Annotated in this window: 48 protein-coding genes, 1 rRNA gene and 1 other RNA gene (1 of these 50 cut by a window edge); 18 read left to right on the forward strand and 32 right to left on the reverse strand. The window is 46.1% G+C overall.

The window, feature by feature from the left end:
* The 8 genes from HMPREF9442_RS14680 to HMPREF9442_RS14715 form a co-directional block, all read left to right on the forward strand.
* A protein-coding gene (locus HMPREF9442_RS14680; RefSeq protein WP_008630166.1) for an undecaprenyl-phosphate glucose phosphotransferase crosses the window boundary here: on the forward strand, nucleotides 1-664 show its final stretch. Its footprint begins 743 nt before the window's first position; the window shows 664 of its 1,407 coding nt (coding positions 744-1,407); its start codon lies off the left edge, out of view; its stop codon occupies nucleotides 662-664.
* Between the two features lie 20 nt (nucleotides 665-684).
* Nucleotides 685-1,575 (forward strand): glucose-1-phosphate thymidylyltransferase RfbA, encoded by an 891-nt coding sequence (gene rfbA, locus HMPREF9442_RS14685; protein WP_008630168.1) that lies wholly within the window; start codon nucleotides 685-687, stop codon nucleotides 1,573-1,575.
* A gap of 88 nt (nucleotides 1,576-1,663) precedes the next feature.
* A complete protein-coding gene (locus tag HMPREF9442_RS14690) occupies nucleotides 1,664-2,299 on the forward strand; it encodes a DUF8491 family protein (RefSeq protein WP_008630169.1) in 636 nt (211 codons plus the stop codon).
* A gap of 54 nt (nucleotides 2,300-2,353) precedes the next feature.
* Nucleotides 2,354-2,647, forward strand: a complete 294-nt coding sequence (locus HMPREF9442_RS14695) for a coiled-coil domain-containing protein (protein WP_008630174.1) — start codon at nucleotides 2,354-2,356, stop codon at nucleotides 2,645-2,647.
* Nucleotides 2,648-2,653: 6 nt separating this feature from the next.
* Nucleotides 2,654-2,956, forward strand: a complete 303-nt coding sequence (locus HMPREF9442_RS14700) for a cell division protein ZapA (protein WP_008630175.1) — start codon at nucleotides 2,654-2,656, stop codon at nucleotides 2,954-2,956.
* A gap of 112 nt (nucleotides 2,957-3,068) precedes the next feature.
* Entirely contained in the window at nucleotides 3,069-4,598 is a 1,530-nt protein-coding gene (gene rny / locus HMPREF9442_RS14705; protein ID WP_008620564.1) for a ribonuclease Y, read from the forward strand.
* 71 nt (nucleotides 4,599-4,669) lie between these two features.
* Nucleotides 4,670-5,572, forward strand: a complete 903-nt coding sequence (locus HMPREF9442_RS14710; RefSeq protein WP_040603227.1) for a class I SAM-dependent methyltransferase — start codon at nucleotides 4,670-4,672, stop codon at nucleotides 5,570-5,572.
* A 10-nt stretch (nucleotides 5,573-5,582) separates the two neighbouring features.
* Nucleotides 5,583-6,623, forward strand: a complete 1,041-nt coding sequence (locus tag HMPREF9442_RS14715; protein ID WP_008630177.1) for an acyltransferase family protein — start codon at nucleotides 5,583-5,585, stop codon at nucleotides 6,621-6,623.
* Here the strand turns inward: HMPREF9442_RS14715 and HMPREF9442_RS14720 are convergent.
* The 12 genes from HMPREF9442_RS14720 to HMPREF9442_RS14775 all read right to left on the reverse strand — a co-directional run bounded on the left by HMPREF9442_RS14720 (nucleotide 6,615) and on the right by HMPREF9442_RS14775 (nucleotide 21,419).
* Complete coding sequence (locus HMPREF9442_RS14720) at nucleotides 6,615-7,370, reverse strand: glycosyltransferase family 2 protein (RefSeq protein WP_008630178.1); 756 nt, start codon at nucleotides 7,368-7,370, stop codon at nucleotides 6,615-6,617. The two genes, HMPREF9442_RS14715 and HMPREF9442_RS14720, sit on opposite strands and share 9 nt — an antisense overlap.
* 7 nt (nucleotides 7,371-7,377) lie before the next feature.
* Nucleotides 7,378-8,838, reverse strand: a complete 1,461-nt coding sequence (locus HMPREF9442_RS14725; RefSeq protein WP_008630179.1) for a B12-binding domain-containing radical SAM protein — start codon at nucleotides 8,836-8,838, stop codon at nucleotides 7,378-7,380.
* Between the two features lie 24 nt (nucleotides 8,839-8,862).
* A complete protein-coding gene (locus HMPREF9442_RS14730; protein WP_008630180.1) occupies nucleotides 8,863-9,657 on the reverse strand; it encodes a glycosyltransferase family 2 protein in 795 nt (264 codons plus the stop codon).
* Between the two features lie 11 nt (nucleotides 9,658-9,668).
* Nucleotides 9,669-10,562 (reverse strand): glycosyltransferase family 2 protein, encoded by an 894-nt coding sequence (locus HMPREF9442_RS14735; protein ID WP_008630181.1) that lies wholly within the window; start codon nucleotides 10,560-10,562, stop codon nucleotides 9,669-9,671.
* Between the two features lie 74 nt (nucleotides 10,563-10,636).
* Entirely contained in the window at nucleotides 10,637-12,379 is a 1,743-nt protein-coding gene (locus HMPREF9442_RS14740; protein WP_040603228.1) for a thiamine pyrophosphate-binding protein, read from the reverse strand.
* A gap of 27 nt (nucleotides 12,380-12,406) precedes the next feature.
* Nucleotides 12,407-13,279: an SDR family NAD(P)-dependent oxidoreductase gene (locus HMPREF9442_RS14745; RefSeq protein WP_008630183.1), complete on the reverse strand. Its 873-nt coding sequence runs from the start codon at nucleotides 13,277-13,279 to the stop codon at nucleotides 12,407-12,409.
* A 1-nt stretch (nucleotide 13,280) separates the two neighbouring features.
* On the reverse strand, nucleotides 13,281-14,402 hold the full coding sequence (locus tag HMPREF9442_RS14750; protein ID WP_008630184.1) for a polysaccharide pyruvyl transferase family protein: 1,122 nt from the start codon (nucleotides 14,400-14,402) through the stop codon (nucleotides 13,281-13,283).
* Nucleotides 14,387-15,931 carry an MATE family efflux transporter gene (locus HMPREF9442_RS14755; RefSeq protein WP_008630185.1) on the reverse strand — a complete coding sequence of 515 codons (1,545 nt, stop codon included), beginning with the start codon at nucleotides 15,929-15,931 and terminating at the stop codon, nucleotides 14,387-14,389. Before HMPREF9442_RS14755 ends, HMPREF9442_RS14750 begins: the two co-directional genes overlap by 16 nt.
* A 184-nt stretch (nucleotides 15,932-16,115) precedes the next feature.
* Nucleotides 16,116-17,150 (reverse strand): EpsG family protein, encoded by a 1,035-nt coding sequence (locus tag HMPREF9442_RS14760; RefSeq protein WP_008630187.1) that lies wholly within the window; start codon nucleotides 17,148-17,150, stop codon nucleotides 16,116-16,118.
* Between the two features lies 1 nt (nucleotide 17,151).
* Entirely contained in the window at nucleotides 17,152-18,231 is a 1,080-nt protein-coding gene (locus HMPREF9442_RS14765; RefSeq protein ID WP_008630188.1) for a Wzz/FepE/Etk N-terminal domain-containing protein, read from the reverse strand.
* Nucleotides 18,232-18,237: 6 nt separating this feature from the next.
* Entirely contained in the window at nucleotides 18,238-20,787 is a 2,550-nt protein-coding gene (locus HMPREF9442_RS14770; protein WP_008630189.1) for an SLBB domain-containing protein, read from the reverse strand.
* Nucleotides 20,787-21,419, reverse strand: a complete 633-nt coding sequence (locus HMPREF9442_RS14775) for a sugar transferase (RefSeq protein ID WP_040603246.1) — start codon at nucleotides 21,417-21,419, stop codon at nucleotides 20,787-20,789. The genes HMPREF9442_RS14770 and HMPREF9442_RS14775 overlap by 1 nt, the downstream gene beginning before the upstream one ends.
* A 195-nt stretch (nucleotides 21,420-21,614) precedes the next feature.
* Here HMPREF9442_RS14775 and ssrA point away from each other — a divergent pair.
* The 3 genes from ssrA to HMPREF9442_RS14785 all read left to right on the forward strand — a co-directional run bounded on the left by ssrA (nucleotide 21,615) and on the right by HMPREF9442_RS14785 (nucleotide 23,481).
* Nucleotides 21,615-22,013, forward strand: a transfer-messenger RNA (tmRNA) gene (gene ssrA, locus HMPREF9442_RS16080).
* Between the two features lie 61 nt (nucleotides 22,014-22,074).
* A complete protein-coding gene (locus HMPREF9442_RS14780; protein ID WP_008630191.1) occupies nucleotides 22,075-23,256 on the forward strand; it encodes a phosphoribosylaminoimidazolecarboxamide formyltransferase in 1,182 nt (393 codons plus the stop codon).
* Nucleotides 23,257-23,271: 15 nt separating this feature from the next.
* On the forward strand, nucleotides 23,272-23,481 hold the full coding sequence (locus HMPREF9442_RS14785) for a hypothetical protein (protein ID WP_008630192.1): 210 nt from the start codon (nucleotides 23,272-23,274) through the stop codon (nucleotides 23,479-23,481).
* Between the two features lie 134 nt (nucleotides 23,482-23,615).
* Here HMPREF9442_RS14785 and HMPREF9442_RS14790 read toward each other — a convergent pair whose 3' ends face one another.
* The 5 genes from HMPREF9442_RS14790 to hpt form a co-directional block, all read right to left on the reverse strand.
* Nucleotides 23,616-24,836 (reverse strand): M23 family metallopeptidase, encoded by a 1,221-nt coding sequence (locus HMPREF9442_RS14790; protein WP_008630193.1) that lies wholly within the window; start codon nucleotides 24,834-24,836, stop codon nucleotides 23,616-23,618.
* Between the two features lie 17 nt (nucleotides 24,837-24,853).
* Nucleotides 24,854-25,666 (reverse strand): peptidoglycan editing factor PgeF, encoded by an 813-nt coding sequence (gene pgeF, locus HMPREF9442_RS14795; RefSeq protein ID WP_008630194.1) that lies wholly within the window; start codon nucleotides 25,664-25,666, stop codon nucleotides 24,854-24,856.
* Nucleotides 25,667-25,675: 9 nt separating this feature from the next.
* Complete coding sequence (gene obgE, locus HMPREF9442_RS14800) at nucleotides 25,676-26,854, reverse strand: GTPase ObgE (RefSeq protein ID WP_008630195.1); 1,179 nt, start codon at nucleotides 26,852-26,854, stop codon at nucleotides 25,676-25,678.
* Between the two features lie 5 nt (nucleotides 26,855-26,859).
* Complete coding sequence (locus tag HMPREF9442_RS14805) at nucleotides 26,860-27,435, reverse strand: adenylate kinase (protein WP_008630196.1); 576 nt, start codon at nucleotides 27,433-27,435, stop codon at nucleotides 26,860-26,862.
* A gap of 66 nt (nucleotides 27,436-27,501) precedes the next feature.
* Complete coding sequence (hpt, locus tag HMPREF9442_RS14810; RefSeq protein WP_008630197.1) at nucleotides 27,502-28,038, reverse strand: hypoxanthine phosphoribosyltransferase; 537 nt, start codon at nucleotides 28,036-28,038, stop codon at nucleotides 27,502-27,504.
* A 73-nt stretch (nucleotides 28,039-28,111) separates the two neighbouring features.
* Here hpt and HMPREF9442_RS14815 point away from each other — a divergent pair, with 73 nt between their 5' ends.
* On the forward strand, nucleotides 28,112-29,623 hold the full coding sequence (locus HMPREF9442_RS14815; protein ID WP_040603249.1) for a bifunctional ADP-dependent NAD(P)H-hydrate dehydratase/NAD(P)H-hydrate epimerase: 1,512 nt from the start codon (nucleotides 28,112-28,114) through the stop codon (nucleotides 29,621-29,623).
* Between the two features lie 21 nt (nucleotides 29,624-29,644).
* Complete coding sequence (locus HMPREF9442_RS14820; RefSeq protein ID WP_008630199.1) at nucleotides 29,645-30,724, forward strand: DUF4831 family protein; 1,080 nt, start codon at nucleotides 29,645-29,647, stop codon at nucleotides 30,722-30,724.
* Between the two features lie 80 nt (nucleotides 30,725-30,804).
* Here HMPREF9442_RS14820 and HMPREF9442_RS14825 read toward each other — a convergent pair whose 3' ends face one another.
* Nucleotides 30,805-31,803 carry a class II fructose-bisphosphate aldolase gene (locus HMPREF9442_RS14825; RefSeq protein ID WP_008630200.1) on the reverse strand — a complete coding sequence of 333 codons (999 nt, stop codon included), beginning with the start codon at nucleotides 31,801-31,803 and terminating at the stop codon, nucleotides 30,805-30,807.
* Nucleotides 31,804-31,958: 155 nt separating this feature from the next.
* Nucleotides 31,959-33,005, reverse strand: a complete 1,047-nt coding sequence (locus HMPREF9442_RS14830; protein WP_008630201.1) for an endonuclease/exonuclease/phosphatase family protein — start codon at nucleotides 33,003-33,005, stop codon at nucleotides 31,959-31,961.
* 155 nt (nucleotides 33,006-33,160) lie between these two features.
* Between HMPREF9442_RS14830 and HMPREF9442_RS14835 the strand changes: the two genes are divergently transcribed.
* The 5 genes from HMPREF9442_RS14835 (at nucleotide 33,161) to HMPREF9442_RS14855 (ending at nucleotide 39,996) form a co-directional block, all read left to right on the forward strand.
* Entirely contained in the window at nucleotides 33,161-35,719 is a 2,559-nt protein-coding gene (locus HMPREF9442_RS14835; RefSeq protein WP_008630202.1) for a TonB-dependent receptor, read from the forward strand.
* Nucleotides 35,720-35,741: 22 nt separating this feature from the next.
* Nucleotides 35,742-36,551 carry a DUF5689 domain-containing protein gene (locus HMPREF9442_RS14840; protein WP_008630203.1) on the forward strand — a complete coding sequence of 270 codons (810 nt, stop codon included), beginning with the start codon at nucleotides 35,742-35,744 and terminating at the stop codon, nucleotides 36,549-36,551.
* 29 nt (nucleotides 36,552-36,580) lie between these two features.
* Complete coding sequence (locus HMPREF9442_RS16485; protein ID WP_008630204.1) at nucleotides 36,581-38,623, forward strand: DUF6359 domain-containing protein; 2,043 nt, start codon at nucleotides 36,581-36,583, stop codon at nucleotides 38,621-38,623.
* Between the two features lie 76 nt (nucleotides 38,624-38,699).
* Nucleotides 38,700-39,620 carry a DNA/RNA non-specific endonuclease gene (locus HMPREF9442_RS14850; protein ID WP_008630212.1) on the forward strand — a complete coding sequence of 307 codons (921 nt, stop codon included), beginning with the start codon at nucleotides 38,700-38,702 and terminating at the stop codon, nucleotides 39,618-39,620.
* A 124-nt stretch (nucleotides 39,621-39,744) separates the two neighbouring features.
* Entirely contained in the window at nucleotides 39,745-39,996 is a 252-nt protein-coding gene (locus HMPREF9442_RS14855; protein ID WP_008630214.1) for a type B 50S ribosomal protein L31, read from the forward strand.
* A gap of 277 nt (nucleotides 39,997-40,273) precedes the next feature.
* On the opposite strand, the gene HMPREF9442_RS14860 is transcribed toward HMPREF9442_RS14855, so the two are convergent.
* The 13 genes from HMPREF9442_RS14860 to rrf all read right to left on the reverse strand — a co-directional run bounded on the left by HMPREF9442_RS14860 (nucleotide 40,274) and on the right by rrf (nucleotide 57,628).
* On the reverse strand, nucleotides 40,274-40,909 hold the full coding sequence (locus HMPREF9442_RS14860) for a DUF3256 family protein (RefSeq protein ID WP_008630218.1): 636 nt from the start codon (nucleotides 40,907-40,909) through the stop codon (nucleotides 40,274-40,276).
* An 85-nt stretch (nucleotides 40,910-40,994) separates the two neighbouring features.
* Nucleotides 40,995-41,912 (reverse strand): DMT family transporter, encoded by a 918-nt coding sequence (locus tag HMPREF9442_RS14865; protein ID WP_008630219.1) that lies wholly within the window; start codon nucleotides 41,910-41,912, stop codon nucleotides 40,995-40,997.
* Between the two features lie 26 nt (nucleotides 41,913-41,938).
* Nucleotides 41,939-42,709: a tRNA pseudouridine(38-40) synthase TruA gene (gene truA / locus HMPREF9442_RS14870; protein ID WP_008630220.1), complete on the reverse strand. Its 771-nt coding sequence runs from the start codon at nucleotides 42,707-42,709 to the stop codon at nucleotides 41,939-41,941.
* Between the two features lie 28 nt (nucleotides 42,710-42,737).
* Entirely contained in the window at nucleotides 42,738-43,346 is a 609-nt protein-coding gene (locus HMPREF9442_RS14875; RefSeq protein ID WP_008630221.1) for a DJ-1/PfpI family protein, read from the reverse strand.
* Between the two features lie 224 nt (nucleotides 43,347-43,570).
* Complete coding sequence (locus HMPREF9442_RS14885; protein WP_008630223.1) at nucleotides 43,571-45,916, reverse strand: endonuclease I family protein; 2,346 nt, start codon at nucleotides 45,914-45,916, stop codon at nucleotides 43,571-43,573.
* A 179-nt stretch (nucleotides 45,917-46,095) separates the two neighbouring features.
* The gene (locus HMPREF9442_RS14890; RefSeq protein WP_172634418.1) at nucleotides 46,096-46,968 is read right to left on the reverse strand and encodes an OmpA/MotB family protein; all 873 of its coding nucleotides are present in this window, start codon (nucleotides 46,966-46,968) and stop codon (nucleotides 46,096-46,098) included.
* Between the two features lie 135 nt (nucleotides 46,969-47,103).
* A complete protein-coding gene (locus HMPREF9442_RS14895; RefSeq protein WP_008630228.1) occupies nucleotides 47,104-49,245 on the reverse strand; it encodes a C13 family peptidase in 2,142 nt (713 codons plus the stop codon).
* On the reverse strand, nucleotides 49,226-50,275 hold the full coding sequence (locus tag HMPREF9442_RS14900) for a type 1 periplasmic-binding domain-containing protein (protein WP_008630230.1): 1,050 nt from the start codon (nucleotides 50,273-50,275) through the stop codon (nucleotides 49,226-49,228). Before HMPREF9442_RS14900 ends, HMPREF9442_RS14895 begins: the two co-directional genes overlap by 20 nt.
* Before the next feature lie 3 nt (nucleotides 50,276-50,278).
* The gene (locus HMPREF9442_RS14905; RefSeq protein WP_008630232.1) at nucleotides 50,279-51,457 is read right to left on the reverse strand and encodes a hypothetical protein; all 1,179 of its coding nucleotides are present in this window, start codon (nucleotides 51,455-51,457) and stop codon (nucleotides 50,279-50,281) included.
* Between the two features lie 12 nt (nucleotides 51,458-51,469).
* A complete protein-coding gene (locus HMPREF9442_RS14910) occupies nucleotides 51,470-53,380 on the reverse strand; it encodes an MAC/perforin domain-containing protein (RefSeq protein WP_157183545.1) in 1,911 nt (636 codons plus the stop codon).
* 107 nt (nucleotides 53,381-53,487) lie between these two features.
* Entirely contained in the window at nucleotides 53,488-55,824 is a 2,337-nt protein-coding gene (locus HMPREF9442_RS14915; RefSeq protein WP_008630236.1) for an MAC/perforin domain-containing protein, read from the reverse strand.
* Between the two features lie 32 nt (nucleotides 55,825-55,856).
* Entirely contained in the window at nucleotides 55,857-57,287 is a 1,431-nt protein-coding gene (locus HMPREF9442_RS14920) for a BACON domain-containing protein (protein WP_008630238.1), read from the reverse strand.
* A gap of 229 nt (nucleotides 57,288-57,516) precedes the next feature.
* A 5S ribosomal RNA gene (gene rrf / locus HMPREF9442_RS14925) occupies nucleotides 57,517-57,628 on the reverse strand.
* Nucleotides 57,629-57,671 lie beyond the last annotated feature (43 nt).

A 57,671-nucleotide genomic window follows, 5' to 3' on the forward strand; every position in this document is an offset into this window, starting at 1 on the left:
TATGGAATTGTCGCACTTAGGCAGCACCATGCTACTGAGCGTGCGAAACGAGCCGCTGCAAGACCCGGTGAACCGTGGAGTGAAACGGCTTTTTGATATTTTGACGTCCGGGGTATTCCTATTTACCGTCTTCCCTATTGTGTACCTCATTGCGGGTATCATCATCAAAATACAAAGCCCGGGGCCTATTTTCTTCAAACAAAAACGGAACGGACTGGACGGAAAGGAGTTCTATTGCCTGAAGTTCAGAAGCATGCACGTCAACAAAGACAGCGACCGCCTACAAGCCACCAAGGACGACCCACGCAAATTCAAATTCGGTAACCTGATGCGCAAAACCAACATCGACGAGTTGCCGCAATTCATCAATGTGTTCAAAGGCGACATGAGCCTCGTAGGACCGCGCCCGCACATGCTGCTCCACACGCAGGAGTACTCGCGCCTGATCCGACGTTACATGGTGCGCCATTTAGTGAAACCCGGCATCACGGGATGGGCGCAAGTGCAAGGTTTCCGTGGCGAAACGAAGACATTGGACCAGATGGAGAACCGGGTGAAAGCTGACATCTGGTACGTGGAAAACTGGAGTTTCGGCCTCGACCTGCGCATCATGTGGCGCACGCTCGTGAACATGTTGAAGCACAATGAGGAAAATGCTTATTAATCACATATACATATAATATTATGAAAGGTATCGTATTAGCCGGCGGGTCGGGCACACGCCTCTACCCCATCACAAAAGGCGTAAGCAAACAAATGCTTCCCATTTTCGACAAACCGATGATTTATTATCCCGTATCGGTCTTGATGTTGGCCGGCATCCGCGACATATTGATCATATCCACACCTCACGACCTGCCGGGATTCCGTCGGCTGTTGGGAGACGGCAGCGACTTTGGCGTACGCTTCGAGTATGCAGAACAGCCCTCTCCCGACGGACTGGCTCAGGCTTTCCTCATCGGCCGCGAGTTCATCGGAAGCGACAGTGTCTGCCTGGTATTGGGTGACAATATTTTCCATGGAGCGGGATTCACCGGTATGCTGCGTGAAGCCGTGGCCAATGCCGAACGCGAAGGAAAAGCCACCGTATTCGGTTATTGGGTAAACGACCCGGAACGCTACGGCGTGGCCGAATTCGACAAGGCCGGCAACTGTCTGAGCATAGAGGAAAAACCGGATTTGCCGAAGAGCAACTATGCCGTGGTGGGCTTGTATTTCTACCCCAACAGTGTGGTGGACGTAGCGGCACATATCAAACCATCGGCCCGGGGCGAACTGGAAATCACCACGGTGAACCAAGTCTACCTGAATGAAAGGAAACTGAAAGTAAAAACCCTCGGAAGGGGATTCGCCTGGTTGGACACCGGCACACACGACAGCCTCTCCGAAGCCTCTACTTTCATCGAAGTCATCGAGAAGCGGCAAGGGCTGAAAGTGGCCTGCCTGGAAGGTATCGCCTACCGTCAGGGTTGGATCAGCGCGGAGAAATTGCGTGAAGTGGCACAGCCCATGCTGAAGAACCAATACGGACAATACCTTATGCGACTGAGCGAGGAGGTTTTCGAGCAAGAATAAACTGATGACAGAAAACTGAGTTTTCGCTTGCCTCTGCACCTACCTTTTTGTATATTTGTACCCTGAATTTAACCGAATAAAAAATACAATGGGTATAATAGCAAAATTATTGGGCAAAGCTCCCCAAGAAGAAACCGCGCGAGTGGGAGGAATGGAGGACTTCATGACCCTCATCCGTGTATATTACCAAGCCGTAATGGCCATGCAAATGGGAATCAGCAATCTGGCCGTACTACCGGACCTGCGCATCTTTAAACAAACGCTGCACGTCCCCACGGTAAACAACAAGCTAGGCATCGGCGAGAGGAAACGTTGCCGCACCATGCTGATGGATGTCTACGGCATGGAAGAAAACTTTTTCAAGGAGATAGATGCCAGCATCAAGCGTAACTGCCGCAATGTGAACGACATCAAGAACTATCTGCTTATGTTCCAGGGATTCAGCCAAGACCTGATGATGCTCATGGGCAACCTGATGCAATGGAAATTCCGCATGCCTTCGATGTTCCACAAGGCACTGCGAGGCATGACAGCCAAAACCGTACATCAGATTATGACCAAGAACGACTGGCGCGATGACAACATACGACGCACTTGCGTCAACATCCGCCAATACCAAATGCGTTTAGGGTACAGCGAAGCATGGATGACCGAATATGTCCACCGCATCGTCCTTTTGGCCAAGAAAGAGCCTAAACCCAAAGACATGGACGAGAAAAAATAAAAAACGCTTGGGACGTTAAACGTTTTTTCTTAATTTTGTAACGAGAAGGCAGAAATGACAGCAGAAGAAGATGCATTATTACGGACATTAGAGGCTCGCGTCACTCAAATGGCGTTGGAATACAAAGCCTTGAAAGATCGTTATGCCGCGTTGTCGCGCATCATGGAAGAAAAAAACGCCACCATAGCCGCGCTACATTCGCAAGTCGACCGCCTGCAAACAGATTATGCCAACTTGAAAACGGCCAAGATGATCGACATCAGTAGCGAAGACATGAAAAACGCTAAGTCGAGATTATCAAAGTTAGTGCGTGAAGTAGACAAGTGTATCGCACTTTTAAATGTGTAAAACATCATGGAAGTAAGCGAGGACTTTACCATAACCCTGAGATTAGGACAGCAACCTTTGTCCATCACCATACGGCGGAAAGACGAGGAAGCCTACCGGGCAGCCGAAAAGCTGATTAACCAACGATACAACAGCTACGCAGCCCAGTATCCGGATCAGGGCAATGAAATTTATTTGTGCATGGCAGCGTTGAGCATTGCGCTCTCGTTGAAAAAAAACGAATTCCGTAACGATACACAGCCATTCGTCGACAGCATGAAACGCATGTTGGACACTTTGGATGAAACCTTAGGGACGAAAGCACAATAAAAACATTCATTCTACAGGAAAAACCACACGCACTGTTTCCCTTTCTCCGCACCATGCGGACGGGGTGAGCGGTGCGTGATTTTTATATTATTCATTATAAACAAAAAAAGATATGGTATTTATAATCTCCGTAGCTTGCCTCATCGTCGGATGTATAGCAGGATTCGCTTTGTTCCGCTATGTGGCAACGGGTAAATATCGGCAAATCATCGAAGAAGCGAGCAAAGAAGCCGAAGTCATCAAAGAGAAAAAACTGCTCGAAGTGAAAGAAAAGTTCCTGAACAAGAAGTCGGAACTGGAAAAGGAAGTGCAGCAACGCAACCAACAAATACAGCAGCACGAAAACCGCCTGAAACAACGTGAACTGAGCCTGAACCAACGCCAGGACGACCTGAACCGCAAAAAAGGCGAAATAGAAACTGACCGCAAACGGTTGGAAAACCAACAGCAAGGACTGGCCCGCCGCGAAGAAGAATTGAAAGAACTGGAAGCTAAAGAGCGCGAGAAACTGGAAGCCATCAGCGGCCTGAGTGCCGATGAAGCCCGTGAACGATTAGTGGAATCCCTGAAAGACGAGGCCAAGACCAACGCGGCAAGCTACATCAATGAAATCATGGACGAAGCCAAGTTGACAGCCAACAAGGAAGCCAAACGCATCGTCATACAAAGCATACAGCGCGTAGCGACGGAAACGGCCATCGAAAACAGCGTGACCGTATTCCACATTGACAACGACGAAGTGAAAGGACGTATCATCGGCCGTGAAGGACGCAACATCCGTGCATTGGAGGCTGCCACAGGCGTGGAGATTGTCGTGGATGACACTCCCGAAGCCATTGTCATTTCTGCATTCGACCCCGTACGCCGGGAAATTTGCCGCCTGGCCCTGCATCAGCTCGTAGCCGACGGACGTATCCATCCGGCACGTATCGAAGAAGTGGTAGCCAAAGTGACCAAGCAAGTGGAAGAAGAAATCATCGAAACGGGAAAACGTACGGCCATCGACTTGGGTATCCACGGCCTGCATCCGGAACTGGTACGTATCGTGGGTAAGATGAAATACCGCAGCAGCTACGGACAGAACCTGTTGCAGCATGCCCGTGAAACAGCCAATCTCTGTGCCGTAATGGCTTCGGAACTGGGTCTGAATCCGAAAAAGGCCAAACGCGCCGGCCTGTTGCACGACATCGGCAAGGTGCCCGACGAGGAACCGGAATTGCCGCACGCCATCTACGGTGCCAAGTTGGCCGAGAAATATAAAGAGAAACCAGATATCTGCAACGCCATCGGTGCCCACCACGACGAAATGGAAATGACTTCATTGCTCGCTCCCATCGTGCAAGTGTGCGATGCCATCAGTGGAGCACGCCCGGGAGCACGCCGCGAAATCGTGGAAGCCTACATCAAGCGGCTGAACGACCTTGAAAACATCGCCATGAGTTATCCGGGTGTCACGAAAACCTACGCTATCCAAGCCGGGCGCGAGTTGCGCGTCATAGTGGGTGCGGACAAGATTGACGACAAGCAAACGGAAAGCCTGAGCGGAGAGATTGCCAAGAAAATCCAAGATGAAATGACCTATCCGGGACAGGTAAAGATCACGGTTATCCGAGAAACCCGCTCGGTAAGTTATGCGAAATAAGAGAATATTTCATGAACATGATGCCTTTCCTTTCACCACGAGGGGAAAGGCATATTTATTCAAAGCCGGACATGGAAAAATATATAAAGGCCATAAGCCAATGGATTGACGGAATCCCTTATGAAAAGGCTTTTTGGAACAATGTGTATCGTTGGAAACAGACATTCAACGGAATGATGCAATGGTCAAACTATGGCGGAATCATCGATTTGGAATGTTTTGACGCAAACCGTTTCCTCTCATCCTGCACTTCCTGCAAACCTAAAGTTTTGGACGTGGGATGCGGATTAAGCTATGCAACCGGTAACTATATAGAGATTAATGGTACTAAAACGGCACTTGACCTCCATTACGTAGACCCATTGGCGGATGTGTTCAATGACATTAAGAAAAGGTACCACCGTAACCTGCCGGACATAGAATTCGGCATGGTGGAATACTTGTCGGACTTCTTTCCCCGCCACGACGCAGACCTGATTATCATCCAAAATGCACTCGACCACTCTGCCATGCCCATAAAAGGCATACAGGAAGCCTTCTCCACACTGAAGACCGGGGGCATATTATATCTCAACCATCATCCTAACGAAGCTGAAACGGAACAATATAAAGTTTTTCACCAGTATAACATTGACGAAGAGAATGGAAAACTCATCATCTGGAACAAAACGGAAAGGTCTATCATTCAAGGTTTACTTGGTGCACACGCAGACATAACCGTAACCCGCCACGAAAACGGACATATAATAGCCATAATAAAAAAACTATCCGAAATACCATCGGAAGAATATCTTTCAGGTCATGACCGCATGCAAATATGCCACGCACTCATGGAAGTGGCCGGTAAATTAAAAATAAGCTATACTTTGAAATCTTCGTTAAAATATACTTTTTATAATTCCGTACAATTCATTGTACAAGCCCTACCTTGGGAAGCGAAGATGAGAATAAAGAAACTTATCAAACAGGCATGAATTTAAAAGGATGCAAAGCAAAAATATCAAATGGATCAATACAGCCCGCGCACTCTGCATGATTTCCGTTTACTTGCTCCATAGTGAATTCTACTATGGAGATGCAGGTTTTTCATACGGTTATGCTCTGACACCGTTCTATGTCAACACATTCTTTTTTATTAGCGGCTACCTGCTTTTCAAAAAATATATGAAAGTTCCCGAAACAATCTGTTTTCCAAAAAAGGAATATCATAAGCTGATAGCCAACGTGATTTTCAGGTTAGTCATCCCCACCCTCGTCTTTTCGACCTTAATCTACATCCCCAAAATGATATTCCACGGGAATCCCCTATCTTTCGGGCAATACCTTCATGATGTATGGGGAGGAACCAGTTATTGGTTTACTTCCGCTTTATCCGTCGCACAAATCTTATTGGCAGTTTTGTTACTGAGCCAACGCAGTCATATGGCGTTCTATGTAGTCGCATGCACTCTTTTGTCCCTTTTGGGAATACACCTCCGAGGTATCTTCCCCTCCTCTTTTCCTTGGTACTATCAAACAGGAATGGCTTCTACCTTATTGATGAGCTTGGGCGGTATATATTTGAGATACGAATCCCGAATTAACAAAATAATATCAAAACCCTACGTTTTCGGAGTAGCAGCTTTCGTATACCTTTACAGTATCATGATTACAAATCCCGCACAGCTTCAAAAAACAATACCGGACATCTACATGCATTTATGGGAATATCTGACCATCCTATGCAGTATTATTTGTATCATTACCCTCTCACACCTGCTCCCTCAGGTAAAATGGTTGGAATACATTGGAAAGAACTCCATTATATTTTACTTCTTCTCCGGAGTAATGCCAGCTTTATTCGGCAGCATCATTTCGCTATTCGCTCCCAATGCCTCATACGCCCTTACTTTAACCGTAACTTCCATTGCCCTACTGGCTGCAACAGGGATAAACTTGATTATCCAACAATATTTTCCCTACCTTACCGATTTGCGGAAAATCCTATTTCCCAACCAACAAGCTTTGCATAAGAAATCAAATTAATTTCTTATGCAAAGCCCTACATGCATAATTAATATAATAATATGCAGACTTTATAATCCCTATTTTTTCCACATTCATATAAATATTCCATTGCCAAGAGAGCACGGCTAACTTCCGTGAAGACACGGAAGCTTTCCGCACACGGTATAAAGCGGTTACCGTATTCGTATTACGAGCTATAAAGCCTTTCTTTAAAATAGATAACCATAAAGCGTAGTCTTCATGATGAATCGGCCTGAACAGCACCTTCCCCACTTTCGCAACATCATAAATACCTGTCAGGTTTCCAATCACATTACCTTTAAGCAAACATTCATAAGAAGCCGTATCCGGAGCCTTTATAATTCGACCTGCCCGAAACCCCTCTTCATTCATCTTTTCATAATTAGAAAAAACAATGGCCGTTTTTTTATGATTAAACAACCGAACCTGTTGCTCCAATTTAGTAGGGAACCAAATATCATCACTATCCAAAAAAGCGATGAAGCGTCCCTTAGCCTGCTGTATTCCTATATTCCTTGGAATAGCAGGAATGCCTAAAGGCTTATAGTTCTGCAACAGATGTATACGGGAGTCCTTTTTCACATATTGTTCTACAATATCTTTGGAATTATCTGTTGAACCATCATCCACGACAATCAATTCCCAACACGAATAAGTCTGTGAAATCACAGAAAGTATAGAATCTTCTATAAAACGCCCGGAATTATAAACCGGCATGATTACAGATACCATATCCATCGCCATAGACACGTTACTTAGAAAACAAGTAATGTTTTAACTTACCAAATGCTTTTATAGACCTCTTCAAATCAGAAGGATACGCCAACCCGACCCTCAACCTATGAAGGATATAGCTAAAGCGCAAATAATATTTCTTACGAGCCTTGTTACAGAAATCCACCATGTCTTGTGCCGAAAGTCCCGGCAAAGAAAGCACTGTATTATGGGTTCCATCTGCTAAACAATATTTTGCATAGTCCAACTCTATATAACCATTTGATTTAGCCCATGTATATGCCTCTGTTCCCGGATAAGGTATTAAAGGAAAAAACTGTGCCGTATCCGTATTCAATTTCAAAGCCAAATTCAAAGTCTCGTTCATCGTTTCTCTCGTTTCTCCGCAATTACCCACCATGTAACAAGCATGAATAAGCAGACCTGCCTTTTTTGCATCAGAAACATAGCGATAGAATTGCTCCACTTTCGTTCCCTTCTTTATATTGTCTAATATTTGCTGACTCCCGGATTCGATTCCGGGAATAATCAACCGACAACCCGCCTTTTTCATCGCACACATGGTTTCATAGTCCAAATTTACCCGTGCATTGCAAAGCCACTTCAAACGTTTATTAAGCCCTTTGTTTATCAATAAATTACAGATTTCCAGAACCCGTTTTTTATTAACCGTGAAAGTATCATCCTCTATCACGACTTCTTTGACATCCGGAAAATTCTCCGCAATATACTCAAACTCATTCACTACATTCTCTGCAGAACGTGCCCTGAATATATGTCCATGCATGGTTTGCGGATACACACAAAAATTACAATGGAACGGACATCCCCTTCCCGTAAAAATCTGGATAGAAGGATAAGTAGCCGCCGCAAAGAAATAATCCCTTTCGTTCAGGTTGTTTTTAATAAAAGTGGAAGCAAACGGGATTTCATCCAAATTCTTTATGGAAGGCATAATCCCCGTACGTATAAAAGTCTCCCCTTGCCTCAAGCACAATCCCCTTACTTGCAGAAGCTCTTCCCGGTTCTCAATGGCGTCAGCCAATTCTTTTATAGTTTCATCATACTCTCCTATCGCCACCGCATCTACCGCCTTGGAATATCCTAATGTTTCCTCCGCACATGCAGAAGGATGGGTTCCAACCAGAACAAGAAAGGAATGTGGATACATTTGCTTGATACGTCCTGCAAAACTCACGTCACTTTTTATGGAAGGTGTACTGGTATCTAAGACAAACAAAGTATTATCATCCGCCTTATTCGCAAGCAAAGTCAACGTTACTTCCTCATTTAAAGGTTTTGCCGGTGCATCCAAAAAATATACTTCATGCCCATTCTTCTCTACATAAGCAGCAGCGTATATCAGCCATAACGGATAATATAAAGCACCACTTTTTGTTATTGCCGGACTTCTAGATTCCCTTGAGAATTTACCATATTCTGCCTTAAAAGGCGGGTTTATAAAATAAACTTTCATACTTAATCATTCATAAATACACACTTACCCCTTATTTGTTTTGGCGTAATGCATGCGTTTCAGCATATCTATGCCAAAGATACAAATAATTAATCTTTTTACGCAATCAAAAGCCCAAAAATAAAAATAACAGAACTTGGCTAACCACCTTCCTCCCCCATTATTCAACACAATGTGCTCAATATCATATCTCTTTGCAGATATAGGAGCCACTGAGACTCCTCCCAATCTAAATTCTGCCAAATCAGCCGGAATGTATTTAAAACGTGCCCCTCCCTGATAAGCCCGTGTTAAAAAATCATGATCCATCATATAACGGAATTTCAAATCGTATCCTCCCCAACGGCGATAAGCTGCAGCCGTTACAAAAGTACCCTGATGGTCTACATTCACAAAAAACGGCATTAACGGGAACTTCATAGAGGGGATGTCACGCCCGGTAAATCCCGTATCTTTGTTGCGGATAATCACGTTTCCCCTGTAAACATCCACATCCGGTTCATAAAACTTTGCAACCACCTCCAATGCATTAGGCAGCAAAATATCATCACTATTAATGATTACAATCAAATCTCCTTTAGCATGAAAGATACCTTTATTGAACGCATCACTTATGCCTTTGTCTGGCTCGGAACAGAAATACCCCAAATGTTCTTTGTACTGTTCTATAATATCCAAAGTCCCATCTGTTGACCCTCCATCTATAATTACATAATCTATATATGGGTACTTCTGCTCCACCACACTCTTTATCGTTTCCTCCAAAGTATTCACACTATTATAACATATAGTAACGACAGAAATCACAGGATATTTCATAATTTAAATTTTCAAAATAAATTAAAAAGAATAGACAATCTCCCAAAAATGGACACAAAATGGTTTGCACAATCAAGTTCATGTCCGCAAATCAAAGAAACTTTGTTGAAACATTTTTTATAGTTTATCACCTTAAACGTTAACTCCTTGTGTTCTTCCACCATCAATTCAGCATAACCATTCCATAATTCTCTGGCAATAGAAGAACGTATCCTTTCATTTTTCCGTAACCTTCCAATTCTTTCTCTCCACCGGAATAATGAAGAGTTCACTTGTCCAACCGCATTTCGAGAATGTTGGCGATATAGGATATAAGGCTTATCATCAAAACAAACCCATGCACCCAATGCCATTGCAACATCATAAATCCATACATCGTGCATTCTCATATAGCGAGGAGTATACTTCAGTAACTCATTTCTAAGTTTATCGTTAAATACCATCGTACACCCTCCTACGAACTGATACATGAGTGCTTCACCATAAGTCAACAAAGGATGAATCTTTACACTATCCATTGGACACAAATTTTCATCAACCAACTGAGTTTGTCCAAAATACAAAGCAGGTCTGTCCACACAATTTCCAAATTGTTCTAATGCGGCCTTCAATTTATCTTCATGCCATACATCATCTTGATCCGAAAAGGCATACCATTCACATTTGGGAGCATTTAACAACAAATCCCAAAAACTCCGTGCCGGCCCTACATTTCGCCCTTCATACCATCGTAAGTTACCGTTCTTTTCCTCTTCAGCCAAGATCTGTTTTGTGCAATCCGAAGACCCGTCATCGCGTACCAACAAAGTACAATCTACTCCTTTTTGAGCATAAATAGAAACCAATTGCTCCTTCAAATACATTTGTCCATTATAAGTAGACATTAAAACCAATACCTTTTTCATTTCCCCTTTTTAATTGGCTCTATTACCGTCATCCAAACAACAATATCCACACTATTTTCTTCAGACATTACAAATCATTTCAGTATACGTTTTACAAACTCCATCCCTTTTTCTCCAATTACATTCCCTACTTTTTCTTTCAAAACTTGCTTGACGTCTCCAACCAATCCGGTACTTGTAATCAAACGTAAAGCCTCATTTTCGTCTGTATCACGCGTAAACACCTCAAAAAGGTATGACTTATTAATTTCAGTAGATAGAAAAGTACCCATGTTTTCTAAAAAATCCTCTTTAGAAGAAGCAGATAAATAATTTATACCAAGATTTTTGGCATAATCCCTTACTAATGTACGCGACTGATTGCCATAATGTCCAGCAGCCGCAATATATGGATTCACACCTTCTTTAAATATATGACCAGGATTCAGATAATGAGTAAACTCACAACCTTTACCGTTATTTACCAATAAAACTCTGATATTTTTCCCCCAATGCCGGTTACCTAAAGCATTCATATCATAAAAAAAGGCCAAGTCTCCCAAAACTCCAAAATACAACTTATCAGGATGAACCAAAGCTGCCCCCAAAAGAGAGGAAAGAGTCCCATCCGTACCGAAACCTCCCACATTGCATGCAGAATTCACGGATTTTGGAATCTCAAAAAAATCCCACGATCTTAAAGAAGTTAGAATACCGAAATGTATGGCACACCCCTCTGGAAGTCTGCAAGACAACTGTTTAGCCATCCATATATTTGAAAATGGCAAATCCGGAATTTTCTCATAACATCTGACATAATCATTTCTACATGATTTCAAAAAAGAAAGTGTACCCTTGCCTACATTTCGCTTTTGGCCATACTTCTCAAAGAAATGGGATTCGTCCATGTCGAACAAATAAGTAAGCTTACCATATCTGTCACGCAATTGTCCATCCCTATTCACGCGCCACACTTCTTGCGCCTTCCCCCCCATATTAAAATGATCACCAGAAACTTCCCCCAGATGTATCATCAAACGAATATCCTGTAAACATGGTGCATTTTGTACTGTCAACAAAGCATCCACCTGCCTAAAATTCCCCTTATAACCACTTGTATGGTCACAAAAACACACAGCATTGTTATTTTCACAAAAAGCATCAATCAAACCCGTCTCTCTTGCTGTGAATGGACGATGTGCCCCAATAAATATAGCTATCTTACCCTGGGGCAAAGGAGGGAAATCCCCATCATAATCAATTCGTCTGACAACTTTAACATACGGCAATTGCTTAACCGACAAATCCCGGCTATATGTAGTTTCCAAATTCACATGAGCCGGTCCTCCGCCATGAAGTGTCAAAGCCGAAATCGCCTGATTAATGCGCAATGCCGCATTTTCCGCATCCTTCGTATCACGTACTGACGGGATATAAGTACTAAAAGTCAGAATATCCTTGGCATGTACACTACGATCCGTAACCTGGTCGTACAAATTTCCTAACCGTCTCAAGTCTTGTGTACCGGTGATTACCAACACGGGCAACTTCCTATAAAAGGCTTCTGTTAATCCCGGCATATAATTACGAGCCGCCGTGGCACCGGTACATGTAAGTACAACAGGTTCACCACTCTCCTCTGCCATTCCGCAAGCCATATAAGCAGCCGATCTTTCGTCCACCGATGAATACATTTCAAATCCTCCATCATACATCAATGAAGCATTCAACATCATATTAGTCCCTCCAGGAGAGGTCACCACCTTCTTTATATGATGAGCTTTTAACAGCTTGACAAGTATCTGTATACCCTTTTCACTAGAATAATAAGTTTCCATATTTCTTATACTTTTTTTCATTCCACATTATTCAAAAGAATAACGTCGACTATAATCATCTACTGTAAGATTCCCCAATCCCCCGGTCATAAAAACAGTATCTCCGACGACCGTTCGTCCCATCCCACTCACTAAGACTACAGCCATCTGTGCCACTTCTTCAGGTTTGGCATAACGTCCGATAGGACTGGAAACCAATGTAATGTCGGAATCGTCATCTAAATTCGACATAGATGTTTGCGTAGGCCCTGGCGCGATACTGTTCACCACAATTCCATGCGGTGCCAAAGATTTAGCCAACCCCATGGTTAATGCCCTTATCCCCCATTTACTCAAAATATAAGGAGAATTAGCCGGTCTGAGACTGGAAGAAGATGAGATATTCAGAATATTTCCTTCTATTTCATTATCAACCATATATCTCCCGAACAATTGGGATAGAAAAAATGTTCCTTTCAAATTCGTATCAACAACTTTATCAAAATCACTTTCCGTTACATGGGGCATAGCCGTGCTTTCCACACCGGCGTTATTCACCAGTATATCTATCTTTTTTCCTGATAACAAAGTGAGTATCTCCCTTAAACTGTCTTCAAAAGAGCTTACATCCAAATTATCCATACGATAAAAATAAACCCTATTGGGAAATCTTCCATCCAATTCCTCAAAGCATTTTTTAAGCTTTCTTTCATCACGACCGGTCATGACCACGTATGCCCCAGCCTGCAGAAAAGCCTTTGTTATAGCCAATCCAATACCACTTGCACCTCCTGTAATCAAAGCACAACGTCCCTCAAGAAGTTCATTTGGAGATAAGGTAACTACGGTCACATGATGAACAGGAAATCCACCGATAAGAAAGCGCCCTAACCTTTTGAGATATTTTTTCCAACGTACCATATTATTTCTCTATTGAATGAATAAGATAATCCATAGACTTTTTCCGTTCCTTTTGCAAGAGATCTTGTACCAATCCATAATTTACAGGCTTAGCCCAATCCATACCCGTATCATCATATAGCCGTCCTGTAAGCCCGAACAAATCAAGAAAATCGTGAATTCTACCATTCTGAGAGCCTTGCTCTGTATCCTTAAATCTTTTAAACACCACAAAGTCCTTTGATAAATTAACAGACAGGGCACAAGCATGAAATGAATCTGTACATACAACCTCAGCTTCCGCCACATACCGTACAAACTCATAAGGTCCTGCACTTTCATCCACCATTGCATGGTACAATTCCAAACTCCCACTCTCCAAAGACGGTAAAAGAATAATGTCTCGTACACCCAATGTTTTTTGTACTTTTACGACTTGAGACAAGTATTCTTTTCTATTCCCCACAAAGTAACATAGAATATATTTTGATGGAAGTCGAAAAGGAATATCAGCTTTCCGGGAAAAATCCAACCACTGTTGAGATGAAAGTAAAAAAGTAGGATCCAAAACCCGTGAAACATTCTTCCCCAATAAAGATGAAAGATATCGAGCCGTATACCCTTCCCTGACTCCAATATGTTGGAATGAGAACAATAATTCTTTCACCCGGTCTTCATATTTTTTGGGAACACAATTTGTCCCTATACTTGAAGCATAAGCAACCCGCTTCCCGCCCCCTACAAAATCCAAAAACATAAAAGAATCAAAACGATGGCAACAATTCCATATTTGATCACTTCCCGTCATAAAAACATCTACTTCTGACAACAAACAGCGGTAATCAGATAAATTATGAACAATCCTATGATTATAATTCTCTTTATTAAAAACATCCAATTTTTGCTGCTTGACAGTACGAGCACGGAATATTCTCTTCAACGACAAGCCATATCTCCTAATCTGATACAGTAACCAACGGAAAAAAGAGAAAGATGTCCCATTCATAAAAACAAATGGATGCAGGATACATACGTCATAGCCCAAATCCTCCAACTTTTTATGTAGAGCATAAGATTGCAAACTTGTACCAAAATTACCTGTTCCTAGCCAAGTCACTAATGCTATTTTTATTTTCTTATCCATAAAACACATTTATTTTTGACGAATGAAATCACCTTTTTTCGTTCGCTATTGCCCATTCCAATAATCCAAGTTGAAACACAAACCGATATACAACTTGAGACAAAAACATATATAAACCGTTCTCCTCCCTCCTGAAGCGTATTAGCCAAAACAAGAGGCAAAACAAACGAAACAATTGTCACTATAACCCCTCTTCCTACAACCTGTACCACAAATGGACGTATAGGAAAACCAATCTGTCTTTTCAATAAAAAAAGACGTACATAAACCAAATAGGTATAAACTACAACATAAGTAATGTATGCAGCAACAGGCGGAAATCCGAGTTCAAATAATCCATAACTTGCGGGAAGTACAGCACATCCTAACCCACCGACATAAATATAGAATTTCTTTATATTTCCGGTGGCCTGCGCAAGCGTCGTCAATGGTGCCCCTGGCAAATCTACCAAGACCCCCAACATAGCCAATTGCCAAAATAACACAGCATATTCCGGTACCTCCTTCAACCAAACTCCAAGCACAAAATCAGCCTCAAGCACAAATGGGATAAAAAAGAATAACATTAAAATATATGAATACTTCGCCCCCTGTCTCACAATCTTAAAACACGTTACAAGATCATTCTCCGCATAGGTCTTTATAATTTGAGGATTCAAAGCCGTGGTAAAATTTCCTATAAACTGCTTGACCCCATTCTCCGCCTGCCCTGCAATTCCCCTCGCAGCATTGACAACGACCCCGAAAAACATATTAGATACAATATTAACTCCCTGGGTATTGAGTATATATGCTCCTGTACCGAGAAAATTCCATCCGGCAAAACCAAACATTTCTTTCAGCAATTTTTTATCTATGCCAAAACGGTATTTGCATTCCGTAAAATGCTTAGAACAATAACAGCCGTATATAAACCTCACTATTATTGCAGACAATGCAACTAATAAGGCATAGAAAAAAAGCTTATCAAACGATGAAATCACAATAGCATATGCAGCAGACAATCTGAGTAGAGCCTCAATGATACCCACATAGGCAAAAACATTCATTCTCTCGTGAGCTATTATAATGGCGTTATAAGGTAAACTTATCAACTGAACAACAAAAGTCAACAATGAGAATTGCAATACCCAAAAAGCCACATTCAAACGTTCTGGAGGTATCTGCATCCGATTAAACAAGAACCATCCTCCTAATAATTCTGTCAAAAGTACGACCAAAAACGAGAGAAGAAATTGTATATTGACACTTGTAGAAAAAACAAGCCCTAATTTTGCCTTATTATGATTGCCTATTTCAAAAGTCAAATATCTTGTAATAGCATTAGATAATGAAGCTGATATGATTGAAAACATTATTACTACGCCACCGACTATATTATAGATTCCAAAATCGTCTACCCCAAGGGCATCCAATGTTACCCTGGAAGTGTATAAATTCACAATCATGATAAAGAATGTGCGTATATAAAGCATCAATGTGTTTTTGGCGATGCGTTTACTATTCTGAGCCTCTTTATTAGTATCCATAAATAATCATTAAGGAAGCTACACACAAGTACATATTTCCTTCATCTTAGCACCCTCTGCCACCTTCCATTTTTTTCTCCTTTTTGGCAAAGTTACGAAAAAGTATTGATTATCAACATCTGATTTCAAGAAAAACCATTTCCAACCCTTTAGAAACATACCGCACTGACAAAAAGCACTATATTTAAATGTATATGACTTGATTATAGAAAACCCCGATAAACAAAAACACTAAAGCAATTACACCGACAATTGCTTTCGATGCATAATCCGGTTTTATAGTATAATATAAAAGAGGAAATAGTATCACTTCTACCACTCCCAACAACTCACTCAAACGAAATGCAAAAACAGGCAGATTATAAAAAAGTATAAACGCAGCCAAAGACAAAATCTCAACTTTCAGAAGAATAACCACAAACGGATTAAAACGAGCAATCAACTCACACTTCCAAAGCAAAAAATAAGTGATAACTATTTTTACCAAAAAGACTAAATTAAAAACATTTATCTCATCCCATAATCCTTGTTCCTGTAAAGAACGGTAAATCTCCATTTTTTCTTCTATATAAGGAATAGGAAGCATCAATAAAAAATCCATCTTCAAAAAATATATCAGATAGCAAAAAGGTATGATTGATGCATAAAATATATATTGCCACTTTTTAAAAATCTCATTAGAAAAAAAAACAAAACACACAAGAATTCCGGCAGTATAATGAAAACAAGTTGCACAAAAAATGCATAACAAATACCTAAATCGGTCTCCGGTCCTCAAATATTGAAGTGCAAATAAAAAGAAACCAGACGCAACCCCTACCCTTATCTGATTCATACCATGGAGCAAATAATAATTACTCAAGTAAACCAAAAGAGACAGAAAATATAAATCGGTCAATCTTCTTATGGATAGAATCTGAAGTGACAACGCCAATATAGCATAAATCAGAAATAAAAAGACGACATTATCAAACACATAATAGACCAGATAAGACAACAAGACGAACGATATTTCTGTTGTAATATCATAACTACTGTTATAGAGATTCACATAATTAGAATAATCATGGTCTATATCACTCGGCCGAAATCCTGCCACAAGAGCCATTCCCCCTCCTATTAAAATCAATAAAAGCAACTTAATAGAAGAATCGAGTCTTTCTTCTATAAAAGCCACTGACATTATAAAACAAAATAGGAAAAGTATTATGAAAATCATTTTATTCCGGCATCTTCAATTCTTTTTTCTTTAACATCTGTTCTCTTCCATATACATATAAAGAGGAACATAAAAAAGCAAAGAATACACAACCCACAACAATTAACATACGTTTAGGAGAGGAAGGACGCAAAGGCACTGTCACAGAATTCACGACCGTAAAAGATGGAGTTTTTTCCTGCAGTTTGGCTTTAGCGATTTGAACTTGCTGGACCCATTGGCTATAGGAAGTATACGACAATTGCAATTGATTCTCCAAGAAATCTTGCTGAGACATGTAAGACTGTAATACGGCACCCTTATGCGTATCACAATATTCAGAATATACACGTTGAGCTGCTTCGTAATCCTTTTGGCTCTCATTAAGCATTTTTTCAAAATAAACAAGATCATTACGTGCTTTGCTTGTCTTATACTCAATAATAAAATCTTGTAATCTCTGTTTGACCGAATCTGTCATCGTCGCAGCCACAAGGGCATCTTGTGCCGTAAAACCTATTGTGATTACGCTTGTTTTTTTGTCTACAGAACAAGATATATTATCCGAAATCATTTTACAGATATTAGATTCATCCTCCGTCAACCAAAAAGAATCTGTTCCTTCTGAATTAACTTGCTCTTCTTTTTTGGGGAAAATACTCTTAATAAAAGAATTTATATAAGAAAAACCGGCACTCCACCACGGGCGTTCCTGATGCACAGCAAAATAATCATATAATGTAGTCTTTATCTCTCCGTCCGCTGTTTGAACTTTCACATCAAACAGCGACACAAGGAAATCCGTAGAATTCAACACGTCTGGATAAATCTCGGGATAAAGAGCATCTCCATTCATACTACTACCCAAATTCAGTCCAACCATACTCGCTAAAGAGCCTATATTACCAGACAAGGATGCACCCGACGATATTTCCGGTGCCAAAGTCACGGTGGCGTTATATCCACGTGGTATACTACATACATATATAACAGCCACAACTGAGACTATGCCACAAATCTTAGCAATACATAATCTTTGTTTGAATAATACTTGAAAAATTTCTACCAAATCTATTGGCTGAGGTTCCTTTTTTGGGTCCATAATGCATTATTTAAGTATATTCACTAACGTTGCAATCATTGTAGCAATTGAAGCCGTAGAGGTCCCTATCGTCATCATCTCCTGTGGTGTCATCTTATTACGCTGTGGTTTAGTCGGAACCACAATCTCACACCCAGGCTGGATGGATTTGCTTGAACGACGTCCTAACTGCTCTACAGAACCATTCATATAAATGGTATACACACGGGACTTATGCGCACGGTCGGCATAACCTCCAGCGCGTTTAATATAGTAGCTGAGCGGTTTTCCTTTCTCATAATTAATGGAAATAGGATACATCACTTCCCCACTGATCTTTACCGTATTCGAAAATTGAGGTACCACCAACTCATCCCCTTCACGCAAACGCACATCGTCCAAACTTCCCGGATTCTTCATCGCCTTCTCTAAATTAATGGCAACAGGATAAGTATCCCCCAAATCCAACTTCAAATTCAAAATTGAATCTGCTTGCGCCATATTAAATTCTTTTTCCGAACGCAAGCTTTCTTCATAAACTTGTATTTGGGAAGCCTTCATAGCACTTTCACGTTGCTTTTTTTCTTCTTCTGTCAACAAACGTTGCAGACGGGCTCCTTTTGCATAAGCCAAAGAAGACAAGCCTCCAGCCGCCTTTACCAAATCACTCAAACGATAATCTTTATTATCCATGGCATAACTTCCGGAAAAGTTCACGGCACCACTCACTTTCACATTGCGCTGTTCCGAATAAGCCGGACTTTTACGCACAAAAACCTCATCGTACGGTTGGAGATGAAAGTCCTGACCGTCACCCATCACCAAACCGTCACGGAGAGAAAAGCTATAAGTCTCTGACAGTTTCTCATCATCGGTCACCGCATCCGGATTCTTGATACGGCGGAACACATCGACTTTCGCCATGGAGGCTGCCTCCGTAAACCCTCCGGCCTGAAGTACAAGGTCTTCTATCGTCGTATTGTCCGCATACTGATAGATACCTGGAAAATTAACCTCACCATCAATTGTCAATGTCCGCTCCCCTTTCATATCCAACGAACTTGGAATAAACAAAATATCATTCTTACGCAAAGGGATATCGGCTACCGTCCCGTCCATAATACCTTCCACATCCACGGATAAAGCTTCCATCGTCAGGTCTTCCTTTTGACGGTGCATTACAGCCCGTTTAAGAAAAGCATCTTCACGCAACCCATCGGCCGCTTTAATCAGCTGGCGTACAGTCTTGATGCTCCCATCCATCTGATATTGTCCGGGATGGAACACAGCTCCGCGTATTTCTGCCATATTGGAAAAACGAGGAATAACCGAATCTACATATAAAGAATCTCCGTCTTTCAATAAAAAACCGTTCATTTCAAACTCATCCACCGTATACACGGAATACTCTCGTCCGCTTTTACGTATCAGACGCACATTATCCGTATAAGCGTCCCCGGCAAACCCTCCGGCATAATCCAAAATACGGGAGACGCTTTCGTTTTCTTTCATTTCATAAAACATAGGACGCTTCACCTTGCCCCGTATATTCACCAAGCATTCGTACGGCCCTACCACAATCACATCGTTATCCGCCAAACGGATATCCCCCTTTGTATTCCCGTTCAGAATGTAATCATAGACATCGATGGTTGAAACCACACGTCCCTGACGGAATACTTTTATATCGCGTAACGTCCCGATTTCACTGATTCCCCCGGCCGCATACAACGCATTGAAAGCAGAAGATAAGGCACTCAACGTATAAGTCCCCGGTACCATCACCTCACCCATCACCTGTACTTGTATAGATCGTGTCTCCCCAACGGTCAAGGTTATGTTGGAATTCGCATAAAAACGACCTAATTGCTTTTTAACATACTCGTTAGCCTCTTTTACAGTCATTCCGGCTAATGCCAAAGGCCCAACCCCCTCTATTGTCACAGTTCCGTCGGGCGACACCGTCCCCTCGAAAGTAGTCTGTGAAGCCCCCCATACGTCTATAATTACAGCATCACCGGCTCCCAGGCGATAGTTTGCCGGAGTCGGTATATTCATGCTCGGCTCAAAAGTCAGCATTTCATTATTGAAGATATTACGGCCAAAGACTTGACGGTCGTCTTCCTTGAAATAATTACGATAATAAATCAATGAGTCTATATCCATAAACCCTATCTCTTCGTTGAGTTGTTGGCCCTTCAGTGTTTTATCCTCTCCATCCTTTATTTCACGTCGCGAACGAACCATATAACCATTCTGTTTCTGGCGTTCATCCCGTGTCTTTTCTTTGTTGGTCCTCAAGCGGGACGTTCCACTTTTGGGTTGAGTCGTTCCGGTCAAGTCCAAAGCTCCGGGCTGCTTTTGTTCTGCCTCATATTTTTTACGAATACGCCGCAACTGATCTACCGTTACACCTTTTTGAAGCAATTGGGAAACAATATATTGTTGGTCTTTCCCTTTCTCCTGCTGTTCCATGACATAACGTACCACCTGATCGTCCGACATGGATTGAGAAAAAATAAATTGAAACCCAAAAAACGCCAAACAGGCTAGCAATATCCTCCTTGCCATATACATCAAAATTTCTTTCCTTTTAAAATAAAAACGACAGTGGTCAAAATAATTTTTATATCTAAAAACAACGAACGCTGTTGCAAATATTCTAAATCCATTTGCAAACGAACCAGCATTTTTTGCATCGAATCCGTATATCCATTATATAAAGTAGCCATGGAAGTCAATCCCGGACGCATCAAATAAATATAATCATAATCAGGATTCTCCTTTCTAATCAAATCAATAAAGTAACGCCGTTCAGGACGAGGACCCACAAACGCCATATCCCCCCGAAAAACATTCCACAACTGAGGTAATTCATCCAAATGATGTTCACGCAAAAATCTACCTACAGGAGTTAACCTATCATCCCCTTTCTTCGCCAAACAAGGTTTCCCGTCCTTCTCTGAATCAACTCTCATTGTCCGGAATTTCAATATATAAAAAGGTTTTCCCTTGTACCCTATTCGTTCCTGTCTAAACAATACAGGTCCATCACCTTGCCTTTTTAATAAAAAATAAACTAATAAAAAAACTGGAGACAACACTATCAAACCCAACAAAGCAAATATGGTATCAAGACCTTTTTTAATGGCTCGTTCCACCCAATTCATCCCATCACAAATCTCCATATTGACAGACATCTGACTCATTTTCCAATTCATTAAATCTAATTTATCTAAGTATAAAACTCCACAAGAGTGAAATTATTGCAAAATAACGATATTTTTTTTTCTCTCACAAGTAATGACTTAACCGTGTAGAAAAAATAAAGAACCGGAGAAAAAATAACAGCATGTTTATGCCTTTATTCAAAAGAATATCTTATCTTTGCAATTCAAACATCCGGGGTTGACATGGATTTGACAGCAGGATGGAATGGTACGTAAGCACGCAGAGGGTCGGTGATTTCCTCTATAATCTCAGTTACCAAGAATTTATCTGGCGAAAACAACTACGCTCTCGCTGCGTGATCGAAGTATAGTAGATTACCTTTATTTCGGCACCAGGTGCTGAAACGAGACATCACTCGGAAGCTGTGGCTCCGAAGCATTCCGGAAAAGTGGTGCAGCTAAATCGGAGATAGTCGTCCGTGGCCTTGCACGGACGGTGAAATCTTAAAGGATAAGGCGTAAATGGGTGGCTCGGGTCTTGTTTGCGCACGAAAACCGAAGGCCGGGATAAGCGTGTAGAAAGCGTATGGTTTCCCTGTTTGGACGAGGGTTCGATTCCCTCCAGCTCCACAAATTTGAAAGCAGCCCGTCATGCAGTATGCGTGTCGGGCTGCTTCTGTATTAATCACTCGATATGAAAGAATTAGCTTTAAAGTACGGATGCAATCCGAATCAGAAACCCTCGCGCATTTACATGACCGAGGGCGAACTGCCGATTGAAGTACTCAACGGCCGTCCGGGGTATATCAACTTCTTGGATGCCCTCAACGGTTGGCAACTGGTCAAGGAACTGAAAGAAGCCACCGGCATGCCTGCCGCCACGTCTTTCAAACACGTGTCTCCTGCCGGGGCAGCCATCGGCCTCCCGTTGAGCGACACGTTAAAAAGAATATACTTTGTGGATGACGTGCAAATTCCCCTCACTCCAATCGCTTGCGCATACGCCCGTGCACGCGGTGCCGACCGTATGTCAAGCTACGGTGACTTCATCGCACTGAGCGACACTTGCGATGCCGCTACCGCCACCCTCATCAAACGCGAAGTCAGCGACGGAGTGATTGCTCCGGACTACACGGAAGAAGCACTCCAAATCCTGCGCGAGAAACGCAAAGGCACTTACAACGTCATCAAGATAGACCCGGACTATGTTCCCGAACCGATAGAACATAAACAGGTGTTCGGCATCACATTCGAGCAAGGACGCAATGAAATCAAATTGAACGACCCGGCTTTATTCGAGAACATCCCCACGGCCTGCAAGACGTTTACCGACGAGGCTAAACGCGACTTAATGATCGCCCTCATCACCCTGAAGTACACGCAAAGCAACTCCGTATGCTACGTGAAAGACGGACAGGCCATCGGTATCGGAGCCGGACAACAAAGCCGTATCCACTGTACGCGTCTGGCGGGCAACAAGGCCGACATCTGGTGGTTGCGCCAACATCCGAAGGTGATGAACCTGCCGTTCGTGGAGAAAATCCGCCGTGCAGACCGAGATAATACCATCGACATTTATATCAGCGACGACTATATGGACGTGTTGGCCGACGGAGAATGGCAGAAATTCTTCTCCGAAAAGCCGGAACCGCTCACACGCGAGGAAAAACGAGCCTGGATTGCACAAAACACTGGAGTGGCCTTAGGGTCGGACGCGTTCTTCCCCTTCGGCGACAACATCGAACGGGCGCACAAGAGCGGCGTACAGTTCGTGGCACAAGCCGGCGGTAGCGTACGCGACGACCATGTAATCGAGACTTGCGACAAGTATGGCATCACGATGGCTTTCACCGGCGTCCGCCTGTTCCACCATTAATCCCACGGCACACTTATGGCAAACTTTGGAGGAGATGACATCGACAAGGTAATCACGGGAGGAATCGTGTTTTCAGGGGGTGCTAAAAAGACTTCCGGAAACTCAAAAAACAAAGTGAAAACCAAAGCCAAAAAGAAAGCTTACATCACGGGAGCGCATGGTTCCGGGTCGGCAAAAATGAAGGCTGAAATCCGCCGCCGCAGAGCCAACCGGCATAAAAAGTAATATATTTTCTCATACAAAAGAGAAGACCGCAGGCATCACCCTACGGTCTTTTTTTCATCCCTTAGAGAACGCTAAACGATTTACGTCTTTCTGCAAGATGATTTTCTGCTTTCCAAAAGGAGGGAAAAAGGTACTTAATTTTTCCGTACAGAGATAGTTCCGTTCGTTTTTCGGGTAAAGGTGAGTTTGTCTTTCCTCAACGCATGCCGCCCGTGATCGAAAATGTAATCACTATTAAACGGCACGCCATTCACCCGGACTTCAAAATGACAATGCTCCGTCGTAGCCCTACCGGTGCGCCCCACGGTGGCTATCACGTCACCGGCTTTCACCCGATCACCTACACGAACCAAATTCTTGGCATTATGACTGTAACAAGTCTCCAGACCGTTGGCATGGCGCACTACCACCATATTCCCGTATGCAGAGTACTTTCCGGAGAAGCGGACTATCCCATCGAACACCGCCCGTATCTTGTCGTGCGGTTTCGTCTTCAGATCCGTTCCTGTATGGTTCTTACGTGCCCCACCGTAGGGACTGATCACCTTGGCACCAAGCAGCGGATAACTCCACTTCCCTATCCGGGACAAGTCTATCGTGAACGAAGAAAACCCGTCAAACAACCCAGGTGTAGCCACACCTACATGTTGCCTTTCCATGGCTGAAAAAGGACGATCCAAGTCCACCAATTCCGACACCCGAAACCAGTCGAAACGGGGAGGACGTTCTTCAATCTCGCCCGTTCGGTAGAAAGAAGCACGGACATAACCGGACTCATCCAGACGAAACTGCATGGCATCGAACTTCAAACTACCATCGGGACAAGCCAGCGTGGACGGGCTCATCGGCACGCCGTTCACCATCAGGGCGAAATAGGTATAGACCACGCCATGGTCCGCACCGGCTAATGCGATAGCCTGCCCGGCAGAAACATAATCGCCGGACTCCACCAACGTCTTGGCGTGATGGGCATACACCGTTTCCATCCCGTTGGGATGGAGCACCACGACCGTCTTTCCTAAATCCGTTTTACGCACCAAGCGTACCAGGCCCTGCATGGCCGCCCTGACTTCGTGCTTTACCTCAGGTGACATGATATACCAACCGATGGGGTCATGACGAAAATCGGGAGTAAACAACACTCCGCCCTCCACCGGAAAACTCCAACCGTCGCGTTCCATATCGGCTGAAGTCACGGTGAAATAACCGGTGCCGTCGAACAATCCGGCTGTCGGGATATGAAGCATACGCCGTTCCACGCGCGAGAAATCTACCCGCTCCTTGCGGCTGCCCGTAAAGGAATACAAAAGTGCCAACAACAAAGCGAGACACAAAATAGAAACACGCTTCACCATATATCCATATTTTTTAATCAGTCCGTCAGAAAAATACCGTTCAGGATGCGCCCCGAACGGATGCCCAAGCGACGTGCGGAGAAGAAACGTTCGGAATGGCCGTAAGTACACACTCCGGCCAAATGAATCCGTGCAGAGGGCACACCACAATCCTCCAACAAGCCCCGGTTGGCTTGCCACAAATCAAGGTGCCATTTTTCCATCCTGTCACTCCCGTCTCCGGCGACAGGATATCGCCTCGCCATCTCCTCCATCGGGAAACCGGCCGTGCGGAAAGCTTCATACACCTCGTCACCCACCTCGAAAGCTTCCAAGGATATGCCAGGACCGATGGCCGCCTCCACATCCTGCGGACGGGTACCATACGCGCCTGACATCGCATGCAGGACGGCTTCCACAATGCGCAACACCGTGCCCCGCCAACCGGCGTGCACGGCGGCTACGGCATGATGCACCCGGTCGTATATTAATATAGGTATGCAATCGGCGGTAGACACCGACACGCACACCTTCGGCACGTCCGTCATCACGGCATCCACTCCTTCAAGCGTAACCGCCTTGACGGCATCGGCCTGCATAAAAAAAGCCTCATCGATACGACGCACCCGTGCGCCATGTATCTGATGAGGTATAATCAAACGGGATGTCTCCAAACCTAAAGACTCGCACAACAAATCACGGTTGAGCCGCACCATGCGTTCGTCGTCCCCGCAATAGGCATTGGCATTGAAAGAAGCGTATGCTCCCTCGCTATAACCTCCGCGACGCTCCGTACTAAAAGCACAGACGCCCTGTCCCAAATCGTATGTCAGCAATTCCGGTCCACCCATCTTCCGGAACTATTTTTGAGGTTCGTCGTCCCAATCCTCTTCGTATTCGAAATCGTCAAGGTCTTCTATCTCCTCCTCGTCCACAAACTGGATATCTTCATCCTCGCCCATGGCTTTCAGCTCATTCTGCAGGAATTTCAAATCCTTGTTCTTATGCACGATCTTGCTTTGGCCGGTAATGGCCTGAAGTTTATTGCTTTCGCTGTTCAGCTCTTTCCATAACAAGTCTTTCAACTCGGCTATGCCCGTCCCCGTGACCGAAGAGATAAACACATGGGGCACGTCGGGCAGGTTCTCGGAAAGCATCTGTATGAGCTCATCGTCCAGCAAATCGCTTTTCGTAATGGCCAACACCCGCTGCTTGTCGAGCATTTCGGGGTTGAACGTGGCCAGTTCGTTCAACAGTATCTCATATTCTTTCCGGATGTCCTCCGTGTCGCCGGGCACCATGAACAACAACAAAGAGTTGCGCTCGATATGGCGCAGGAAACGCAGCCCCAACCCTTTTCCCTCGCTGGCTCCCTCGATGATGCCGGGAATATCGGCCATTACGAACGACTGGTTGTCGCGGTAGGACACGATGCCCAAGCTGGGTTCGAGTGTCGTAAAGGGATAATTGGCTATCTTGGGACGGGCGGATGACACGGCACTGAGCAAAGTGGATTTCCCGGCGTTGGGAAACCCCACCAAACCGATATCGGCCAACAGCTTCAATTCCATGATGACCATCATCTCCTGCATCGGCTCCCCGGGTTGGGCATACCGCGGCGCCTGATTGGTGGCCGTACGGAAATTCCAGTTGCCCAAACCGCCCCGGCCTCCTTTCAGCAACAACACGAGCTGTCCGTCCTCCGTCACGTCGCAAAGGTATTCTCCCGTCTCGGCATTATAGACCACCGTTCCGCACGGCACGTCTATATACTTGTCCTCGCCGTCCTTGCCCGACGACCGGGCTTTGGAGCCATTCCCGCCATGGCCGGCAAAGACATGCCGGTCATAACGCAGATGGAGCAACGTCCAATAGTTGCGGTTGCCGCGAAGGTAAACATTACCCCCACGGCCGCCGTTTCCACCGTCCGGTCCGCCATTGGGCACGTACTTGGCCCGGCGCATGTGAGCCGAACCGCGCCCCCCCTTGCCCGAACGGCAGTATATCTTCACATAGTCTACAAAATTGGATTCTGCCATATAAATTATTTGTTTGCAGCGTCTATCGCTTCAAAGATTTCCGCCAACATCTGTTCTTTTGAACCTTTCCAGTTGAAAGTATGGCGCAAACCTTCTTTTTCGAACCATTCGGCCAAAGGAGCCGTCTGGTTACGGTACACTTCAAAACGCTTCTTGATGGTTTCTTCATTGTCGTCGGCGCGTCCCTGTTCGATGGCACGGTTCAGCAAACGCGCCATCAACGTCTCTTCGTCCACCACCAACTCTATCATCATGCCCATGTCGTCCTTGCGGTCGGCCAACATCTTCTTCAAAGCCTCGGCCTGCGCGATGGTACGGGGGAAACCGTCGAATATCACCCCTTGGCCTTTCGTCTGTGCATCGTATGTCTTAGCCAAGATGTCAATCATCAGCTCATCCGGAATAAGCTGGCCGTTGTCAATATATCCCTTGGCAATCTTGCCCAGCTCCGTACCGTTCTTGATTTCTCCGCGCAACACGTCACCGGTAGAAATGTGCCCCATGCCGTATTTTGCCACAATCTCGTCACTGTAAGTGCCCTTGCCTGATCCCGGGGCACCGAAAATAATAATATTCTTCATCGTTCTTATTTTGTATTTGGTTGAAACAATCTTTCTCCTCCTTTCCCGGCAATAGATACTGCCAACTTATTCCACGACGGTGTAAATGTCACGGGTGTTCCTCCCGTAACCGTCATAATCCAACCCATATCCCAAAATGAAATCGTTGGGAATGGAGAAACACTTGTACGGAATATCCAAATCCACTTTCAAATTACCGGGCTTGAGCAACAAGGTGCAAATGGAAATGGAACGGGGATTGTACTTCGCCAACATTTCTGTCACGTATTTCATCGTCAATCCGGAATCCACTATATCCTCCACAACCACGACATCCCGTCCGGCGATATCGGCATTCAACCCTATCATCTCACAGACGGAACCGGTTGAAGACGTACCCACGTAAGAAGCCAACTTGACAAACGATATCTGTGCAGCAAGCCTGATTTCCCTCATCAAATCGGCCGCAAAGATAAAAGAACCGTTCAATATGGCCAGAAAAACAGGCTCTGTCCCGGCAAGATCACGGTTGATTTCCCCTGCCACCCGCTTCACCTGTTTCAATATCTCGGATTCAGGTATCGATACGGCAAATTTTTTATCCTTTATCTGAAGTGTTTCCATATCTTTTTGCTAATTTTGTGCAAATATAGTGCAAAACCAAGAGAATACGAAAGAAAACGAAGTTTTATTTGTCATGAAGATACTCACCTCGACCCAGTTTAAAGAATTAGATAAATACACCATCGGGCACGAACCCGTCTCATCCATCGATTTGATGGAACGTGCCGCAAAAGCGATTGCAGCCGAACTGAAAAGCCGTTGGACCACCGCTACCCGCTTTATCGTGTTTGCCGGTCCGGGTAACAACGGCGGTGATGCCTTGGCGGTATCCCGCCTGCTCTGCAACGCCGGGTATACGGTACAGACGTATCTGTTCAACATCACGGGACGTCTCAGCGACGATTGCCTGAACAACAAGAAAAGACTGGAAAACCTGGCCGGACTGATGTTCACCGAAGTATCTTCCCAATTCTCCTTCCCTGAAGTGGACGCAAAAGATGTCATCATAGACGGACTGTTCGGTACCGGATTGAACAAGCCTTTGGACGGGGGCTATGCCGGTCTCGTGAAAAGAATCAACGCCAGTCCGGCCAAAGTGGTGAGCATCGACATCCCATCCGGCTTGATGAGCGAAGACAACACATACAATAATCCGTCGGCCATCGTCCGTGCGGACCTGACCCTGACCATCCAGCTTCCTAAACTGGCCTTCTTTTTCGGCGAGAACCAGAAATATCTCGGTGAAGTGAAGCCCGTGGACATCGGGCTTTCCGCCGAGGGATTGGCGGCTATGGACTGTAGTATTACGGTAATAGAGCCGGGAGAGGTGAAAAAGATACTCAAACCGCGTAACCCTTTCGCCCACAAAGGCAGCATGGGGCATGCCCTGCTCGTCAGCGGACAGTACGGCATGGGAGGCGCAACCATCCTCGCGGCAAAGGCTTGCCTGAGAAGTGGAGTGGGCAAACTGACCGTCCACACGCCGGACATGAACAACAACATCTTGCAATGCAGTGTGCCCGAAGCCATACTCAGCCATGATTTGTCCGACATCCGGGTGTCGAAAGCCATAAGTACCTACGACTACAACGCTCTGGCCATCGGTCCCGGACTGGGCACACACGAAGAAACGGCAGAAGCGCTGCGTACTTTCATCCGTAACCATCCGGGCGAAATGGTACTCGACGCAGACGCACTCAACATCTTAGGCAACCATCCGGAATGGATTCCGGAAATCCCACAAGACACGATTCTCACTCCGCATCCAAAAGAATTGGAAAACCTCGTGGGAGCATGTACCGACAGTTACGACCGTATGGCTAAAGCCCGCGAGCTATCCATCAAAATGCAGTTATATGTCATCGTGAAAGGACACAACAGCATGATTTGTACACCGACGGGACGCGTTATCATCAATCCCACGGGCAACGCAGGCATGGCCACGGCCGGAAGCGGTGATGTGCTGACCGGTATCCTTACGGCTTTACTGGCACGGGGATATACGGCCAATGAAGCTTGCCAGTTGGGTACCTATCTCCACGGCATGGCCGGCGACATCGCACGCGAAAGGTTAGGCGAAGAAAGCATGATTGCTAGCGACATCATCGACGCACTCCCCGAAGCCTTTAAGAAATTAAAAGAATAAACACTGATAAAAATAAAGTTTATGAAAGCAAGAACCCTGTTATGCGGACTGGCGCTTTGCACACTCGGTGCCGTCGCACAAACCGAAGTAAGCCCGTACGTACCCGGTGCCACGGTGGAGGGCGTAACCTATTACTTGCCCCGTACAGCCCTTCGTTTGGTCGTCGTGGCTGAAAAGCAAGTCTATACCCCCGGAGAATTCAGCAAATATGCTGACCGCTATCTCCGTTTATCCCAAATAATTCAGGAACCTTACACGAAGTGGAGTATAAAAAGTATAGATATGGTACCTTACGGAGTACCCGATCCTCAAAAAGTTTACAGCATACAGCTTAAAAAGAGAACCGTAGCCCCGTTGGTAGGCCTCACTTCCGAAGGCATCCTCCTGTCCATCAATACCGACGGGGAAGAGGAACCGTTGCCGGCCATACCGAAAGGAAATGATGCCCCTAAAAGACTCAATCCCAGAGATTACATGAACCAGGAAATCCTTTCAGCCGGAAGCAATGCCAAAATAGCCGAGCTGACGGCCGAAGAAATCTACGATATCCGGGACAGCCGCACGGCATTGATTAAGGGCGAAGCGGACAACATGCCGAAGGACGGCGCCCAACTCAAATTGATGCTCGACCAATTGACGATGCAGGAAACCGCTCTTACACAACTGTTCAAAGGCACAGTGGACACCAGTACGGAGGTTTTCACCATAGAACTCACACCTGCGGAATTCACAGACCGTATGGTGCTGTTCCGTTTCTCGGAAAAACTGGGCGTAGTGGACAATGACGATTTATCCGGAGAACCGGTCTACCTCTCTTTGAAAAACATGAATACCCTCCCCCAACCCGTCGTGGACGAAAAGGCTGCCAAAAAGAAAGGTAAGATGGAAGAAGGAGTATATTATAATGTACCTGAACGAGTGGCGGTCAGCGTATTCAATGCTTCCAGAGAGTTCTGCAAAGGAGAGTTCCCCATGGGCCAATTCGGCAATGTAGAAATCCTGAGCAATGTGCTCTTCGACAAAAAGACCACCACACAAGTCACTTTCTACCCCAGCAACGGAGCTATCAAACAACTGACGGACAACGGCGAGGAAAATTGAAAACCTACTAAACATGCAATAAACATGAAAAAGGGCTGCCCGAAAGCAGCCCTTTAACTTTTATACGCCGTACGACCGGATTACAATTTGTTGTCAGAACCCAAAACGTTGACAATCTTGTGCTCGTACAATTTCTTCATGTTGTCGCGAGCCGGACCCAAATATTTACGCGGGTCGAACTCTGCCGGCTTCTCAGCAAATACCTTGCGAACGGCAGCCGTCATAGCCAGACGAGAGTCTGAGTCGATATTGATCTTGCAAACCGCACTCTTGGCAGCCTTACGCAATTCGTCTTCGGGGATACCGATAGCTGCTTCCAACTTGCCACCGTATTTGTTGATGGTATCTACTTCTTCCTGAGGAACAGATGAAGAACCGTGCAGAACAATGGGGAAGCCCGGAAGTTCCTTCATTACACCGTCCAATACATCGAATGCCAAAGGAGGAGGAACCAAACGGCCTGTAGCGGGGTCAACGTGGCACTGTTCGGGTTTGAACTTATATGCACCGTGAGAAGTACCGATAGAAATAGCCAAAGAATCGCAACCGGTCTTGGTTACGAAGTCAACCACTTCTTCAGGACGAGTGTAAGTGTGATGTTCAGCCACAACGTCGTCTTCTACTCCGGCCAACACGCCCAACTCACCTTCTACAGTTACGTCGAACTGATGGGCATATTCAACAACTTTCTTCGTCAAAGCCACGTTCTCGTCATACGGAAGGTGAGAACCGTCGATCATCACAGAAGAGAAACCTGAATCGATACAGCTCTTGCAAGTCTCGAAAGAATCACCGTGGTCAAGGTGCAACACGATTTGGGGATTGGCGCAACCCAATTCCTTTGCATATTCAACAGCACCCTGAGCCATATAGCGCAACAATGTAGCGTTGGCATACTGACGGGCACCCTTAGAAACCTGAAGGATCACCGGAGACTTGGTCTCTACGGCTGCTTGAATGATAGCCTGCATCTGCTCCATGTTGTTGAAGTTGAAAGCAGGAATGGCATAACCGCCATTAATGGCTTTTTTGAACATCTCTCTGGTGTTCACCAAGCCTAAGTCTTTGTAATTAACCATATCTTTATAATTTATAAAAAGAACAATTCATTTCACTCTTTTTGGTAGGGCAAAGATAGACATTTTTCTTCAAATCCATACCTACCGCCTGTATCTTTTAAGCAAAAAAAATCCCCCGAAGCGTATTTTACCGTTTCGAGGGAGTGCTTGCAGTGTCATTTCATCTCTTTCACCAAATATACCACAACCGGAAGGTGGTCGCTATAACCGTTCAACCACACTCCACCGGCATGCGTACGCTTGGTATTGCCTTTGTATCGCCCTTCGGTTTGGAACAGGTAATTACGCGAGAATATCTCATGCTTAAAGAACTTCAAGGTCGAATAATCCTTCTTGCCGTCCAAATTCAATAAATTGGGAGTCATTACGATTTGGTCGAAAAGATTCCACTTGCCATCGTACATCAACGTGCCCCGTCCTTCTTTAGTTAGCACATTCCACCAAGGATTATACAAATCGGACTCGCCCACATCTTTCATTTCGCGTTTGGCTCCCAAAGCTTTCGCCATACTCGGACTGAAAGGATCGTCGTTCATATCCCCCATCACAATGATTTTCATTCCCGGGTTTGCCTTGCTGATACTGTCTTTCAACATACGGACCTGTTTCCCGGCACGCTCCCTATAATATGAAACCGCAGCACGGCTGGGCCAATGGCATACGATAAAGGCCACGTCATCTCCCGCCAGTTTTCCTTGTACGGTCAGGAATCCACGCGTATGATAGGCACTGTCCTTTGCCTCATATATATAAGGTTGCAGGAACGACTTTTCCGGTGTAAAGAAACGGGGATTGTATATCAGCGCACAATCTACGCCACGTCGGTCCGGTCCCTCGATATGGACGAACTTCATTCCACGTGCCTTCAAAGGCGGTTGTTCCACCAAATCCTGCATCACACGGCTATTCTCAACCTCAGACACTCCGATGACAGATGCACCGACATTGGGCAACTTGTCCGTTCCCATCTCCGACAATACCGTGGCCATGTTCTTCAATTTCGCGAAATACTTCATTCCGTTCCATTTCATAGCCCCGTCCGGCAGATACTCGAAATCATTTTTCCCCTCGTCATGAATGGTGTCGAAAAGATTTTCCTGATTATAAAACCCAACCGCATACATGCCGAATTTCTTCTCTTGGGCACGAGCTGCCGTAAACAGCAACACGAACAAGCCCATAACCATAAACATTCGTTTCATAAGATGTTTTTTTAACGTTTTGTTAATTCTCTATTACAAATATGGCTTTTTTCGGCAACCGAGCCAAAAAAAAATGGCAAAAAGTTAGTCCGGGATGGCTTTAATTTGAAAATTATGTGTTTCTTTGTAACAACAATACAATAAATCTACGAGATATGGGGAAAAAGACAACTTTGATTCTATCGGCATTCTTCGTGTCGGCCTTGCTCCACGCACAACAGGCAGATACTCTGGCCGTGCTCCAACAACGGGCACAGAACGAGAATGCGGACTTTTCGTTCACAGAATCGCAACTCAATGAAGATGACGATGCGGGCCAGACCGTCTCGGCCATCACAGGGGTCGGCAACGACCTGTATTTGTCTGAAGTGGGCTATCTATTCAGCCCCATGCGTTTCCGCCTGCGGGCCTATCAGAACTCCAACAACGACATGTTCATCAACGGCATCCAGTTCAATGATGCCGAGCGAGGCGTATTCAGTTACAGTTCTATCGGAGGACTGAACGACGCGACCCGTAATCGTGAAGGCTCCCCGTTTTTCCTAATGAACCAATTCGGCTATACGTCGGTGGGAGGAGCGGATAATATTAATGTACGGGCCGGACAATACGCCGCAGGCCACAAATTATCTTTGTCCGGAACCAATCGGAACTATCGTGCACGAGGCATGTACACCTACTCTTCGGGGCTGATGAGCAACGGATGGGCCTTCACGGGTTCTATCGGTTACCGTTGGGCCAATGAAGGATTCGTAGAAGGCACGTTCTACAATTCGTTCAGTTACTTGTTAGGGTTCGAGAAACGCTTCAACGACCGGCATAGTTTGAGTTTCACGACCTGGGGTTCTCCCACTGAACGCGCCCAACAGGGTTCTTCCACAGAAGAAGCTTACTGGTTGGCCAACGACCATTACTACAACCCGAACTGGGGTTACCAAAACGGTGAAAAGCGTAATGCACGTGTGGTAAATTCTTTCGAACCGACGGCGATTGTCACTTGGGATTTCGACATCAACGAACGAACCAAGCTGTCCACATCGTTCTCCGGAAAATACAGCATGTACGCTAGCAGCGCTTTGGGATGGAGCGGAAATGCCGCCGACCCGCGTCCGGATTACTATAAAAAGTTACCAAGCGGACAAATCAGCGGCAACGTATTCAACCAACCGTTGAGCGACGAGGATGTGGAAACTTGGCAGAACGCATACAATTACTGGACGAGCGCAAAGTCCCACCGCCAACTTGACTGGGACGCCATGTACTTTGCCAACGCACAGCAAAACACGTTAGGGGGCGAAGCCTTATACTACGTAGAAAACCGTCATAACGACCAAATGGCCTTCAACTTCGGTTCCACCCTGAAACGCGACATGGAAAAGTACGGCAATATCACAGCCGGCGTAAATGTCAGTACCACCAAAGGTATGCACTACAAAACGATGAAAGATTTGTTGGGTGCCAACAAATACACGGACGTAGACAAATTCTCCGTGCGCGACTATGGCTACAACTCCAGCATGATTCAAAACGATTTGGACAATCCTAACCGCCTGATTGGTGAAGACGACAAGTTCGGCTACGACTATAATATATTCGTCAACAAAGCCAACGTCTGGGCCAACTACCAATTCGACAAGAGTTTCTACAGCTTGTTCTTTGCCGGACGTTTGGGCGGAACGACCATGGAACGTGAAGGTTTGATGCGCAACGGCCGTGCGGCCAACAACTCAAAAGGCAAGAGCGGCACAGCCAAATTCTTGGAAAGCGGAGCCAAGGCCGGGGCAACGTTCCGTATCGGAGGCAAACACGTGTTCAACGTCGGGCTTGGATATGAAGAAAATGCACCGTTGCCTTACAATGCATTCATCGCCCCCCGTTTGAAGAACGACTTCGCCACGGACCTCACCAACGAAGAAGTAATGACAGCCGAAGCCAGCTATGCGTTCAACGGTCCCATCTTCGCTTTCAAAGTCAGCGGCTACTACACGCGTTTCAACAATGTGACCGAACTCGACCAGTTCTACAACGACCAGGAGTCGCGCTACACTTACCTGTCGATGACCGGAGTCGAGAAAGAATATATGGGAGTAGAACTGGCTGCCAGCGTAAAACTCACGTCAAACCTGACCCTGAAAGCGTTGGGCACATTCAACAACGCCGAATATGTGAACAACCCGAACGCCAATCTGACTTACGAAAACGAAAGCGAGACTACGCAAGATGTCGTGTATATCGACGGAATGAAAGAAAGCGGAACTCCGCTCTCTGCCTACAGTCTCGGACTGGACTACAATGTGAAAGGCTGGTTCTTCAGCATCAACGGTAACTACTACCACCGCGGATTCATCGACTTCTCCACTTACCGCAGATTAGGTAAGGTTTTGGGTGTGTCAGCCGGTGAGAACGGGACCGTAGGTGAAGACGGCAACAAGGTAAGCGTAAACATCCCCGGACAGGAAGAGTTCGATGGCGGTTTCATGCTCGACCTTTCCATAGGCAAATACATCCGCCTGCAAAAGGGCCGCTCTCTGAGCATCAACCTGACGCTGAACAACGTGACCAACAATACGGACATGAAAACCGGAGGATACGAACAGAACCGCGATGATGCATACGACGACGGCCGCGAGCGTCCTTACCAGTTCTCACGCCACTCTAAATATTACTATGCACAAGGACTCAACGGTTTCCTCAACGTAGGATTCCGCTTCTAACCTCATTAAAACGAACTTGAATATGAAAAATATTAAATTATTGCTCGTCTCCATGTTGGCAGCCGTTTTCTCCGGCTGTATGGACCACCATGACGACCCGACTAATTATACATACGGAAATCCCGCCGTGGGAGAAGCCAATACGACTATCGCCGACTTAAAGACAAAATATGCCGGCATCGTCAGCAGCAACAAAGCGGAAGAAGTACAAGAGGACCTGGTCATCTCCGGAGTCATAGTAGGCGATGACGAATCCGGCAACATCTACAAGAACCTGTATGTCAATGACGGAAGCGGTACTTTAGTAGTGGGCATAAACGCCACCGGACTGTATGCGTTCTTGCCCGTAGGACAAAAAATAGCCATCAACTGCAAAGGGCTTTATGTAGGCGGCTACGGCTCCATGGCCCAGTTGGGTGCCTTGTACCAAGGCAAGATAGGCCGCATGCCGGAATACACATGGAAGGATCATGTCAAAGTCATCGGCCAACCAGACCTATCTTACCCCGAACTGGTTCCTATGGAAATCGACGAAGCCTGGCTTTCTTCGGCCAATAAAGCCGACGCTGCATTCTTTGTCAAGATCAACGATGCGGAATTTGTAGAAGCCGACGGACTGACCCAATATGCTCCGGAAGCAGAAGGCGACGGAGGAAACGGTGTAAACCGTACCCTCAAAGTCGGAAACACCAACATTCCTTTCCGCACCAGCACTTACGCCAACTTCGCCACGAATTACATGAAGATGGGAAAAGTGGACGTCACGGGATTACTCACCCAATATAACGGCGAATGGCAACTCACCGTACGCACTTCAAGAGACATTCAATAAAAAGCATTCACCAACAAAAACGAAACAATATGAAAACCAAAAGTTTTATCAGCTTATTATGCCTGACATTAGGCGTGTTCCTGTTCCAGGCATGTAACGACGTCCCTGCTCCTTACGACATACCGGGCAAGGGAGATGCCAACAGCATATATGGAACCGGTTCCAAAGAATCTCCCTACACCATCAAGGGGGCTGCATTGAACCAAAACGGCGGTTACGCGTGGGTAAAAGCCTATATCGTAGGTTACATCCCGACTGGCGACAATACTTCTTCCACGATTTCCGACATCGTATTCGGAACAGAAGGAGCCGGCACTACCAACATCGTGATTGCCACTTCGGGCGACAGCAAGGACATCAACAACTGTATGGCCGTACAGCTCCCGAGCGGCGACGTACGTAACGCACTCAACCTGCAAGCCCATCCGGAAAACTTAGGCAAGGAAGTCATGCTCTATGGCACCATGGAGAAGTACTTCGGCAGCGCCGGGGTGAAAACCGTTACTGCCGCCATCCTTGACGGACAGGAGATAGGTGACATGCCAGAAGAATCAGGCGAAGCCATCTTCAGCGCAGACTTTTCACAATCGCTTGGCGACTTCACTTCTATTTCAACATCTGGAACTCTTGAATGGTATAATGATTATTCCAGTGCAATGATTACGGGATATAAGGACTTTAATGGAGACGGTGAGAAAGAAAATCAAGCCGGAGTAACCTTCCTTGTCGGTCCGGAAATAGACCTGTCACATATTGAAGAAGCGTATGTCGCTACTAACATGGCCATCAACTATGAACGTGGTGACCTCAATGCTAACAATTCCATTCTTATCAGTAAGAATTACACAGGAGATGCAAACAATGCGACGTGGACACAATTAACGTATGATACAGAAGGACTCAATTCTGACTTTACATTCAAGAATAAGAAAACAGCTATTCCTGCTGAATTAATGGGTGGAAAAGTCCGCATTGCTTTGAGACATACTTGTAGCGATACTCAATCTTCGACATGGGAAGTAAAGAAAATAGAAGTAATTAAAGGAAAGATTGAAGACACAGCTCCCGAACCTCCCATAGAAGGAGAAAACCTCCTCAAAAACGGTGGCTTTGAAACTTGGGAAAACGGTGTGGCCACAGGTTGGAAGTCAAGCAACAGTGCAGGAAATGCCACCGTTACCCAATCTACCGACGCCCATGCAGGAAGTTATTCAGCCATGATAGAAGGATCAACCGATGCGAACAAGCGTCTGGGCAGCACGGAAATAACCTTGAAAGCCGGCACGTATGCTATCAAAGCCTACTTCAAAGCCGTAGATGCCAACGCCAGCATACGTTTAGGATACGCTGTAAACGAAGCTGACGGAAGCATTGCCGGAGGAGATAGTTACAAATATGGAGCATACGTTAATGACATTACCAAAGATACATGGGTAGAAGCCACCCACGAATTCACATTGGAGGCAAATACCACAGTAAACTTGGTGGTCATGGTCGGCAAGAATCCTGGACAAAGCGTCCTCATAGACGATTTCTCCTTGCAAACTAACGACGGGGGAATCATCGAAGGAGGCAATCCGGAACAACCGGAAGAACCGGGAGATGCCATTTTCTCCGAAAGTTTTGCTAACGGCATCGGTAGCTTTACCACAGCCGACATCACCGGAGAACAAGCCTGGAACGCAGACACCCAATACAAATGCATGAAAATGTCGGCTTATGCCAACGGAACGTCTGTAAAAAACGAAGACTGGCTGATTTCACCGGCTATCGATCTGGGTAAAGCAAGAACACTGACTTTCGAGCAAGCTTTCGGCCCTTATAACAAGAGTATGGACAACGCCAGCCAACTTTACACCGTATGGGTATCCAATAACTATTCCGGTGACGTGACAACTGCCACATGGACACAAGTGACCATCAACTATCCGGCAGAATCCGGATGGGCTTTCAGCGACGCGCAAGCCACGCTACCGGCCATTGGCGCACAGGCTCATTTGGCCTTCAAATACAAAAATGCCGACGGTGACGAGACTTTAACGTGGGAAATAAAAAACGTAGCCGTCAAATAAAGTAAATAATCATCCAATCAGAAACAGAGGATGTGTCCTTTCAGACACATCCTCTGTCCATCTTAAAACAGGAACAATGAAAAGAATAGCCATCTTATCCGGTTTGTTAACCGCAGCCCTTATCTTTACCGCCTGCAACGACGACTCTTCCGATGGAGCCTCAGGCGACACCACGAACCAAAACGCCAACCCTTCGGTCATCCCCAATGCAGCCAATCTCGAGATGCCGAGGTTGGACGACCAGACAGGCGACATTTATTCCCATTACGTGACCTACAATGGTACGCGAGTATTGAACTACACCGTAGATTGGCATAAAGAAAAAAAGCATTCACGTTGGGTGGCTTTCATTTTTACCAATACAACGGCGGGCACTTCCTGGAACCGCAACAACTGGAAAGGCACAGAATGGAACGGCACCGTATGGGAGGGGGATCCCTTCCAAGCCGACCCGGATATTCCGGCCGGAGAGCGCACGGAACTGGAAGACTACCGGGGAAGCAGCTACAACCGGGGGCACCTTTGCGCCTCGGCCGACCGGCTGTTCTCCAAAGATGCCAACGGGCAAACCTTTTACCTGTCCAACATGAGTCCGCAAATGGGACGGTTCAACCAGGACGACTGGGTGGACTTGGAAGGTCAGGTACAAAACTGGGGGCGCAACAGTTCCTTTCGTGACACGCTCTTCGTCGTGAAAGGCGGCACGATTCTCGACGGCCAGATTAAAGCATACACCCGAAGCGGAATGCCCGTCCCGAAGTATTATTTCATGGCCTTGCTTTGCAAGAAATACGCAGGTGGACAAAACACTTACAAGGCCATCGGATTTTGGGTGGAACACAAGTCGTATGGCGGTAACCCCGACCTGCGTAGTTGGGCCGTAAGCATCGACGAACTGGAAGAGAAAACGGGCATCGACTTCTTCTGCAACCTGCCCGACCGGATAGAGACACCTGTAGAACAAACTTATAATATAGAAAGTTGGAACGGATTATAGCCGAAAATATTCCGCAGAAAGTTTGGTGGTTCTGAATAAAAGGCTTAACTTTGCACCTCGTAAATCAGACCATTACACATATAGTTACCAACTATAAGTTGAACTGACAAAAAATTATAAGACAATGAAGAAAGATATCCATCCTGAGAATTATCGTCCCGTAGTGTTCAAGGACATGAGCAACGGCGACATGTTCCTTTCACGTTCTACTTGCAAAACGAGCGAGACCATAGAATTTGAAGGCGAAACCTATCCGGTAGTGAAAATTGAAATTTCCAGTAGCTCTCACCCTTTCTACACAGGCAAGAGCAAGTTGGTGGACACGGCAGGTCGCGTAGACAAGTTCATGAGCCGCTACGGAAAGAGCCGCAAATAAATCGGGATTCCATATTTTATCGAAAAGATAAAAAACGGTGTGGTGACAACAGTTTCCACACCGTTTTCTTTTGCACAGAAAGGAGACACACCGCAGAATGAAGTCGCATTTTTTCGCCATTTCCTACCCCTGAGGAATAGGCTTCAAAAGACCGTGATTTCATTCTGCGCCAAATGAAAAATCAATCACAGCAGAACGAAAAATCAATCACAGCCAAACAAATTTCCGTTTGGCGCAGATTTTTCCTAAAAGATATAATCAGCTAAAATACAATATTTTAATCTTCAACTCGTACAAACCGCTTACCTTGCCACCCATACACGACAGGACGTAAAACTTTCTTCATACGCTCCGCCTCATCCTTATCCACCTCGCCGGGCTGCAAAACAAAAGTCAGCCGCATATCGTCCGGTTGCAGGGAAGCCGTCACAAAGCGCATGTCCTGCAAATGCTGCAGACGTGCCACTTCCTCCTTGTCCACCGAATCGTTCGTTTCCCAAAAATCGGCATACACCGGACGGGACATCCATTTCTCTTCAGGCAATGTTTCCCAATCCGGTGTGTAAAGGGCTACCTTCGTCTCTGCCATCGGTCCGGAATAAGTACGTGCCACACAAATATAATACAACGTGTCCGCCGACGGCAAAAGCTTCATCTCCACCCGGCAATTCTTTGTCAGCTGCAATTCGAGATAGTCCACCGTGAGAGCTTTCAGTTCCGTGTCGCCATCGAACCGGTTGTGCACTTTGGCGGCCATGGTGTTCTCGATGAAGTCGATACAATCCAAACGGTTATTTTTCGTCATGATGCCCAACACGCTGTCGGGCATGGCGGCAAACACGTCGCGCATCTTCTGCGCCTGAAGAGCCTGTCCCAATGCCAACGTTATGACAAGAGGTAAAAAACGTTTCATACATCCATTTTATTTTACGGGCACAAACTTAGTCATTTTTATCGACATTCCGCACCTCACACCTTATTAATAACATCTCTTCACGTTAACGGGAACCCAAATAAAGGAACACCATCCCGAGCAAGACCAACACCAAGTCCACGGCCTTGCTCTGCAAGTTCTTCTCGCGGAAAACCATGGCTCCGAAAAGGAACGAAACGATTACACTGCCGCGGCGTACCATGGAGACAATGGAAATCATGGCACCGTCCAGGCTGAGTGCATAAAAGTAAACGAAGTCTGCCGCCGACAGGAAGAGCGAAATCGGAAGGATGCACCAATCCCACCGGAAAGGCGTGGTCTGCTTCCTGCGCGGCCACCATAACAGAAGCATCATGACGCCCATCATCGCCAACTGGTAGAGATTATAATAACTCTGCACCACCATGCGATCCAACCCCACTCCCCCATTCTCCGGCGAGGCCATCAGATATTTGTCGTACAAGCCGCTCACGGCTCCGAGCACACTGGCCAAGACGATGAAATAAATCCACTTGTCATGCCGGAAGTCGATACCTTCTTTCTTGCCGCTCCGGCTCAACATGAAGAACGACAGCACAGCCAAGGCCACACCCGCCCACTGATAAAGGTTCAACCGCTCGCCGAAGACCAACAGCGCACCGACGAGCACCATGACGGGGCGTGTGGCATTGATGGGCCCCACTATCGTCAACGGCAAATGCTTCATGCCGAAATAACCGAATATCCATGAAGAAAGCACGATGCAGGACTTCAACAGGATGTACTTCTGCGCCCCCCAGTCGGTCGGGGGGATATAAAACAAGCTGCCGGTGTCCGTCATTCCCCATGCCGAACCGAGAATGAACGGCAGGAAGATAAGGCTGCAAAACAATGTATTGAGAAACAAGACGGGAATCACAGCATTGCCTCTCAACGACTTTTTCTTGAACACATCGTAAAAGCCCAACAGGGCGGCGGAAGTAAACGCCAGAATCAACCACATATATCTCTTTCTTTTCCGTTTCTACTCTATACCATGAAACATTTGTCCGGATAGGCCACATCCACCAAGAAGAGGGCGTTCCCCGGCATGGACTCTCCCGCACGGCAACGGTCTTTTCCTTCTATCACCGCCCGAAAGCCTTCCGGCGTAAGCTTGCCCCGCCCCACTTCGACGAGCGTACCGACGATGGCACGCACCATGTTGCGCAAAAAACGATCCGCCTGGATTTCAAAACGCCATTCGCCTGGCGCAAGCTCCGTCCAACGGGCTTGCATGATACGGCAGTTGTTGGTCTTCGTATCGGTATTCACTTTGCTGAAACTGGTGAAATCGGTATAATCGAACAATGCAGCAGCAGCTTCGTTCATCTTCCCAAAATCGAGCATCTGGTACAGACGGCAGGAATAAGCCCGCAAGAACGGGGACTTGCCGAAATGCAGGTAATAATGGTAGGTGCGCGACAAGGCATCGAAACGGGCATGTGCATCGGCTGCCACAGGCACCGTCTTGTAAATGGAGATATCCGGCGGCAACAGGCGGTTGAGCTTGTCCGTCAGCCACCTTCCGTCAATCCGTCGCACAGGGTCATCGGCATACTCGAAATCGAAATGAGCCACCATCATCCGGGCGTGTACTCCGGTATCCGTCCGTCCCGCTCCTGTGATGGACACGGGCTGCCGCAAGAGGGTGGCCAAAGCTTTCTGCAACACCTCTTGCACACTGATACCGTTGGGCTGAATCTGCCAACCGTGGTAACTCGTGCCGTCATAAGCCAAATATAGAAAATATCTTTGCATCCGTCTGAACACTTTCACAAAGCCAAGGTTATTGCGGGAACAAGTCACAAAACCCTTGCTTGTTAAATTGATAGTACATTTCGATACGTTCCGGCGTATCGTTTTCAAGCAACAGAAGAAGTTCTTTGGCAAATTCAAGCGTTGCAGAACCGTTGGCTGTTACAATCCTATTATCACTGACTGCCGGCGTATGGACGTAACCTTCGAAATGGGTATAATGGTCTCCTCCCCAAAGCTTAAGTTGCTCCAAACCATTCCCGGTGTGCCGGACATGATTAAGGAAACCACATTTAGCCATGAACGATGCGGCATTACATATCGCCCCTACCACCTTGCCTGCCTCAATGGCCTTACCGACAATCGGTGCGACTTTCTCTGCAACCGGTGTAGTCCATCCGAAACCGCCAATCAGCACCAACGCCGCATAGTCTTCAGGCATCGTGTCAAATGAATAATCCGGTATGACTCGGAATCCGCCTATCGACTTTACCGGCTCTAAAGTCGGAGCCACAACTTTATTAACATATTTCGGGTTCTCTTTCAAGGCAAACTCGTCGGAAGCAATGGCTTCTGAAAGATATACCATCTCATGTGCCGCATAATCGGGCAAAAGGACATATAGGACTTCCTTATTCATATAGTCGTATTTTCGTTCAACTGTATTTCTGCAAAAGTACGAAAAATGCAGTTTATGCAGAACGACAAGAGACTCTTTTTACTCCTTTTCAATGAAATAAAAACAGTGGCAGTTTTATTTCTCCTCTTTCTCATGAGCTTTGTACCCAAAAGAACAATACGTAACGAAACGCCACTTTGGCTGACTCGCTACGTATTGCTCCAATGTATCATGCCGGTATGTGTTTATTTCACAATATAATAATCCGGCCTCAAACCCTTCAACGCATCTTTACGCTTAGCCTTACGTAGCCAAATGCCGCCCAAAGTGTACACATCCACCCACTCGTCGGGATTCTCCACCCGGATTTGCCGCACACCGTCGCCCGTACCGTAATCGCTCATCTGTATGTCGTCCACGTTGATTCGCTTCGAAGAGGTTCCCGTCACGCTGAACTTCAACCGCACAAGCCCGTCTACGTCCAATTTGTAACCGTAACGCTTCCACTCTCCTTTGTTGAAAGCTATATCCTTTGCCACAGGCAGCCACGTCATCCCCCCATCCAAAGAATAGTCCACACTGAGCTTTACGCCCGTATCCTTCTCACCATACAGCCCGGCATAGAACCACAAAGAGTCGCAACCCTCCGTCTTATCCTCCATCATCTCCAATTCTGTCGTGACACCAGATTTGGCCTGCATACGCACGCTCCAATCATCGTTTTTCCTGTCGTCCGCCAAACCTCCTATCAAGGTCTGCGCCATCCGCCACTGCGCGGCCACACACGTCACCTGGCCTTCCTTATAACTGTTTTTAAAACCGGTCTCGAAGGTCTCGAAAAATGCCTTTTTCTGATCCACCTCTCCCGAAAGGCTCACGATGATGTCTTCCGCCCCTGGAGTGGACAGCACCATTTCGCCTTCTGTCATCCCTTCCTCAGGCATTGCCCCCATGCGCACCATGAGACGTTGTTCCGTGCCTTCCACAGATGCCTTTGTACTCCATTCCTTACCGTCTTCACTCACTTCAAACGGAGCCTCTACCGTGGCTGTGGTCACATATTGGTCTACGCCTAAAGCCGTGACCGTCACTGTCTGCGGGAAAGAAACCCGTCCGGGCACAGACGTGAAATGCAATTCAGAAGCATCGGCCGTAAACACAGGCGTGACCTCCGGCATACGGACTTCCACCTCGTTGGAAACCATCGCCTCTCCGCCCTCTCCGTCCGGAAGGCTTACCGTATAATAATAAGTCGTAGCGGGAAGTAGCCCTTCCACTGTGGCGGAAACGCCTGTCAATGTTTTGGGATAGCCTTCAAGCATCTGCTGTTGTCCACTCTCATCCTTCGTATAGACAGCCAACGTGTAATCCAATCCCTCTCCCATGTCCATCCACGAAGCCGTAAATCGTTGGGCATTCACCGTACAAACCACATCACGGGCCGGATAGGCAGGAATACCGTCCACATACTCTACCCTCAGGGGATTCCGGTGCTCGAAACCGTCGCCTTTCAACAGGAGTACAGCCTCGTGCACCCCGGCTTCGGCAGTACGGCAACGTACCGTCAAGGTCACACCCCGGACGATTTCGTCTTCCGTCAGCTGTGTCTTGTCCGCCTCAAAACCGGACTGCCCGAAATCCAAAACCAGTCCTCCGGGTAGGTTACGCCCCCGAATGGTCAAACGGCCCTCCAATCCCTTGGACAAGGCTTGCAGACCGAAATCCACCGTCTCCCCTTCTCCGGGCACAAACAACTCGGGGTTCGTGGATGTGCGGTCGATATAAAAAGCATAATCCGTACTGTCTCCCCAAATATAAGAGGCCAACTGCGGATAATCCACAAAGGGATTACGGTTTCCCTGAATACCGGACACGGCTTCGTTACGCTCACGTTCCACGTCGTCCACAGGGTCGGCTTCGCTCCACGCTAACAATAGGTTGCTCACCCAAGGCCGCAAAGTCGGATAACGGTTTTTCTCAACCATCAACAAACCTTCTGTCGTCTGCCACAAATCAGCGTAATCCTCATAACAAGTAGCCATATAGAAGTAAGTACGTGCAAAATCTCCTTTCCACTCATCTGCCGGTTCCCATACCGTAATCAACGAATCCGCACGATAAGACGCGGATTTCCCGACACGGGTCACCCCGTTGTCGAAAGCGGGCGTTTCCGTGACCACTCCAATCGGGTTGTTGCTTTTCCTCCCGTTGGCCGTTCCGTCACTGGGAAACAGGTTAAACAAATCGCAATAGGCGTTGTTCACCGTATGCCCCCACCAACTGTTGGCAAAAGAATGCTCGATGTTCATGCCTTCCACGGCATTCAATCCGTTGAACCCGCGAACGACGTCACTGTAGCGGTCGCGCACCGTTCCGTCCGGCATACGGTCGGTCACGACAAAGCCCGACCAGGTATAACCTTCGCCCTTCCCGCCATAGTCCAACACGCTCTCCGGCTGTATCAACTCATGAAGCGCGGTTTTCAACTCCGACTTCTTCAGCCCTTCCACCGGCCTGTAATAATCCTCCTGTCCGTAAGCCATCAGCCCACAGCACGCAAGGCACCAGAATTCAAGTAGTAACTTCCTCATAACTATCAGATTTGCTCAACAACAAATATACAATAAAAAATAATCGGCAAGCATAATCCAGCATAAAAAATCATATAAAATCTGTATCTGGCACAGTCCTCCACAAAAAAACAACCAAACCCGAACTTTCCATATAAAAGTTCAGGCTTGGCTGTTTTTACGCTTGTTTACGACAAAGCTTATTCAGCCACAGGTTCCGTTGACTCCGGTGCCTGATCAATAAGTTCCATGAACTGATCCAACTTTGGCGTAATGATGATTTGCGTCCGGCGGTTACGCATCTTGCCCTCCGGAGTGTCATTGGAAGCCACAGGGTTATACTCCCCCCGTCCTGCAGCCGTCAAACGCTTTGGATCCACCCCGTATGTATTTTGCAAAGCCTGAACCACAGAGGATGCACGCAATGTACTCAAGTCCCAGTTGTTGCGGATATTAGGACGCGAAATAGGATCGGTATCCGTATTACCCTCAATCAGCACCTCATACTCCTTGTAATCCATGATGATTTTGGCAATCTTGCTCAATGTCTCACCAGCGCGCTCGCTAATTTCATAACTACCCGACTTATACAGCATATTGTCTGCCAAAGATATATAAACTACGCCTTTCAACACCTGTACATCCACATCTTTCATTTCCTCACGGCTCAGCGAACGTGTCAAGTTGTTGGTCAGCACCATATTCAAAGAGTCTGACTTATCCTTTGCCTCCACCAACTGTTTGATAAACTTATTGGAAGCATTGATTTCGTCTACCAACTTCGAGATATTCACATTGCCTTGAGAATTCTGTTGGATACTCTTGTCCAACGAACCTTGCAAGGCTGCGTATGAAGCTTTCAGCTCGTCGTTCGCCTTCTGCGCCTCGGCCAAACGCTCCTCTAAACTCTTGGATTTCGTACCGCAAGCCACCAGTTTCATTTTCGTATCCTGAAAGGACTTGTCCAATTTGTTATAGTCCGTCTGTAACTGCGCATACTGTTTCTTCGTCACACAACTCGAAAACACCAAAGTTCCCGAGAGGAAAGAAAACATAAGAATCGATTTGTTCATAACCATATATTTTTTAAAGTTTATCCGTATTTATAATAAAAACGACCGCAATTTACGCAAATTCAGACGAATCCATTTTCCTTATTATATAAGTATAAGATTTCCCACTATTTTTTAAGAAAATACAACTTGCAATTATTCGCGCAGATACTCAGACATGGTATTCCGGAATATGTTCCCATAAAGGGCTTCATTGTAGACCGACACATGGGAACCCACAGTGTTGCGAGCCAACTTGTAATACAAATCACGCAAGGAAATCGAAGGATTGGCATCAATCGTCTCCTGAAAAGCACGGGTAAAACCATTGGAAAGCCAGATGTTCATTTCATAATCCTGCACGTCGGCTTTCGAGGTCTCACCGGCATTGGCCGCTGTCATGAACACGACACCGGGAATCCCTTTGCAAGCTTCGGCCATACTCCCCCCGTAACAAGCCTCCAAAGCCACGAACATTTTCCGATAGTTCCCACGCTCATAAGCCTTCCGTATCATCTTACCCAACTGCTGTCCCCGCAACATCTCATATCCTTCTCCCCAATTCAACCCATTATACACACCATGCCCGCTCCAAAACAGGAAAACATTGGTATGTTCGTCTCCCGTCACCACATAAGGCGTACGGCCTCCGGCCTCCCCCGCAAGGATAGCCTCCAAATCTTCCGGTTTCAAATCATCCAAACGGTAATCAATGCGTATCCCGTCATACACATTCCCACCATCCCGGTGCACGCGGACTACTCCCGGATACAAATTCTTGGGATTCCAGGCAATGTCATCCTCCGCCACCAAAATGATATGGTCGTCATCATAACCGTGACGTTTCATCAACTGGTACATGGCATACACATCCGCCTGATGACGGTAATTCGCCCAACCTTCGGAAGCCGCCACCAAAACGCACCAATTATGCCGTAAGGAAGGATATGCGGGATCTATCGCGTTTTCGTCAAAACTCTCCATCCGGGATGCCGCCCAGTTCCATCCGGCCAGTGTGGAAGAAGTCCGCCTGCTGCCGTCCGTAGACAAATAATCCCACGTATGGAAACCGTCTTCCGGCGTATAACTCCAATGTGCATAAGTGGAATGAAGGACGGAAGTATATTTCTCCTCATCGAAATCCCAACTGCCGGTCACGCCCACCAGATTCGGATAAACACCTGATTGCAACAAAGCAAAAGCCTGCCGCATGTCATCTGCCATCCAACCGCCATCATAGGCCGCACGCCCGTCTACCACACGCTTCAGAGCCTCATTCAGGCCAGACTCCGGCTCCCATTGCAGGGCCGTCAGACCATAAGCCAAGAAGACCAGTGCGTCATACAGATGGGACTCGCCATTCAAGGGTTCATCCCCATATTTCACCTGATAAACTGTGGGAAAACCGGAAACAGGATCAGCCGCCAAAGCCATTCCTCCCCAATTCAGCCCCGAAGTCAAACGTCCTGACAAGGTCGGAGCATAAACCATGTCTGAGCAAATCAAATTGATACCCCTCAGTTTCCATTCAGGATGAATCCGCACCAAACTGTCCAACCACACGGCATCTTCCGTACGGGACGGTGCGAAAAGCAAAGTCTGGAATACATCGTCATGCCTTAAATCCTCGAAACGCGCATTAATCTTATCCAAAGCCACGACCATGTCCTCCGGTGTGGAATAGGTATAATTACCTTGTGACATCAATCCCAATTCTACAGCCTGGAAAGTAAACCAATCTATAAAACTTTGCCCATAGTCATCTTCACGGGAAAGGAGATACACATTTTCAGCCCCGTCCATCAACGCCTGGGTCAGCATCACCTCACACTGGCCTATGTCCGATTCGGACAAAGCCCACAGGAAATCCTTTCCTGCACAACTACGTTGCAATTCCACGGACGAGGCTGTTGGGAGTATCAAAGTCTTACGTCGTGCCCCGCAACAGGCGGAAGCCATACGGGCTGACGATGAATGATAAGGTCCTATCACGGCTGCCACGTCCGAATCGGCAGCCACAGCCTTCAGATAGTCCTCCAAATCAGGAGCATTTTCATCTTTCCACTCCACTTTGAGCTTCACTTTCCGGGACAATCCCCTTTGAGCCTTTTCCAAATCCTCCATGGCCCAAGATACGACTCTCTCCCAACGGCTTTGGTTCTCACCGGGCATGACCACGGCCACGCGGTATTCTTTCACCTCTGCCCCGCTGCCTTGTACGGCAGGTTCGTCCTCGCAAGCACCGCACAGCCCGCATGCCAGTGCAAGGATGCCATATTTAATGCTTTGAAGTTTCATATTCCTTATCTTTTTCAACGGCCTCCGTGCGGCAAGCCTCTACCATCGTGGCCATATTATTATCCGACAATCTGGGACTGACCACGATGTCCACCCAACCGGAAGACAGACCTAACGTCTGGCTCACAGGCCATTCTTTGCCTGCCACCCAATCCCCCAAATACATCTCCATCACCCCGTCCATCTTACGGATGACCGAAAAGAACACGGCCGTAGTGATGGAAGAGCAATCCACATCCATCCCGATGGTCGGTGTCCAAAGCACCTCACGGGAATACCGGTACACCCCGGCAGCCGACCCGCCCAACAAAGGATATACCATCCAATAACCCTCGCCTATCCGGTCCAACATACGGTAAGCACTGTCGGGCATGGCAAAACCTTCATAACCGTCAGCCAAATAACAAGTACGGCAAAAACGACCGCCTTGGGCATAAAATCCATCCGAATAGCCCCTGATGGCTTCTTCCAACACCGGTTCATCAGGCATGGCGGCCAACACCAATGTGGAATCCAACAGTTCGGAATCCCCGGAAGACAGTCCAACCACACTTCCAGCCCAATAGCTTACACCATACATGGAAAGATTGAACGTATATACCCCTACAGGATAGTCCCCCCCTTTCGTCTCGAACAGCAAGACTTTTCGATGGCCAAGCGGCCCTCCTTTCAGGGAGGGAAAATCACGGTATTCGCTTCCGGCCAACACCAACAGGTCGTTCTTCCCCTCTTTCTCCGGCTCCGCCAACCAGTCCTCGTAATCCTGCAAAGCCGCGTCAATGGACAAGGGGGTCTTCAAATGGAACTCCACCTCATCGCCATATACATCGAGGAAACGGCACACGCCTTCGAATATCTTGTCATTATATCCGTTGTCTCCCAATCCATTGGGACTGCAAATCAAGGTAAGCCTCCACTTTTCCAACCCTAAAGAAACATCGTCCGGTCGCCAGGTTTCATCTCCCGAACAGGCCACCAAAAAGCATCCGCCCCAAACAAGCCACAATAGCCTATGCAGATTCTTTCTCATACATCACCTGCGTTTAAGCTCATAACGGTTATTGTCAAACGCCCCATAACTAAAGTGCCTCATGGAACACAACAACAAATATACTCCTGGGACGTTGTATTCTTGTGTATCTATATATTGCAACTGGTATTTTTCTCCAAACTGTCCTCCTACATTCTTTAACCTGTAACCATAGAACCAATACTCATGCCAATATTCAAACCACGCCCAATATTCCTTCACTGTCGTGGTCATATGAAACCCTTTTTCGCGCATTTTGTTGTCAAAATCATCCCTCTGCCAATCCGAACCGGACAACACATCTTTGTAAGCTTCATCCATTTTATGTGGACGTGTGGAAGTTTTTTCTGTGCTTTTCCTATTATGGAAACACCCTGCTTCCGTATAGTCAGGAAAAGCCAACAGCAGGCGAGCCAACAAATCATCATGCTTGGTAGTATAATAATCATACAATGAATTAAAATCCGCCTCAGAAGGGACATTGTAATAATTAACAACCTTACCACCATCAGTAGCCATTTCATCCTTATCATCATTACTATCATAAGACCAACCTCCGTCCAAGGTAAACAAGACTCCGTCCCTCCCGGTGTCATAACTGGCAATACAGACATAATAACGGTTATCTATTTTGTCATACAAAATATTACCTTTGGCATAAGGCGAACTGGCATTGTCGGGCCACAGCGTGGCAGGTATGAAATACAACTTGGTCATTACAGGCAAATCCACCAAATTGATGGTTAATGTAGCCAACGCCCCATTATCGCCACCTGGAGCAAAAACAAGGCTTCCCTGTTCTTGTAAATCCACTTCCAACACCCCGTTGAGGTCTACAGGCTCATTCGTAGTCCCCAATATGGAAGAACGGAAAAACTCCGTGGCTTCTTCCAAGTCGTCCATGCCCACGCTGAATTCCGTAGGCCTCGTCACATCAAGCACCTCTCCTATCTTAAAATCATAAGTGGCACTCCCATTCACGCTGTCCACCTCGCATAGGTTTTTGATGATTTGTTGCGCCTTCATAAAGCGTTCCCCCTCGGGGGTGGGTACCAATGGGTCTTTACCTTCCTGTGAAGTTTCATCCCCTTTCCCCACTTCTTCCTCTTCATTACAGGAAACAAACAGTCCAAGTCCGATTACCACATAACAAACTATCTCAAAATAATGCCAGATTCTCATATTTCCTCCATATTAATAATTAACTTCGCTCGTATTCCAAAAGAATTCATAATCGTCTTCCATGACCATACGGCTCTTCAAATTATCCGTACCGTCGCGTCCCAAATCAACCCCGGAAAGACGGAATGCCTCTTCGCTACCATTTATCTCTTCGCGGTAGTTCTCCACCTCTTCCGGCACAGACGTTTGCCAACGCCAGTTCGGCAAATCGGAAAACTCCTTATCCGTCGCCAAATAAAAATGTCCCAAGAACTTACGCGTCTGGTAATAGTATTTCCCAGTCAAAGTCCCGTCAATGCCGATACTTCCGGGCCATTCATAACCCAATACAGGATAGGCTTTCTGATATACCGTATTTTCGGTGGACTGCACCTCCAAGCGACCTGCGGTGAGGTAAAATTTCCCCGAAGGAAGATCCGGCACCGGTGTCACGACAAAACGACCGTGATGCCATGCCACACGGTAGGCGCGTCCCTGATACACACAAAGCCCGCCCGTCCAATCCATCGTACGGCCATATATCGGATAAGCCACGCTCACAGCTTCGTCCTTGCTAATCTCCGGCACCCACTCCCGGCACACCGTAGCCACATAACGGCCTGCCGAAATGATGTTTACCACGTATGGCGTCTCCACGCTCGTTTCCTTTCCCCCCATCTTGCACTGCACGGTATCGAATGAGGTAGGAAAAAACGCATTGGCAAAATGGTTGAACCCGAACACTTCGCTCAAACGGGAAGCCGTCCCCACGGCACGGGTCTCCACAGATTTCGCCACTTCGGGGTCGGGTATCAAATCCCATATCGGGCAGACTGCCATATCGACCATCTCCACATTGTTGCCTGCATAGTTATCTTCGTCATACTGTATGCTGCTTTCCCATTGTGCCAACAATTCCGGTTGCACCCGTGCATTGTTGAAGTCGGGATTGATTACGGCCTCGTTCAAAATGGAAATCCTGCCTCCTGACACATCCATACGGCTCTCCGCCGCATTGAAGACATCCTTGAAATTATAATTACTGCCTTCCGACTTCATTTTCTTGAAAAACAGGGCTATCGTGTTTTCACTAAACAACCCTTCTTCCTCGTAGGTGTCGAAGCTTTGTTGGGAGACCGACACATGTAAATCCAACTTTCCTCCCAAGGTAGCCGACTGCACGACATGGGTTCCGAACCGTACGAGGAAAGAATCCAACGCCATAATGTCCGATGGATGGCGGGACAAATCCTCGATGGCCTTACGGAAACTGTGCGTCAGAAGCTCCGGGTATTCTTTCACATAATATTTCAACTTTTCCGTTTCCAATGAACGTATGCCTTTAGGGGATATGTAAGACGTGCTCACATAAAAGTTCTTCTTGTTGACCACTTCAAATACGTCCATTGTCTTTTTCAAGGTCCCTTTGTAAAGGATTAAATCGGCACCCGCTTCTGCCTCAAGCTCCACGCTGTGCACATAATCCGACAAACTATACCCCGACGAGGTTACATAGTAGATGGCATGCTCATAATCAGAGTTAAGCAACCGGTCATTCTCCTTTTCTTCCACTTCTTTCAACATCTGGAGGTTGATTACCTGGCTCATTACGCTGTTAAAAGAACATTTCTCGCCATTATACCCTTCAAAGGAATAACCCACGCCATAATTCCGGATTAAACCTTTGTCAATGGCATCACGCGAAGTTTGGTCACGGCTTTCCTGCACCACGGTATAACATTCCGTCCGCCCGTCTGCCAACCTCAATTTAAGGTTTCCGCAACGGTGTGTTTTCTCATCATTCTGCTCCAAATACAAATAGGATTTTCCTTCCTTTGGGACAAAAGTCAGGAATCCTCCTTCCGTTTCTCCTGCCACGACATCGCGTACATCCACCTGTAACTCACGGTAACCTTCCGTTCCATCAAAGATAAAGTCTGCCATGGGAACATGGTCTTCACTTCCGGAAAACATCGGAACTTCTGGCAAGATGTCCTCAGAACAAGCTGCCAACATCCCACCCATACATATGCACAACAATATTTTTCGTATCATTTCTTTTCCGTATATTTAAAGTTGGACGAACGGAACAAACGTACCGGATAGAAATTATCATTTGCCGACTTCAAGGTTGTCGTGCGCAACTGGTAATCCGGTGTCAACACCAATGCCGCACCGGTCTGTCCTTCGCCCTTGCATGCGATAACACTATATTCATTTACATAATGAAAATCAAAAGAACCCAAATACTTGTCATCGTTCATGATGTCATACACTCCATAAAAACCGTCAAACTGCGCATCGAAACCGCTCAATTGCCCTTTGAACAGTACCTTTGGATTTTTATACACATAATTGCGCAAATTCATAATGTCATCAGTCTGGGGCAGATACCACTTGTCTACTCCAATAAATTCCTCGTTCATGTTCCTATAAGTAGGATCTATTACACCGAAAGTATTGGTATAATACCTATTCCCATCGAATATTTCATTCACCGTAACATTGCTGTATTCGTCATCCGGGTCGTCCGGCTCCCCCAAATAAATGCTGTGCTCCAAATTAGCACGCAACCAGTAACCCGCACCGATCTTCACGAAGGGCAAGCGGTCCGTCACGTTGTCTATCAACACGCAATAGGCATCTTCCACCGTGATGCCCCCATAAGACACTCCCGCATTCATGTCATTTAAATAGAGGTTACCATTAACATAATACAATTTCGTGATTTTATCCGTCAGCCCCATACCGTCTATGGGGTTCACATAAACTAACCCTCCTTCAAAAGCGATGTAGGAAGGAGGATTACCCTCTCCATCCCCAAGGAATATTCCACGGTTCAGGTTCGGCGACCCTTTCACCAAAGGATACATCACCGTAACCCTACGGTCTGCCCGGATATCCGGCACGTATTCATGGCAAATCTCTGCCACCGGTACTTTCCCGTGATACACCACCTTCACCAAGGTTGCATCATCCCCTGTGTCGAAACGGAGCATCCCGTCATTCAACTCAATCATGCAGTTATCGCCCTGCATGATATCCTTGTCATAATCATAATTGCTCTGCTTGGAGATTTCTTCCACCCGTTCGCGGATAAGACGAGCCAGTTCCGGCTCAAAAAACACCCATATCGGTAAAGTCGTACATCCTACAATGGTCAACCGTTTACGCAACTCCGCATCATTACGGTAATCCCCCTCCAAACTGTTCATCCAATCAGAGAGCAAATGTTGGTCTATTTGGCTCTCATTGCTAAAATTCTCGATGGATTTCCGTATTTTCTCCACGCATTCATTTTCTCCTGCCCGGATGGTAAAAGACTTCGAAGCACTGCAATCCGTGGAAATACTGGCATCTATCCGCGAAGTCTCTGCCGAAGGCTGTATCTTGCCATACACATATTTCGTCCGCATTTCCGTATAGGTTTGCACGTCCGCCACTTCTTTCTTCTGAAAGTCTACCATATACTCTATCATCCCTCCTAAATCGGCAGAAATAACAAGATGCGTCCCGAAACCCTTTAGCAACCGGTCTACATTTTCAATGGTGGGGTCATTCATGATTTTCTCGCGTAGTCGGTTAAAAGCCTCAGAATAAATGTCCTTCCCCCCGTTGGCCAAATACAGTAGCCCCGCCTCGTCCAAATAACGTGAAGCCACAACCTTGGACAAACGGGAATACCCATAGCACCGTTCTTCCACAGTCGAATAATTATTGGTCTTCACAAATTTGCCTACGGTCTTTTTCGACCCTGACAGGTTGCTTTTCTCTCTTTCCTGGGCTTCCGTAAAGGTCTGGGACAACTCGTCAAGCGAATACCCCGAATATATTTCTATTTTCTCATAGCTCCGGTTATCCTCTTGAATGAAATTGTCTCCCAATTCTGCCTCATACTTCAACAGCTTGTTATAATCCAGAATCGGAGCCACCAAGCTATTCTCACTCATAAAATCCTGCAATATATTGTATCCCCATCCCACACGGAAGTCTTGTGTCAATTCTCCTCCCGACAAGGCATTATCCTCCACGTCCAACCACCCGCACTGGTATATGGAAATCCCCACAAACTGTTCCGGCGAATCGGCATAACTCACCCTGATTTCAGCCCTGCGCCCATTATCACCGTCATTGGTTTCGACATAAAACTCTAAAATACCGTCTTCTGCCAAAGTATCAGAAGTGAGAGCCACCCAGTCAGCCATACATTCCACCACACATTTTTTGGGCGAGCGTATGCTCACATCATAGTACCGCCCCACGCGCCCCAAACTTATCTCAGCCTCGCTGACCTCTATTTGGACATCGGGTAAAACCAACGCATTTTCATGCTCTGAACAAGAAAACAAAACCATGTTTGCCAAAATCATGGCAAACATGGAAATCATGGATAAGCTCCTCACTTCACTTAATATTCTAATTAGTAATTACTAAAATCCACAATTGCCTTAGGATTATCCTTGTATTTCTTTACGATATAGTCCTGTACGATTACGGCAACCTCGTCGTCAAAGAAGCTCCATATCGGTGTCAAAGTCATTTCCACGACTTCGGCCGTATTATTCTTTTTATTGGCTCCGTCCATCACAATGCTATTCGCCCAGTCTGTGGCCAATTGATTCACTTCCGCACGTTTGACAGCCATCGTACTCGTCAAATATTTGGCCATCTCTTGCCCCTTAGCTACCTGCCCGCCTAACATGGTCAGATCCAAATTGGAATGGGACAACAACATCTCACCTTTCCGGATATAATCCGCATGTGCTTCTCCCGTAATGGAAATGGCAGCTTGTATGGACAGGCTGGCATCACCTTTTATTCCCATATTGTCCGCTACATCAAAACTATCTGCGTCCAACTTCATTGTCATTTCACCTCCTAAAGTAGTTCCTGTCACTACCACAGGTCCATAAGTCGCATCCAACTTAACTAAAGCCGCATCCAATTGTGCCTTATTGGCTGACGGATTCTCCGCCAATTCATTAATTTTGTCTCTCAAATTAAGGAAACCGATACTCAACATTTGCCGCTTTATTTTTGTATCCTCTTCTTCAGCAACATAACCTAACAAATCCGCATATCCCAAAGACGCTTCATACACCGGATAACGGCATCCCATCCTGTAAGTCACATTCGCATCGGCCACTTTCTCCCCACTGATATAAGCACCGGAAATATCCAGTTTAAACAAACCGAAAGATACGCCAATCTTCAAACTTACATTGATTGAGTCTAACTTATTGTCTATGGAATCATAACTTATAATCTTCACATCAGATGCTGCAATGGGGGCTTCCGTATATAAGCCAAGATCCGCATAAGGGGCATCTTCCCCATTAATAAGTTTTTTCAAGCCCGTCATTTGCACAACAGACTGCTTGACTTTTCGGTTTATGATGTCATACCCTTTACCGATGCCCTTATTATTAAATACATCATAAAATTCCACATCGTCATTTTCCGGCATGCTTTCACCATTCAACAAGTTAGTCTGACTCACCGGTATCTGGACTTTCGTGCCATTTTCAGTAACCAAGACCAAATTATCCGTACGGCTCTCTTTTGTCCCATTGTCTTCTATATAAAGCTCAACGGAAGCATCCCCCTTACCGGTTGGTGTCAACACGGTAATCCATTCATTAGTTTCAGGAACGGAAAGCGTCCATGCCTGCCCTTCCTCCACGTGAACGTTTAGTCTATAATAGCCGCCCAAACGATCTACATCCAATCTCTCCTCTCCAAAACCGACATGACTACCATGATTTTCATTTTCGTCATCACAAGAGGAAAGCGCATAACACAAACTTCCACACAATAAAGTAAAAAACAACTTTTTTAACAAACCTTTCATCTCTAATATTTATTTATTAATACAATCCTATAAAGCCAAACAGCTATAAACAGCTGTCTAAAAAACTTTTATGAGATGTAAAGATACAACATAATTTCAATAAGTCAACAATTGCCCCTCGTATTTTAACTCTTATTTTATAAATTAATAAAATAAGAAAAAACACCCTCACACAAATGAAAAATTCCCCCGCGCAAGGTTTTCGCCTTGCGCGGGGGAATACAAATTAAAAAGGCGACTACCTACTCTCCCACCTTGCGGGCAGTACCATCGGCGTGAGCGGGCTTAACTTCTCTGTTCGGGATGGGAAGAGGTGGAACACCGCTGCTATAGCCACCAAAATACGGCAGACATATCACACTGTATTGACTTTACTTGTTTACT

It is taken from the genome of Paraprevotella xylaniphila YIT 11841 (assembly GCF_000205165.1).
GTDB classification, from domain to species: domain Bacteria; phylum Bacteroidota; class Bacteroidia; order Bacteroidales; family Bacteroidaceae; genus Paraprevotella; species Paraprevotella xylaniphila.

What these genes read in the sequence shown, in the direction of transcription:
- rfbA (WP_008630168.1), top strand. Translation starts at nt 685, where the DNA reads ATGAAAGGTATCGTATTAGCCGGCGGGTCGGGCACACGCCTCTACCCC.
- HMPREF9442_RS14690 (WP_008630169.1), top strand. Translation starts at nt 1,664, where the DNA reads ATGGGTATAATAGCAAAATTATTGGGCAAAGCTCCCCAAGAAGAAACC.
- HMPREF9442_RS14695 (WP_008630174.1), top strand. Translation starts at nt 2,354, where the DNA reads ATGACAGCAGAAGAAGATGCATTATTACGGACATTAGAGGCTCGCGTC.
- HMPREF9442_RS14700 (WP_008630175.1), top strand. Translation starts at nt 2,654, where the DNA reads ATGGAAGTAAGCGAGGACTTTACCATAACCCTGAGATTAGGACAGCAA.
- rny (WP_008620564.1), top strand. Translation starts at nt 3,069, where the DNA reads ATGGTATTTATAATCTCCGTAGCTTGCCTCATCGTCGGATGTATAGCA.
- HMPREF9442_RS14710 (WP_040603227.1), top strand. Translation starts at nt 4,670, where the DNA reads ATGGAAAAATATATAAAGGCCATAAGCCAATGGATTGACGGAATCCCT.
- HMPREF9442_RS14715 (WP_008630177.1), top strand. Translation starts at nt 5,583, where the DNA reads ATGCAAAGCAAAAATATCAAATGGATCAATACAGCCCGCGCACTCTGC.
- HMPREF9442_RS14720 (WP_008630178.1), bottom strand. Translation starts at nt 7,370, where the DNA reads ATGGCGATGGATATGGTATCTGTAATCATGCCGGTTTATAATTCCGGG.
- HMPREF9442_RS14725 (WP_008630179.1), bottom strand. Translation starts at nt 8,838, where the DNA reads ATGAAAGTTTATTTTATAAACCCGCCTTTTAAGGCAGAATATGGTAAA.
- HMPREF9442_RS14730 (WP_008630180.1), bottom strand. Translation starts at nt 9,657, where the DNA reads ATGAAATATCCTGTGATTTCTGTCGTTACTATATGTTATAATAGTGTG.
- HMPREF9442_RS14735 (WP_008630181.1), bottom strand. Translation starts at nt 10,562, where the DNA reads ATGAAAAAGGTATTGGTTTTAATGTCTACTTATAATGGACAAATGTAT.
- HMPREF9442_RS14740 (WP_040603228.1), bottom strand. Translation starts at nt 12,379, where the DNA reads ATGGAAACTTATTATTCTAGTGAAAAGGGTATACAGATACTTGTCAAG.
- HMPREF9442_RS14745 (WP_008630183.1), bottom strand. Translation starts at nt 13,279, where the DNA reads ATGGTACGTTGGAAAAAATATCTCAAAAGGTTAGGGCGCTTTCTTATC.
- HMPREF9442_RS14750 (WP_008630184.1), bottom strand. Translation starts at nt 14,402, where the DNA reads ATGGATAAGAAAATAAAAATAGCATTAGTGACTTGGCTAGGAACAGGT.
- HMPREF9442_RS14755 (WP_008630185.1), bottom strand. Translation starts at nt 15,931, where the DNA reads ATGGATACTAATAAAGAGGCTCAGAATAGTAAACGCATCGCCAAAAAC.
- HMPREF9442_RS14760 (WP_008630187.1), bottom strand. Translation starts at nt 17,150, where the DNA reads ATGATTTTCATAATACTTTTCCTATTTTGTTTTATAATGTCAGTGGCT.
- HMPREF9442_RS14765 (WP_008630188.1), bottom strand. Translation starts at nt 18,231, where the DNA reads ATGGACCCAAAAAAGGAACCTCAGCCAATAGATTTGGTAGAAATTTTT.
- HMPREF9442_RS14770 (WP_008630189.1), bottom strand. Translation starts at nt 20,787, where the DNA reads ATGTATATGGCAAGGAGGATATTGCTAGCCTGTTTGGCGTTTTTTGGG.
- HMPREF9442_RS14775 (WP_040603246.1), bottom strand. Translation starts at nt 21,419, where the DNA reads ATGAGTCAGATGTCTGTCAATATGGAGATTTGTGATGGGATGAATTGG.
- HMPREF9442_RS14780 (WP_008630191.1), top strand. Translation starts at nt 22,075, where the DNA reads ATGAAAGAATTAGCTTTAAAGTACGGATGCAATCCGAATCAGAAACCC.
- HMPREF9442_RS14785 (WP_008630192.1), top strand. Translation starts at nt 23,272, where the DNA reads ATGGCAAACTTTGGAGGAGATGACATCGACAAGGTAATCACGGGAGGA.
- HMPREF9442_RS14790 (WP_008630193.1), bottom strand. Translation starts at nt 24,836, where the DNA reads ATGGTGAAGCGTGTTTCTATTTTGTGTCTCGCTTTGTTGTTGGCACTT.
- pgeF (WP_008630194.1), bottom strand. Translation starts at nt 25,666, where the DNA reads ATGGGTGGACCGGAATTGCTGACATACGATTTGGGACAGGGCGTCTGT.
- obgE (WP_008630195.1), bottom strand. Translation starts at nt 26,854, where the DNA reads ATGGCAGAATCCAATTTTGTAGACTATGTGAAGATATACTGCCGTTCG.
- HMPREF9442_RS14805 (WP_008630196.1), bottom strand. Translation starts at nt 27,435, where the DNA reads ATGAAGAATATTATTATTTTCGGTGCCCCGGGATCAGGCAAGGGCACT.
- hpt (WP_008630197.1), bottom strand. Translation starts at nt 28,038, where the DNA reads ATGGAAACACTTCAGATAAAGGATAAAAAATTTGCCGTATCGATACCT.
- HMPREF9442_RS14815 (WP_040603249.1), top strand. Translation starts at nt 28,112, where the DNA reads ATGAAGATACTCACCTCGACCCAGTTTAAAGAATTAGATAAATACACC.
- HMPREF9442_RS14820 (WP_008630199.1), top strand. Translation starts at nt 29,645, where the DNA reads ATGAAAGCAAGAACCCTGTTATGCGGACTGGCGCTTTGCACACTCGGT.
- HMPREF9442_RS14825 (WP_008630200.1), bottom strand. Translation starts at nt 31,803, where the DNA reads ATGGTTAATTACAAAGACTTAGGCTTGGTGAACACCAGAGAGATGTTC.
- HMPREF9442_RS14830 (WP_008630201.1), bottom strand. Translation starts at nt 33,005, where the DNA reads ATGAAACGAATGTTTATGGTTATGGGCTTGTTCGTGTTGCTGTTTACG.
- HMPREF9442_RS14835 (WP_008630202.1), top strand. Translation starts at nt 33,161, where the DNA reads ATGGGGAAAAAGACAACTTTGATTCTATCGGCATTCTTCGTGTCGGCC.
- HMPREF9442_RS14840 (WP_008630203.1), top strand. Translation starts at nt 35,742, where the DNA reads ATGAAAAATATTAAATTATTGCTCGTCTCCATGTTGGCAGCCGTTTTC.
- HMPREF9442_RS16485 (WP_008630204.1), top strand. Translation starts at nt 36,581, where the DNA reads ATGAAAACCAAAAGTTTTATCAGCTTATTATGCCTGACATTAGGCGTG.
- HMPREF9442_RS14850 (WP_008630212.1), top strand. Translation starts at nt 38,700, where the DNA reads ATGAAAAGAATAGCCATCTTATCCGGTTTGTTAACCGCAGCCCTTATC.
- HMPREF9442_RS14855 (WP_008630214.1), top strand. Translation starts at nt 39,745, where the DNA reads ATGAAGAAAGATATCCATCCTGAGAATTATCGTCCCGTAGTGTTCAAG.
- HMPREF9442_RS14860 (WP_008630218.1), bottom strand. Translation starts at nt 40,909, where the DNA reads ATGAAACGTTTTTTACCTCTTGTCATAACGTTGGCATTGGGACAGGCT.
- HMPREF9442_RS14865 (WP_008630219.1), bottom strand. Translation starts at nt 41,912, where the DNA reads ATGTGGTTGATTCTGGCGTTTACTTCCGCCGCCCTGTTGGGCTTTTAC.
- truA (WP_008630220.1), bottom strand. Translation starts at nt 42,709, where the DNA reads ATGCAAAGATATTTTCTATATTTGGCTTATGACGGCACGAGTTACCAC.
- HMPREF9442_RS14875 (WP_008630221.1), bottom strand. Translation starts at nt 43,346, where the DNA reads ATGAATAAGGAAGTCCTATATGTCCTTTTGCCCGATTATGCGGCACAT.
- HMPREF9442_RS14885 (WP_008630223.1), bottom strand. Translation starts at nt 45,916, where the DNA reads ATGAGGAAGTTACTACTTGAATTCTGGTGCCTTGCGTGCTGTGGGCTG.
- HMPREF9442_RS14890 (WP_172634418.1), bottom strand. Translation starts at nt 46,968, where the DNA reads ATGAACAAATCGATTCTTATGTTTTCTTTCCTCTCGGGAACTTTGGTG.
- HMPREF9442_RS14895 (WP_008630228.1), bottom strand. Translation starts at nt 49,245, where the DNA reads ATGAAACTTCAAAGCATTAAATATGGCATCCTTGCACTGGCATGCGGG.
- HMPREF9442_RS14900 (WP_008630230.1), bottom strand. Translation starts at nt 50,275, where the DNA reads ATGAGAAAGAATCTGCATAGGCTATTGTGGCTTGTTTGGGGCGGATGC.
- HMPREF9442_RS14905 (WP_008630232.1), bottom strand. Translation starts at nt 51,457, where the DNA reads ATGAGAATCTGGCATTATTTTGAGATAGTTTGTTATGTGGTAATCGGA.
- HMPREF9442_RS14910 (WP_157183545.1), bottom strand. Translation starts at nt 53,380, where the DNA reads ATGGCAGACTTTATCTTTGATGGAACGGAAGGTTACCGTGAGTTACAG.
- HMPREF9442_RS14915 (WP_008630236.1), bottom strand. Translation starts at nt 55,824, where the DNA reads ATGATTTCCATGTTTGCCATGATTTTGGCAAACATGGTTTTGTTTTCT.
- HMPREF9442_RS14920 (WP_008630238.1), bottom strand. Translation starts at nt 57,287, where the DNA reads ATGAAAGGTTTGTTAAAAAAGTTGTTTTTTACTTTATTGTGTGGAAGT.